This is a genomic window from Kitasatospora sp. NPDC023120 (assembly GCF_055560835.1).
Genome location: NZ_JBVHHY010000030.1, coordinates 1 through 57,671, shown reverse-complemented (window position 1 = coordinate 57,671; position 57,671 = coordinate 1). Strand labels below are relative to the sequence as shown.

Annotated in this window: 45 protein-coding genes (1 of these 45 running past the window's edge); 19 read left to right on the top strand and 26 right to left on the bottom strand. The window is 73.0% G+C overall.

The window, feature by feature from the left end:
- From asnB to ACZ3TI_RS33730, 4 genes are all read right to left on the bottom strand, one after another.
- A protein-coding gene (gene asnB / locus ACZ3TI_RS33745; RefSeq protein ID WP_465733064.1) for an asparagine synthase (glutamine-hydrolyzing) crosses the window boundary here: on the bottom strand, positions 1-324 show its 5' portion. 1,506 nt of this gene lie to the left of the window's left edge; only the first 324 of its 1,830 coding nucleotides appear in the window; the start codon lies at positions 322-324; its stop codon lies off the left edge, out of view.
- 2 nt (positions 325-326) lie between these two features.
- Positions 327-581 carry an acyl carrier protein gene (locus ACZ3TI_RS33740; RefSeq protein WP_465733062.1) on the bottom strand — a complete coding sequence of 85 codons (255 nt, stop codon included), beginning with the start codon at positions 579-581 and terminating at the stop codon, positions 327-329.
- A gap of 77 nt (positions 582-658) precedes the next feature.
- Positions 659-1,864, bottom strand: a complete 1,206-nt coding sequence (locus ACZ3TI_RS33735; RefSeq protein ID WP_465733060.1) for a ketosynthase chain-length factor — start codon at positions 1,862-1,864, stop codon at positions 659-661.
- Positions 1,861-3,141, bottom strand: a complete 1,281-nt coding sequence (locus ACZ3TI_RS33730; RefSeq protein WP_465733058.1) for a beta-ketoacyl-[acyl-carrier-protein] synthase family protein — start codon at positions 3,139-3,141, stop codon at positions 1,861-1,863. The genes ACZ3TI_RS33735 and ACZ3TI_RS33730 overlap by 4 nt, the downstream gene beginning before the upstream one ends.
- A 296-nt stretch (positions 3,142-3,437) precedes the next feature.
- On the opposite strand from ACZ3TI_RS33730, the gene ACZ3TI_RS33725 reads away from it, so the two are divergent.
- Complete coding sequence (locus ACZ3TI_RS33725) at positions 3,438-4,682, top strand: FAD-dependent oxidoreductase (protein WP_465733056.1); 1,245 nt, start codon at positions 3,438-3,440, stop codon at positions 4,680-4,682.
- Positions 4,679-6,004 carry a cation:proton antiporter gene (locus ACZ3TI_RS33720; RefSeq protein ID WP_465733054.1) on the top strand — a complete coding sequence of 442 codons (1,326 nt, stop codon included), beginning with the start codon at positions 4,679-4,681 and terminating at the stop codon, positions 6,002-6,004. The genes ACZ3TI_RS33725 and ACZ3TI_RS33720 overlap by 4 nt, the downstream gene beginning before the upstream one ends.
- A 49-nt stretch (positions 6,005-6,053) precedes the next feature.
- Here the strand turns inward: ACZ3TI_RS33720 and ACZ3TI_RS33715 are convergent, their stop codons facing one another.
- From ACZ3TI_RS33715 to ACZ3TI_RS33695, 5 genes are all read right to left on the bottom strand, one after another.
- Positions 6,054-6,308 (bottom strand): DUF6059 family protein, encoded by a 255-nt coding sequence (locus ACZ3TI_RS33715; protein WP_465733052.1) that lies wholly within the window; start codon positions 6,306-6,308, stop codon positions 6,054-6,056.
- Positions 6,309-6,419: 111 nt separating this feature from the next.
- The gene (locus ACZ3TI_RS33710) at positions 6,420-6,659 is read right to left on the bottom strand and encodes a chaplin (RefSeq protein ID WP_465733050.1); all 240 of its coding nucleotides are present in this window, start codon (positions 6,657-6,659) and stop codon (positions 6,420-6,422) included.
- 92 nt (positions 6,660-6,751) lie between these two features.
- Positions 6,752-7,069, bottom strand: coding sequence for a hypothetical protein (locus tag ACZ3TI_RS33705; protein WP_465733048.1), 318 nt, complete (start codon positions 7,067-7,069; stop codon positions 6,752-6,754).
- Complete coding sequence (locus tag ACZ3TI_RS33700; protein ID WP_465733046.1) at positions 7,066-9,636, bottom strand: Hsp70 family protein; 2,571 nt, start codon at positions 9,634-9,636, stop codon at positions 7,066-7,068. Before ACZ3TI_RS33700 ends, ACZ3TI_RS33705 begins: the two co-directional genes overlap by 4 nt.
- Before the next feature lie 31 nt (positions 9,637-9,667).
- Complete coding sequence (locus ACZ3TI_RS33695; protein ID WP_465733045.1) at positions 9,668-10,390, bottom strand: nucleotide exchange factor GrpE; 723 nt, start codon at positions 10,388-10,390, stop codon at positions 9,668-9,670.
- Between ACZ3TI_RS33695 and ACZ3TI_RS33690 the strand changes: the two genes are divergently transcribed.
- Positions 10,352-10,672 carry a zinc ribbon domain-containing protein gene (locus ACZ3TI_RS33690; protein ID WP_465733043.1) on the top strand — a complete coding sequence of 107 codons (321 nt, stop codon included), beginning with the start codon at positions 10,352-10,354 and terminating at the stop codon, positions 10,670-10,672. The genes ACZ3TI_RS33695 and ACZ3TI_RS33690 overlap by 39 nt on opposite strands.
- 32 nt (positions 10,673-10,704) lie before the next feature.
- Here ACZ3TI_RS33690 and ACZ3TI_RS33685 read toward each other — a convergent pair whose 3' ends face one another.
- Positions 10,705-11,130 (bottom strand): hypothetical protein, encoded by a 426-nt coding sequence (locus ACZ3TI_RS33685; RefSeq protein ID WP_465733041.1) that lies wholly within the window; start codon positions 11,128-11,130, stop codon positions 10,705-10,707.
- A gap of 125 nt (positions 11,131-11,255) precedes the next feature.
- The gene (locus ACZ3TI_RS33680) at positions 11,256-15,449 is read right to left on the bottom strand and encodes a hypothetical protein (RefSeq protein WP_465733039.1); all 4,194 of its coding nucleotides are present in this window, start codon (positions 15,447-15,449) and stop codon (positions 11,256-11,258) included.
- 264 nt (positions 15,450-15,713) lie between these two features.
- Here ACZ3TI_RS33680 and ACZ3TI_RS33675 point away from each other — a divergent pair, with 264 nt between their 5' ends.
- Both ACZ3TI_RS33675 and ACZ3TI_RS33670 read left to right on the top strand, forming a co-directional pair.
- Positions 15,714-17,504, top strand: coding sequence for a protein kinase domain-containing protein (locus tag ACZ3TI_RS33675; RefSeq protein ID WP_465733037.1), 1,791 nt, complete (start codon positions 15,714-15,716; stop codon positions 17,502-17,504).
- A 154-nt stretch (positions 17,505-17,658) separates the two neighbouring features.
- Positions 17,659-18,801, top strand: coding sequence for a serine hydrolase domain-containing protein (locus ACZ3TI_RS33670; protein ID WP_465733035.1), 1,143 nt, complete (start codon positions 17,659-17,661; stop codon positions 18,799-18,801).
- Positions 18,802-18,931: 130 nt separating this feature from the next.
- On the opposite strand, the gene ACZ3TI_RS33665 is transcribed toward ACZ3TI_RS33670, so the two are convergent.
- Positions 18,932-21,172 carry a heavy metal translocating P-type ATPase gene (locus ACZ3TI_RS33665; protein ID WP_465733033.1) on the bottom strand — a complete coding sequence of 747 codons (2,241 nt, stop codon included), beginning with the start codon at positions 21,170-21,172 and terminating at the stop codon, positions 18,932-18,934.
- 273 nt (positions 21,173-21,445) lie between these two features.
- Between ACZ3TI_RS33665 and ACZ3TI_RS33660 the strand changes: the two genes are divergently transcribed.
- Positions 21,446-21,745 carry a metal-sensitive transcriptional regulator gene (locus ACZ3TI_RS33660; protein ID WP_465733124.1) on the top strand — a complete coding sequence of 100 codons (300 nt, stop codon included), beginning with the start codon at positions 21,446-21,448 and terminating at the stop codon, positions 21,743-21,745.
- 62 nt (positions 21,746-21,807) lie between these two features.
- Positions 21,808-22,755 (top strand): hypothetical protein, encoded by a 948-nt coding sequence (locus ACZ3TI_RS33655; protein ID WP_465733031.1) that lies wholly within the window; start codon positions 21,808-21,810, stop codon positions 22,753-22,755.
- Positions 22,756-23,196: 441 nt separating this feature from the next.
- On the opposite strand, the gene ACZ3TI_RS33650 is transcribed toward ACZ3TI_RS33655, so the two are convergent.
- The 3 genes from ACZ3TI_RS33650 to ACZ3TI_RS33640 all read right to left on the bottom strand — a co-directional run bounded on the left by ACZ3TI_RS33650 (position 23,197) and on the right by ACZ3TI_RS33640 (position 25,233).
- Positions 23,197-23,544, bottom strand: a complete 348-nt coding sequence (locus ACZ3TI_RS33650; RefSeq protein ID WP_465733029.1) for a hypothetical protein — start codon at positions 23,542-23,544, stop codon at positions 23,197-23,199.
- A 125-nt stretch (positions 23,545-23,669) separates the two neighbouring features.
- The gene (locus ACZ3TI_RS33645) at positions 23,670-24,851 is read right to left on the bottom strand and encodes a permease (RefSeq protein ID WP_465733028.1); all 1,182 of its coding nucleotides are present in this window, start codon (positions 24,849-24,851) and stop codon (positions 23,670-23,672) included.
- Positions 24,852-25,038: 187 nt separating this feature from the next.
- Positions 25,039-25,233, bottom strand: coding sequence for a hypothetical protein (locus ACZ3TI_RS33640; protein WP_465733026.1), 195 nt, complete (start codon positions 25,231-25,233; stop codon positions 25,039-25,041).
- A gap of 221 nt (positions 25,234-25,454) precedes the next feature.
- On the opposite strand from ACZ3TI_RS33640, the gene ACZ3TI_RS33635 reads away from it, so the two are divergent.
- The 3 genes from ACZ3TI_RS33635 (at position 25,455) to ACZ3TI_RS33625 (ending at position 26,629) form a co-directional block, all read left to right on the top strand.
- Positions 25,455-25,772, top strand: a complete 318-nt coding sequence (locus tag ACZ3TI_RS33635) for a heavy-metal-associated domain-containing protein (RefSeq protein ID WP_465733024.1) — start codon at positions 25,455-25,457, stop codon at positions 25,770-25,772.
- A 75-nt stretch (positions 25,773-25,847) separates the two neighbouring features.
- Positions 25,848-26,168, top strand: coding sequence for a metal-sensitive transcriptional regulator (locus ACZ3TI_RS33630; protein ID WP_465733022.1), 321 nt, complete (start codon positions 25,848-25,850; stop codon positions 26,166-26,168).
- A gap of 170 nt (positions 26,169-26,338) precedes the next feature.
- Positions 26,339-26,629, top strand: a complete 291-nt coding sequence (locus ACZ3TI_RS33625; protein ID WP_465733020.1) for a hypothetical protein — start codon at positions 26,339-26,341, stop codon at positions 26,627-26,629.
- A gap of 15 nt (positions 26,630-26,644) precedes the next feature.
- Here ACZ3TI_RS33625 and ACZ3TI_RS33620 read toward each other — a convergent pair whose 3' ends face one another.
- Both ACZ3TI_RS33620 and ACZ3TI_RS33615 read right to left on the bottom strand, forming a co-directional pair.
- Positions 26,645-27,187, bottom strand: coding sequence for an MOSC domain-containing protein (locus ACZ3TI_RS33620; RefSeq protein ID WP_465733018.1), 543 nt, complete (start codon positions 27,185-27,187; stop codon positions 26,645-26,647).
- Between the two features lie 227 nt (positions 27,188-27,414).
- The gene (locus ACZ3TI_RS33615; protein ID WP_465733016.1) at positions 27,415-28,014 is read right to left on the bottom strand and encodes a TetR/AcrR family transcriptional regulator; all 600 of its coding nucleotides are present in this window, start codon (positions 28,012-28,014) and stop codon (positions 27,415-27,417) included.
- A 114-nt stretch (positions 28,015-28,128) separates the two neighbouring features.
- Here ACZ3TI_RS33615 and ACZ3TI_RS33610 point away from each other — a divergent pair, with 114 nt between their 5' ends.
- Positions 28,129-29,787, top strand: coding sequence for an FAD-dependent monooxygenase (locus tag ACZ3TI_RS33610; protein WP_465733014.1), 1,659 nt, complete (start codon positions 28,129-28,131; stop codon positions 29,785-29,787).
- On the opposite strand, the gene ACZ3TI_RS33605 is transcribed toward ACZ3TI_RS33610, so the two are convergent.
- Positions 29,769-30,182, bottom strand: coding sequence for a DUF4345 domain-containing protein (locus ACZ3TI_RS33605; protein WP_465733012.1), 414 nt, complete (start codon positions 30,180-30,182; stop codon positions 29,769-29,771). The genes ACZ3TI_RS33610 and ACZ3TI_RS33605 overlap by 19 nt on opposite strands.
- A 153-nt stretch (positions 30,183-30,335) precedes the next feature.
- Here ACZ3TI_RS33605 and ACZ3TI_RS33600 point away from each other — a divergent pair, with 153 nt between their 5' ends.
- Positions 30,336-30,953, top strand: coding sequence for a TetR/AcrR family transcriptional regulator (locus ACZ3TI_RS33600; RefSeq protein ID WP_465733010.1), 618 nt, complete (start codon positions 30,336-30,338; stop codon positions 30,951-30,953).
- Between the two features lie 102 nt (positions 30,954-31,055).
- A complete protein-coding gene (locus ACZ3TI_RS33595) occupies positions 31,056-32,291 on the top strand; it encodes a cytochrome P450 (protein WP_465733008.1) in 1,236 nt (411 codons plus the stop codon).
- Positions 32,292-32,400: 109 nt separating this feature from the next.
- Here ACZ3TI_RS33595 and ACZ3TI_RS33590 read toward each other — a convergent pair whose 3' ends face one another.
- A complete protein-coding gene (locus ACZ3TI_RS33590) occupies positions 32,401-33,561 on the bottom strand; it encodes a Dyp-type peroxidase (RefSeq protein ID WP_465733006.1) in 1,161 nt (386 codons plus the stop codon).
- A gap of 118 nt (positions 33,562-33,679) precedes the next feature.
- On the opposite strand from ACZ3TI_RS33590, the gene ACZ3TI_RS33585 reads away from it, so the two are divergent.
- The 3 genes from ACZ3TI_RS33585 (at position 33,680) to ACZ3TI_RS33575 (ending at position 37,712) form a co-directional block, all read left to right on the top strand.
- Positions 33,680-35,008 (top strand): right-handed parallel beta-helix repeat-containing protein, encoded by a 1,329-nt coding sequence (locus ACZ3TI_RS33585; protein WP_465733004.1) that lies wholly within the window; start codon positions 33,680-33,682, stop codon positions 35,006-35,008.
- A gap of 217 nt (positions 35,009-35,225) precedes the next feature.
- The gene (locus ACZ3TI_RS33580) at positions 35,226-36,542 is read left to right on the top strand and encodes an MFS transporter (RefSeq protein ID WP_465733002.1); all 1,317 of its coding nucleotides are present in this window, start codon (positions 35,226-35,228) and stop codon (positions 36,540-36,542) included.
- A gap of 261 nt (positions 36,543-36,803) precedes the next feature.
- Positions 36,804-37,712 (top strand): ribosome-inactivating family protein, encoded by a 909-nt coding sequence (locus tag ACZ3TI_RS33575; RefSeq protein ID WP_465733000.1) that lies wholly within the window; start codon positions 36,804-36,806, stop codon positions 37,710-37,712.
- Positions 37,713-37,871: 159 nt separating this feature from the next.
- Here ACZ3TI_RS33575 and ACZ3TI_RS33570 read toward each other — a convergent pair whose 3' ends face one another.
- The 3 genes from ACZ3TI_RS33570 to ACZ3TI_RS33560 all read right to left on the bottom strand — a co-directional run bounded on the left by ACZ3TI_RS33570 (position 37,872) and on the right by ACZ3TI_RS33560 (position 39,738).
- Positions 37,872-38,711 (bottom strand): hypothetical protein, encoded by an 840-nt coding sequence (locus tag ACZ3TI_RS33570; RefSeq protein WP_465732998.1) that lies wholly within the window; start codon positions 38,709-38,711, stop codon positions 37,872-37,874.
- A gap of 368 nt (positions 38,712-39,079) precedes the next feature.
- A complete protein-coding gene (locus ACZ3TI_RS33565) occupies positions 39,080-39,340 on the bottom strand; it encodes a hypothetical protein (protein ID WP_465732996.1) in 261 nt (86 codons plus the stop codon).
- Complete coding sequence (locus tag ACZ3TI_RS33560) at positions 39,337-39,738, bottom strand: ATP-binding protein (RefSeq protein WP_465732994.1); 402 nt, start codon at positions 39,736-39,738, stop codon at positions 39,337-39,339. The genes ACZ3TI_RS33565 and ACZ3TI_RS33560 overlap by 4 nt, the downstream gene beginning before the upstream one ends.
- A gap of 139 nt (positions 39,739-39,877) precedes the next feature.
- On the opposite strand from ACZ3TI_RS33560, the gene ACZ3TI_RS33555 reads away from it, so the two are divergent.
- Together ACZ3TI_RS33555 and ACZ3TI_RS33550 are read left to right on the top strand one after the other, a co-directional pair.
- Positions 39,878-40,831, top strand: coding sequence for a helix-turn-helix domain-containing protein (locus ACZ3TI_RS33555; RefSeq protein ID WP_465732992.1), 954 nt, complete (start codon positions 39,878-39,880; stop codon positions 40,829-40,831).
- A complete protein-coding gene (locus ACZ3TI_RS33550) occupies positions 40,828-41,028 on the top strand; it encodes a DUF397 domain-containing protein (RefSeq protein WP_465732990.1) in 201 nt (66 codons plus the stop codon). The genes ACZ3TI_RS33555 and ACZ3TI_RS33550 overlap by 4 nt, the downstream gene beginning before the upstream one ends.
- Positions 41,029-41,291: 263 nt before the next feature.
- On the opposite strand, the gene ACZ3TI_RS33545 is transcribed toward ACZ3TI_RS33550, so the two are convergent.
- The 4 genes from ACZ3TI_RS33545 to ACZ3TI_RS33530 form a co-directional block, all read right to left on the bottom strand.
- Complete coding sequence (locus ACZ3TI_RS33545; RefSeq protein WP_465732988.1) at positions 41,292-42,077, bottom strand: hypothetical protein; 786 nt, start codon at positions 42,075-42,077, stop codon at positions 41,292-41,294.
- Positions 42,078-42,079: 2 nt separating this feature from the next.
- Positions 42,080-48,619, bottom strand: a complete 6,540-nt coding sequence (locus tag ACZ3TI_RS33540) for an RHS repeat domain-containing protein (RefSeq protein WP_465732986.1) — start codon at positions 48,617-48,619, stop codon at positions 42,080-42,082.
- A gap of 86 nt (positions 48,620-48,705) precedes the next feature.
- Positions 48,706-53,067, bottom strand: a complete 4,362-nt coding sequence (locus ACZ3TI_RS33535) for a LamG-like jellyroll fold domain-containing protein (protein WP_465732984.1) — start codon at positions 53,065-53,067, stop codon at positions 48,706-48,708.
- Positions 53,068-53,471: 404 nt separating this feature from the next.
- Entirely contained in the window at positions 53,472-55,526 is a 2,055-nt protein-coding gene (locus ACZ3TI_RS33530) for a transglycosylase domain-containing protein (RefSeq protein ID WP_465732982.1), read from the bottom strand.
- Positions 55,527-55,832: 306 nt separating this feature from the next.
- Here ACZ3TI_RS33530 and ACZ3TI_RS33525 point away from each other — a divergent pair.
- On the top strand, positions 55,833-57,671 hold a 1,839-nt coding region (locus tag ACZ3TI_RS33525; protein WP_465732980.1), incomplete at its 3' end, for a type I polyketide synthase.

Genomic DNA, 57,671 nt, shown 5'->3' with positions numbered 1-57,671 from the left:
GCGCAGGACGACCTCGGTGTCGCAGGAGGTCCTGAACCGGTGTCCGTGCGAGGTGAGTTCGGCACGCAGCTCACGGAAGTTGTAGATCTCGCCGCTGAAGGTGACCGCCGCGGCGCGGCCCTCGTGCTCCGCGGTCATCGGCTGCCGGCCGTGCTCCGGGTCGATCACCGAGAGGCGGCGGTGGCCGAGGCCGACCGCGGGTGCGAACCAGAGCCCCTCGGCGTCCGGCCCCCGGCAGGCCATCGTGTCGGTCATCGCCTGCAGCAGCTCCCGGCGCTGTTCGGGCGGGGCGTCGTAGTCGACCACCCCCACGATTCCGCACATGCTCAGCCGGCCTTGGCGAGGCCGAGGTTGACCGCGTCCAGGAGCAGCCGCGGGGTGGTGGCCTCGACCACGGTCTCGTCGGGCAGGGCGATGCCTCGCTCGCGCTCGATCGTGTTGAGGGTGTTGAACAGGGCGAGCGAGTCGTAGCCGAGGTCGTCGAAGGGGACGTCCAGGATGTCGTCGAGGGCGATGGCCTCATCGGCTCCGGCCGCCTCCTTCAGCACGGCGATCAGGTCGTCAAGGGTGAACTCAGCCATGGGGTTTCCTCACGTCGGTGGGTTGTTTCGTCGTAGGGCGGATCAGCCGGGGGCGGCGGGGCGGCTCGACCGCCCGGTCAACGGGTCAGCACGAGCGCGCTGTTGAAGCCGCCGTGGCCGCGGGCGAGGACCAGCGCACTGCCCAGCCGGGCCGGCCTCGGCCGGTCCCGCACCAGGTCGAGGTCCGGGTGGGCCGGCCGGCCGATGTGCACGGACGGCGGGATCACCCCGTCCCGCATCGAGAGCAGCGCGGCCGCGACGTCCAGCGGGGCGCCGCCGGCCAGCAGCCGGCCCGTCATCGTCTTGGGCGCCGTCACCGGCACTTTGCGCGGCCCGAACACCGCGCTCAGCACCTCGGCCTCGGCGCGGTCCTGCTCGGCCACGCCGCTGGCGTCGGCGAAGACCACGTCGACGTCGGACGGGCCGAGCCCGGCGTCGGCGAGCGCCGTGTCGATCGCCCGGCGCAGCCCGGGCGGGCGTCCCGAGCCGGGGCGGGGGTCGAAGGTGGCCGCGTAGCCGGCGATCCGCCCGTAGTGGCGGTGCTGCCCGCGCTCGGCGGCCCGTTCCGGGCTCTCCAGCACGAGCAGTGCGCCGCCCTCGCCCGGCACCCCGCCGGAGGCGTCGACGTCGAAGGGCAGGAAGGCCCGGTGCGGATCCCGCTGGGGACTGATCGTGCCGCTGCGGGTGAGGCAGAGCCAGGACCAGGGGCAGAGCGAGCCGTCCACCGCGCCGGCCAGCATCAGCGCGGTGCCCTCGCGGACGTGCCGACGGGCCTTGGCCAGCGCGTCCAGCCCGCCGGCCTGCTCGGCCACCAGGGCCGAACCGGGGCCGCGCATGCCGTGCCGGATCGAGATCTGTCCGGTGTTCACCGGGTAGAACCAGGCGAAGGACTGGTAGGCGCTGACGTAGGCCGGCCCCTTGCTCCACAGCGCCTGGAGTTCCTTCTGGCCGAACTCGAAACCGCCGGCCGAGGCGGCGGTCACCACGCCGGCGGAGAAGTCCGGCATCGTCGTCGGGTCCGCCCCCGCGTCGGAGAGCGCCTCCTCCGCCGCCACCAGGGCCAGCCGGGTCATGTGGTCGGTCTGCGGCAGCAGCCGGCCCGGCAGGTGCTCCTCGGGCGTGAAGTTCACCTCCCCGGCCACGTGCGCCCGGTATCCGCTGGAGTCGAAGCGGCTCAGCGGTGCCAGGCCGGACCGGCCCGCCAGGGTGGCCTCCCAGTACTCCGCCACGCCCCAGCCGTTCGGCGCCACCACGCCGAGCCCGGTCACCACGACGTCGCTCATGCCCTGCTCCACTCCGGCTCGGCCAGCACGATCGCGCTCTGGAAGCCGCCGAAGCCGCTCGCCACGCTGAGCACCGTGCGCACCCGCTGCTCCCGTGCCACCAGCGGCACGTAGTCGAGGTCGCACTCGGGGTCGGGCACGTGCAGGTTGGCCGTGGGCGGCACCACCGAGTGCTCGATCGCCAGCGCACTGGCGGCGAACTCCAGGGCGCAGACGGCGCCCAGCGAGTGCCCGATCATCGACTTGATCGAGCTGACCGGCACCCGGTAGGCGTGGTCGCCCAGGCTCTGCTTGAACGCGGCGGTCTCGTGGCGGTCGTTCTGCTTGGTCGCCGAGCCGTGCGCGTTGACGTAGCCGATATCCTCGGGGTTCATCCGGCTGCGGTCGAGCGCGACCCGGATCGCCTCGGCCATCTCGTTCCCGTCCACCCGCAGCCCGGTCATGCTGTAGGAGTTGCAGCGTCCGGCGTAGCCGGTGACTTCGGCGTAGATGTGCGCGCCGCGCCGGATCGCGTGCTCCCGCTCCTCCAGCACGAACATCGCCGCGCCCTCGCCGAGGGCGAAGCCGTTGCGGGTCAGGTCGAAGGGGCGCGAGGCGCTCTCGGGCTCGTCGTTGCGCGGGGTGGTCGCCTTGATCGCGTCGAAGCAGGCCACCGTGATCGGGGAGATCGCCGCGTCCGAGGCGCCGGCCAGCATCACGTCGGCCGCGTCGTCGCGGATCAGGTCGCAGGCGTGCGCGATCACGTCGATCCCCGAGGTGCACCCGGTCGACACCACGCCCACCGGGCCCTCCGCCTCGACCAGCCACGCCAGTTCGGTGGCCATCGAGGACGGGACGAAGTAGTCGTAGAGGTACGGGACGCCGTGCGCGTCGTCGACCAGCCGTTTGCGGCCCTCGTCGCTCACCACGGCGAACTCGCGGTCCAGGCTGATCGTCATCCCGCAGGCCGTGCCGGCCATCACTCCGGTGCGGACGGGGTCGTTGACGCCCGACACCCCCGAGTCGGCCAGCGCCTCGCGCGCGGCGACCACCGCGAACTGCGCGGTGCGGTCCCACTGGCGGATCTGCCGCTGCGTCAGGCCGGCCGCCTTCGGGTCGAAGTCGCACTCGGCGGCGACCCTGGACCGGAACGGCGACGGGTCGAAGGTCGAGATCGTCCGGGTCGCGGTCCGGCCGGCCGTCAGCAGCTCCCAGAACGCCTTGGTACCCGCCTCGCCCGGTGCCACCACGCCGATCCCGGTGACCACCACCCGCCGGCGGCCGTCGTCAACTCCCACCACAGCTCCCCCTGTCGGTCTCCCGGTACGTGTCCGTCGGCATGCCCTGTCCTCCTGTCGCTCCGTCCGCCCCGCCCGCGGGGTCGGGCGGGCGGGGACTCGAGCTGGATCAGATCGTCCTGGCAAGCGTTCGCGGCGCCTTCGAGCCGCCGTCCACCAGCTCCCGGCGCCGCCGTCCGCGCCGCGGCGCGAAGCCGGTGCGCGCCGCGGTACGCGCCACGGAGGGAAGGCGATGAAAAGGCGATGGGTAGGCGACGCGAACCGGCGTCGAAGGGCGCGGCCTAGCGTCTGGCCGCATGGACATCGACACCGACATCTGCGTGGTCGGCGGCGGCCCGGCCGGGCTGACCCTCGCCCTGCTGCTGGTCCGCTCCGGCCTACGGGTCACCGTGCTGGAGCGCAGCCGCTCCCTGGACCGCGCCTACCGCGGGGAGATCCTCCAACCCGGCGGACAGGCCCTGCTGGACGAGCTGGGCGTGCTCGGCCCGGCCCGGGAGCACGGCGCCGTCGAGCACGACCGCTTCCTGCTGGAGGAGCACGGACGCGTCCTCATCAACGGCGACTACCGGCGCCTCCCCGGCCCGTACAACTGCCTGCTGAGCCTGCCCCAGCGCCACCTGCTGACCGAACTGCTGGCGGCCTGTGAACGCCACGACGGCTTCCGCCAGTTGGCGGGCGCCAAGGCGACCGCGCTGGTCGAGGAGGACGGCGTCGTCCGCGGCGTGGTCGCGGGCGGTACGGCCGGCTCCCCCGGTCAAGTGGTGCGGGCTCGCTGCGTGGTCGCCGCGGACGGCCGCTTCTCCAAGGTCCGCGACCTCGCCGGGATCGGCCACCGGCGCCAGGAGCTGTTCAGCCAGGACGTCCTGTGGTTCCGGCTGAGCGCACCGCCCCGTACGGACACCCGGCGCCCGTGCGACGTCCGGGTCTTCCGCGCCGGCGGCAACCCGGTGCTCAGCTACCGCTCGGTGCCCGACGTGCTCCAGCTCGGCTGGACCCTCCCGCACGGCGGCTTCCGCACCCTGGCCGACCGCGGCATCGACCACATCGTCGCCCAACTCGTCGATGCCGCCCCGGAGTACGCCGACCGGATCCGGCAGGAGATCACCGGATTCGGCGACCTCTCGCTGCTCGACGTCTTCTCCGGCAGCGCCGAGCGCTGGGTGCGTGACGGCCTGCTGCTGATCGGGGACAGCGCGCACACCCACAGCCCGATCGGCGCCCAGGGGATCAACCTGGCCATCCGCGACGCCGTGGCGGCCCACCCGGTGCTGGTCGAGGCCGTCCGCAGCGGCGACCCGAGCGCCGGCCGCCTCGGCCGGTACGAACGCGAACGCCGCCCCGAAGTGGAACGGATCACCCGGATCCAGCAGGTCCAGAGCCGCATGATGCTCTCCACCGGCCGGCTCTCCTCCACGGTGCGCCCCCGGGCGGCGGCGCTGATGTCGAGGACGCCGCTGTACGGCGCCATGCTGCGCCGGATCGCCTTCGGTACCGCGCCCGTCCGGCTGCGCACCGACCTGCTCGCGGGGGCCGGCCGATGAGCGGCCGCGCGGTGCTCGCCGCAGCCGGCGAGTCGACGACGGCCGGCGGGGTGCTCCTCGCCCTGGCCGTCATCCTCGCCGCAGCCTTCGTCTGCGGCCGGGTCGCCGCCCGGGTGCGCCAGCCCGTCGTGATGGGGGAGATCATCGGCGGGGTGGCCCTCGGGCCCAGCCTGCTCGGGCTGCTGCCAGGGCACCTGGACGCCGCGCTGTTCCCGGCCGAGGTCCAGTCCTATCTGCGGGTGCTGTCCCAACTGGGCCTGGTGCTCTTCATGTTCACCGTCGGCCTGCGCTTCGACGTCGGCCACCTGCGCGGGGCCGGGCGGCGGGTGACGGCGGTGTCGCTCAGCTCGGTGGCCCTGCCGTTCGCGCTCGGCGTCGGGCTCGCGGTGCTGCTCTGCCCCTGGTTCGACGAGAGCCAGTTGCGCACCGACGGGCGGCTCGGCCCGGCCCTGTTCCTGGGTGCGGCGATGTCCATCACGGCCTTCCCCGTGCTCGCCCGGATCATCGCCGAGCGACGGATGCAGCACGACCCGGTCGGCAGCCTGTCGCTGGCCTGCGCGGCCTTCCAGGACTTCCTCGCCTGGTGCGCGCTGGCCGTGGTGGTGGCGGTGGTGGAGGCCAAGGGGCTCTGGTCGCTCGGGCGGCTGGCGCTCGACACGGCAGTGGTGGCGCTGGTGCTGGTCGGCGTCGTCCGCCCCATGCTCTCCCGGGTGCTCGCCCCCGGCAGGCGCCGCCCCCTCCCGCAGCCGTGGATCCACGCCGTGCTCGTCGCCGGCACCCTGCTCACCGCCTGGGTCACCGCCAGGATCGGGCTGGATGCGGTGTTCGGGGCGTTCATGTTCGGCGCGGTGGTGCCCCGGGAGCGGATCGAGGCGATCGCGCCCGACGTCCCGGAGCAGATCGAGCGGGCGGGTCTCCTGCTGCTGCCGGCCTTCTTCGCCGTGACCGGCCTGGCCGTCGACCTCACCGGCCTCGGCCTGCGCGGCCTGGTCATCGTGGCGGCAGTGCTGGTGGCGGCCTGCGCCGGCAAGTTCGTCGGTGCGGTCGTCGCCGCCCGGGCCACCGGCGCGAGCCGGGGCGAGGCACGGGTGCTCGGCATCCTGCTCAACGCCCGGGGCCTGACCGAACTGGTCATCCTCAACGTGGGTCACCGGCTCGGGGTGATCGACACCCGGATGTTCACCGCCATGGTGGTGATGGCCCTGGTCACGACGCTGATGACCGGCCCGCTGCTGGAGCGCCACGCGGCGCGCTCCGCGGAGTCCGCCGCGCTCCCGGATCCGTCGCCTGAGCCCGCGCGGGCCTCGAGGACGCCCTCCTGACGGCGGACCGGGCAGGAGCGGCCGTCCGACTCCGCAGGCCTGGGCGCACTCAGGGCCGCTCCGTCCACCCGTCGACCCGGCGCAGCCGCCGGCTCAGCCGCCGTTCGACCGGGCTGAGCGGGACGTCGGGGCGAAGCCGCTCCGGGTGCCCCGGCGCCGGGCCGCCCCCGGGAGGGCCGGCCGGTTCCCCGGGTCGGTCGGGCGCCGGCGGCGGCACCGCGTAGCCGGCCATCTGCCCGAGCGAGGCCAGGCCGCACAGGAGCATGGTCAGCAGGTCGAGGCGCCGTTCGTTCGGTTCACGCATCCGCCGAGCATGGCGGCCGGCCCTGAAGCGCGGTTCGAGCGGTGCGGGAGGGCCGCGGAACATGGCACTGGGGCCGCCCGTCGGCTTCGACGGACGGCCCCGGCGGCCGGGTCACGCGTTGATGCAGGTGTTCCCGATGGCCGGGTTCAGGATCGAGAAGGTGCCGATCGTGTTCCCGCAGAAGTTGATCTCGGTGTTGATCGGGATCTGGATCAGGTTCCCGGACAGGACGCCCGGCGAGCCGGCGGCGACACCGTTGGCGGTGGCGCTGCCCGCGCTGGCGGTGCCGGCACCGGCCAGGACGGCCACGGCGGCGAGCGCGGTGGCGGCGAGGGTGGTGCGAATACGCATTGCGTCACTCCTTGCGAGGGTGGCGAACATCTGTGTGACGATCACACTCGCACCGATGGAACTCGACGGCAGGTCCGGAGCGTCCGAATTGGTCAGTCGGAGGGCGTGTCGCCCTCCCGCCCCACCGGAGCGGGCCCGACGGAACCGGCCACGCTCAGTGATTCCAGCAGCTCACGCGCCGGGTCCAGGTCCGGCTCCACCGCCAGCGCGCCGCGCAGCAGGGAGACCGCGACGGCCGCCTCCCCCGCCCGCAGGGCCTCCAGCGCCCGGTTGTAGTCGATCCGACCGGCGTAACGCAGCCGGAACAGCGCGGACAGATCCTCCCGGCAGGAGGGGCAGCACAGGCTCTGCGGGTCGGCCGCCACCCTGCACAGCGGACAGGACACCTCGCGGTAGGGCACAGTGCTCATCGCGGACCGGCCTCCTCCGGGCGCACCGGGCCGAGCGACTCCGGGGCCGGCTCGCTGCCGAGCTCCCGCTGCGCCTGCGCGTACAGGGCCAGCAGGTTCGACATGTGCTTGTTGACCTCCTCCATGTTGGGCGCCTCCACCGCGGCGTCCAGCCCGCGCAGCTCCGCCATGATCAGCTGGCCGAGGGCGGGCGAGACCATGTTCTGCGTCACGTAGACGTTGCACATGGTGAGCATCCGCATGGTGTGGCCGAGCGAGTCGCACAGCTCGTCCGCCCGCTGGGCCGCACGCATCGCGCCCTCCCAGTCGGCCGCCTCGCGGCGCAGCCTCAGCTCGGCGGCGCAGGAGCGGAGCCGGTCGAGGTCGCTCGGGTCGAGGTGCTTCTCGCAGTAGTGCAGGAACAGGCTCAGGTACGCCTCCGAACCGCGCACCCAGCGCTGGGCCTTGAGCTGGCGCTGCGCCCGCTCCAGCGCCTCGTCCACCGACCGGCCGCGGGTCTGGCCGGCCGCCAGGTCGTCCAGGGCGTCCATCAGCCGCTGCGCCTCGCGCATCTCGGCCTCGGTCAGCTCACCGCCCCAGCGGTCGGTGAAGGTCTCGATCTGCCGCTGCTGCTCCTCGACCTGCACCTTCAGCTCCGGGTCCAGGGTGACCCGCTCCAGCTTGACGGTCTTCTCCGCGCCGCCCTGGATCCGGACGGACAGCGTGATGGTGCGGTCACGGTCGAGGCCGAAGGCGACCTCCACCGGGGTGCGCCCGCCGAGACCCTCGGGCAGGCGCAGGGTGAGGTGGCCGATCAGCTCGTTCTGCTGGGCGATCTCGTGCTCGCCCTCGTAGACCGCGACCTCCAGCCGCTGCCGGCCGCTGCCGGACACCACGAACTCCCGGCTGACCGGCGAACTCGTCGGGTAGCTGGTGTTCTTGGGGATGATGACGGCGAGACGCCCGTCGTTGAGCTCGATGCCGAGGTTCTTCGGGGTGATGTCGAAGGGGTTGGTGACCTGCATCAACTCCCCGCAGCCGGTGCAGATCTCGCTGCCCGGCGGGTTGACCACACCGCAGGCGGCGCAGCGCAGGCCGACGTCCTCGGCGGCGGTGGAGACCACCTTGGTCATGCCGGGGGCGGCCGAGTTGAGCGGCTCGCCGCACAGTTCGCAGGCGGTGACACCGGGGGCGGCCGGGGTCCCGCAGCGCGTGCAGTTGTCGCTGCGCACCACGGTGGTGGCCTGCGCCTGCTTCGGGATACCGGCGCCTCCGGTGCCCGAACCGCCCATGTCCTGCCCGCACTTGGGGCAGTCGGCGGCCTCGGAGCCGACCGGGATGTGGCAGGTCGGGCAGGCCACCCGGGCGCCGCCGAGCAGCGAGGTCGCGCAGTTGGCGCAGTTGGAGGCCGAGAGGTCGCCGGGGGCCCGGCACTCGGGGCACTCCACCTCGCCGACCAGCGCGGACTGCACGGCCGCGCCGAGCGCCACGCACTGCATCGGGTTGACGCCGCGCCGGATCCGGCGGGGGCCGAACACCTCGCCGAGCCGCCGGGCGACCAGCGGGATCGCGGTCGAGCCACCGACCAGCACCACCTCGTCGATGTCCCCGACGGTCAGGTTGGCCTGCATGATGGCCTTGTGGGTCAGCTCGATGGTGCGCTCGATGTGGGCCTCGATCAGCTCCTCGAAGCGGGCCCGCTCGAACTCCGTCTCCAGCACCAGCTGTCCGGCGCCGAGGCCGGGCAGGATGACCTCGGAGGCCTCCTGGTTGGAGAGCTCGATCTTGATGGTCTCGGCGGTGGAGGCGATCTTCGGGCGGTCACGCAGGTCGGGCTGGTAGTCCGAGCCGTACTCCTCGCGGATGTCCTCCAGCAGCGCGGTGGTGATCGCGCGGTCGAAGTCGTCGCCGCCGAGCAGGTTGTCGCCCTCGATGCCGAGCACCGAGACCGAACCGGGCACCAGCAGCAGGATGGAGATGTCGAAGGTGCCGCCGCCGAGGTCGTAGACCAGGACGGTCTTGCCCTCGTCGCCCGCCTCGGAGGTGATCCCGTACGCGAGCGCGGCGGCGGTCGGCTCGTTGATGACGCGCAGCACGTGCAGGCCGGCCATCCGGCCCGCCTCCTGGGTGGCCGCGACCTGCCGCTCGCCGAAGTAGGCGGGGACGGTGATGACCGCCCGGGGGAAGGGCTCGCCGAAGCGCTGCTCGGCGTCCTCCTTGAGCCGGTGCAGGATGATCGCGGAGATCTCGATCGGGGTGTAGGAGCGGCCGTTGAACCAGACGTTGACGTCGCCGTCGGTGCCCGCGGTGACCTTGTAGTCCACCTCCTTCAGGGCGGCCTGGACCTGCGGGTCCTTGAACTTGCGGCCCATGAAGCGCTTGACCGAGCGGATCACGTTGGCGCCGTCGATGGCGATCCGGCCGCGCGCCGTGGAGCCCACCAGCAGCTCGCCCTTGCGGCCGCTGCCGACCACGGAGGGCGTGGCCTCCTGGTTCTGCCGGTTGAAGATGATCTCCGGCTCGCCCCGGCGCAGGTGGGCGACCACCGAGTTGGTGGTGCCCAGGTCGATGCCGAGTGTGCGGTACATGTCGTTCCCCTCTTGCCCCTCGTGGTCCTGGCTACTTCTTGCGCTTGGCCCGCTTGCCCGTGGCCGCGGCCTTGCGGCGGGCCCGGGGCGGGGTCGCCTTGGGTTGGGCGCGGACGGCGGGCTCGGTGGCGGCCTCGGGCTCGGCGGCCCCTTCGGGTTCCGGACCCTGCAGCGCCTCCTCGACCTGGGCCGAGGTCAGCGCGGGCCCTGCGTCCGCGTCCGACTCAGGCGCCGACTCAGGCTCCTCCCCCGGCGCCGACCCCGGCGCCGTCTCCGGTGCGGCGACCACCACGTGGGCCCGCCGCAGCACCTCGTCCTCCCAGAAGAACCCGGTGACCACCGTCCGCACCACCGTCTCCGGCGCCACCCCCGGGCGGGCCTCGGTGCCGACGATCTCGGCCAGGTCCGGGTCCGCCGTCATGCCCTCCAGCCGCATCGGACGGACCTTGGCCTTGGCGAGCCGCCCGAGCAGCCGGCGCCGGGTGGCCTCGATGCCCTCGCCCCGCCCGAGCGCCACCAGCTCACGGTCCAGGCCGAGGTCGGCGAGCGCGTCGTCCACCTCGACCAGGATGCCCAGCAGTTCGCGCTGCTCGGCCCGGGCCGCCTGCTGCTGCTCCGCCAACTTGTTCCCCAACAGGGACGCCCGGAACAGCAGTTGCCCGAACTTCCGCTCCAGGTCGACGTCCTCGACACCCGGCGGGATCTCCAGTCGCCGGTGGCCGTCGAGCGGGCTTGCGGTCGGTGCGTCGGTCATCGAACTCCTTCACAAACTGACGACATATCAGTGGTGCATGACGGTCACTCACGTGAAGCGGGCATACCGCCCCTCAACATCCGCGAGTGGGCGTGCGCTTGCGGCGCGCGTCACGACCGGGACGTGAACGCGGCACGCAACATCCTGGCCGCCGGACTGGCGGCGGCAGCCTGTGGAGACGGTGTAAGACCTCAACGGAGCACTCCGGGCGGGCAGTCGTCGGTGAAGCAGGAAGTAGTCCCACCGCCGCGCTCACGCGCAGCGGCTCGGCCGCGAGGCTGAGGGGAATCCCCTCCTTCGGGACGGGGAGAAGGTCAATCGGGAACCTCGATCTGCGGCAGGACGGACAGGTCGGCCGCGTAGCGGGCGGGGACGGGGGGTTCGGGGTCGGTGCCGGGTGGGGCGGGGTCGGTGAAGTCGGCGGCCAGCTCGGCGCGGTGGAGGGCCAGCAGGGCGGGGACGGGCGGCAGCGGCGGGCGCTCGATCACCAGCAGCGGTTCGGCGAGGGCGGGGGCGAGCAGCTCGGCGGCCTGGTCGACGGGCTCCGGCGGGAGCGGCTGCTGGAGGTCCGACTCCAGCCGTCGGTCCGGGTTCCGCAGCAGTGCGGCGGCCTCCTGGATCTGCTGGCGGGTGTAGCGGCCCGCCTTCGTCGCCGGTCCGACGGCGAGGTTGATCTCGCGCACACCGGCGGTGAGCGGGATGCCCAGGACTTCGTACGGCGACGGTTCGGGCAGTGGCATGGCGGGCGGTCCTCTCCTCACGACGGCTGGAACGGCGACGACGGCTGGACGACGGCTGGAACGGCGTTGGGAACGACGGCAGGGCCTTCGGCTGAAGGACGACGGCAACTGCCGTACGGTTGACGTCAGTAGAGCGAGTTGATCCGCCGTTGCATGGCGCGCAGCTCCGAGTCCTCCGGGTTGTGCTCGACGGCCTGGCGGGCCAGTTCGCGGGCCTCCCGCAGCTGGCGGGCGTTGGCGCGCTGGACCGCGTACGAGCCGTAGATGATGCCGAGCTCGCGGTGCAGCCTGGCGTCGTCCTCCGGGCTGGTGGAGAGGCCGAGCGCCTCCTCCAGCAGCCGGATCGCCTCGACGTAGCGGCGGCCCTCGTAGGCGCCGATGGCCTCGCCGCGCCAGACGCTGACCATCAGGCGGCGGATGTCGGTCGAGTCGTCGTAGGACTTGGCCTTCCGCAGCATGGCGGCCTGGGCGGTGAACGGCCGGTCCTGCATGGTGTCCACGACATGGTTGGCGAGCATCACCGCGACCCGGCGGGGGGCCTCGTGTTCGGCGATGCCGTGCCATTCCGGGTCGGCGTCCAGGGCCTCGGCCATCCGCCGTACCGCGCGAACGGGGTCGTCGGCGAAGGCGGCGGAGCGGGAGAGGTGGCGCAGGACGAAGGCGAGGCCGAGCTTGTGGTCCGGGTCGGGGTTGAGGGCGATCAGCGCCCGCCAGGCGTCGGCGGCCTCCTCCAGCTCCGCGTCGGAGGCCTCGGGGCGGCTGAGCTGGCCGGCCCGGTTGCCGAGGGCGGCCTCCAGGAAGTGGCGGGCGGTCGGGTCGCCGGGGACGAGGTCCAGGCTCTTCTGCAGCAGGTCGAGGGCGCGGGAGTAGTCCTTGTCCTCGTTGTTGATCTTGCGGGCCCACTGGGCGTAGGTGGCGCCGAGGTCCCCGCGTACCTCGGGGTCGTCCGGGGCGAGCGCGTACGCCTTCTCCAGCAGCTCGGCCGCCCCGGGCTGGTCGTCGACGGTGCTCTTGAGCAGTGCGCGGGCGGCCCGGACGCCGGACTCGGCGGCGATCCCGGCGGCGTCGGCGGGCAGCGCGGCGCCGGGGATGGCGTGGGCGCGGGTGAGGCAGTCCAGGGCCTCGCGCCAGTCCTGGTTGCGGTGGTGCTCGCGGGCCTGGCTGACCAGGGACTCGCCGAGCAGCGCCTGCCAGGCCTCGCCGCGTTCGTCCTCGGCCACCGCGTCCAGCGCGGCGACGGCGGCGGCCTGCCGCCCCTGTTGCTGGAGGTAGCGCTGCGGGCCGAGCTCGCCGAAGAGGGCGAGGGCGCGGACGAGCGGCGGGGCGTCGGGGCCCACGGTGCGCCGCCGCCACCCGCCGACGGCCTGTTCGAAGGCCTCGGCCCAAGCGGATCCGGGCTCGGCGCGCAGCAGCCGGTCGAGCGTGGGGCCGGCCGTCAGGCGGCGGGTCGGGCGGCCGGGCAGGTCTATTCGGACGTGCTCCTGGGCGAAGGCGTCGGCGGCGTGGGTCTCCAGGCCGAGGCGCAGCGTCCAGGAGGTGACCTCGTCACCGCTGCGGCCGGCGGCCCGGTCGAGGGCGCGCAGGTCGTCCCGGAGGCGGTCGATCAGGCCGGTGCGGGCGGCGGCCAGCCGCTGCGGTTCGGGGGTGCGGCCGGTGATCCGGGCGGACTCGTCCCACAGCTCGGGCTGGTGCAGGGCGGCGACGAGGCAGCCGAGCGTCCAGGCCCAGACCTCCTCGTCCGCGGTACCGGTGTCGGTGGCGGCGAGGCGGTAGCCGGCCAGGCCGAGGGCGTGCAGCAGCCGGGGGTGGGCCGGGTCCTTGAGCAGCAGCTCGCGGTAGGCCTCCCAGGCTTCGCGGTGGCGGCCCTCGGTGGCGTGCTGGTGCGCCTCGTGCTCGGCGAGGAGGACCAGGGTCTGTCCGGCGACCCGGGCCGACCCCATCGTGCCCTCCGCCTGTGGCTGGTCGGGGACGAGGGCGAGGGCCTGGCGCAGGTCGGCGGCGGCCCGTCCGGGCCGGCCGGCGGCGAGGGCGGCGCCGGCCCGGCGGACCAGGACGGCGGCGCGGACGGCGCCGGCGGACTCCGGCAGGTCGGCCAACGCCTCGTCGTGGCGGCCGAGTTCGGCGCGCAGCAGGGCGAGGTCCTGGCGGACCGGTGCGGCGGCGGCGCTGTCGCCGAGCGCGGCGGCCCAGTCGGCCAGGACGGGTTCGGCCTGTTCGGGCGTGCCGGCCCGGCGGGCGCAGTCCAGGACGGCGCGCAACGCGGGGCCGGCGCAGCGGACGCAGCGGGGCGCGGCGGCGCCGTCGGGGGTGTGCAGGTGGTCGGTGCAGGCCTCGCGTCCGCAGCCGCCGCAGGTGCCGGTGGCGGGCCGCTCGCAGACCGCGCAGTCGCCGACGGCGCGAGCGGGGTCGGCGGCGTGAGCGGGGTCGGCGGCGTGAGCGGGGTCGGCGGCGCGAGCGGGATCGATGGCGCGAGCGGCGGCGGAGCCTGCGGTCAGGAAGTGCCGGTACCAGTCCAGCGCGACGGCCCAGTTGCCGGCCCGTTCGGCGAGCAGGGCGCGCAGTCGGGCGATCGCCGGGTCGCCGGTCGGGTCGGGCGGGCCGAGCAGGGCGATCGTCTGGGCCGGGCGGCCGGCCAGCAGGGCGAGGGCGGCCAGGTGGTAGCGGTCGCGCAGGCCGCCGGAGGCGTCCAGCAGGGTGGTGACCGGCTCGGGGGTGCCCTCGGCGAGGGCGAGGGCAGCGCGCAGCCGGGCCTGGCGGTGGGTGAGGGCGCCGGGCAGGGTGTCGGCGAGGGCGAGCGCGGCGGTGGCGCGTTCCCTTGCCTCGGGGCGGTCGCGGCCGGTGACCAGCAGGTGGGCGGCCTCGCGGAGGGCTGCCTCGCGCAGGGCGGCGCGGTAGCCGGGGGCGGCGGGGTGCTCGGCGGCGGCGCGCTGCCAGAGCTCGCGGGCGGTGCCCGGGTCGGTGGCGAGGTGGGTGCGGGCGAGCCGGTCGCGGGCCAGGGACTGGCGTTCGCGCAGGTCCTCGTCCTGCAGCGGCTCCCAGCGGGCGAGGGCGCCGGCCGGGTCGTCGGTGCGGGCGAGGGCGAGGCCGTGGTGGAAGGCGGCGATCCGGGTCCAGCGGGTGCCCGGTTCGGTGTCGGACTGGGCGCGCAGGAGGGGTTCGGCCTCGGCGGCCTGGCCGGCGGCGAGCAGGGCGGCGCCGAGCCGGACCCGGGCGGGGCGCCAGTCGGGGGCGTGGCCGAGGCCGGCGCGGTAGTCGGCGGCGGCCTCGGCGGGGCGCTGGGCCCGTTCGTGGACCAGGGCGAGGCCGAACCGGGCCGGGGCGTGCGCGGGTTGGATGGTCAGCGCGGCGGTGAACTGCTCCCGGGCCTGGTCGTCGGCGCCGAGCAGCAGGGCGAGCCGGCCGAGGGCGTAGCGGGGGCGGGGGTCGATCGGGGTCTCCACGGCGGCGGCCGCGAGGTCGCTCCAGGCGGCTTCGGTGGCGCCGAGCCGCTGTCGGGCCAGGCCGCGGAAGAGCAGGCAGTCGGTGCGCAGGGCCGGGCCGCGGCTCCACGGGGAGGGTTCGCCCGGGCCGCGGCGCAGCGCCTCGTCGAAGGCGGCGACGGCGGGTTGGTCCCGGTGCAGCGTGTACAGCTGGGCGCCCCAGCGGAACCAGAGTTCGCCGCTGCCGCCGGGGGCGGTGGTGGCGAGCAGGGTTTCGGCCTCGGTGGCCCGGTCGGTGTCGCGCAGCAGGGCGGCGCGGGCGAGCACCGGCCAGTCGCGGCCGGGGAGGGCGGCGAGGGCGCGGGTGGTGGCCTCCTCGCGCTGACCGGGGGCGCCTTCGCGGCAGCGGCGCTGCAGCCAGTCGAGGGTGCGGGCGGCGACCTCGGCCTCCTCGCCGGGTTCGGTGCCGGCGGCGGTGGCCTGGAGGAAGGCGAGCAGCGGTCCGAGGTCGCCGTCCGGTGCCTGTATCCGTTCCTCGGCGAGGCGGCGCAGGCTCCAGCGGGGCAGTTGGCGGGCGGGGTCGGTGAGCAGCGGGAAGGCTTCGCGGTGCAGGGCGAGGGTGGCCTGCTGGTCGCCGGTGGGGATGGTGGCCTCGGCCTGGCCGAGCAGGGCGAGGCCGCGCTGCGGGCCCAGTTCGGCGGGCCCGGCGGCGAGTTGCTTCGCCAGGCGGGCGTAGCGGCGGCGGGCCTGGGCGGCCTTGCCGGCGGCGAGCCGTTCGGCGGCCGCGGCCAGGGCTTTCGCCACCGCCTGGGCGTCCAGGGCCGGTCGGCGGCGCGCCAGTACGACGGCGGCCGCACCGGCCAGTGCCACCACGATCAGCAGCACCGCTAGCAGCGCCATGCACCGTCCCCCTGTGTCAGGATGTCGTCCAACTCCATGATCAACGCGGTCCGGACGATCAGGAGTTGACGTCGTGTCGTGATGTTGCTCGGGCGCCATCAGAATAGGCCCTCGATCGGACAGACGAACAGGAAAGCGCACTATCCTGGGCAGCGCATCGGCAGTACGGGAAGCAGTACCGGAAGCAGTACCGGAAGCAGTACGCGAACAAGCGCGTCAGCAGCGGTCAGAAGCGTCGAGCGGTTCAGAAGCGTCGGGGGTCGTGTGTCCGAGTCGCGTTGGGTGCCCGGGCTCCGGTTCGGGCCGGAGTTCGACCCCGAGCAGTACGAACTCCTGGAGTTCCACCACCGGGGCGGCGAGGCCGAGGTGTGGCGGGCGGTCCGGACCGGCCACAACGGGCGCAAGGAGCTGGTCGCCGCGAAGATCATGCTGGAGCGCGACCCGTCCGAGGTGCGGCGCTGGCTCGGGCGCTGGGACGACGTCTCGCACAACGCGCACCGGCTGGGCGTCACCGACCTGGTGGTACCCAGCTTCCTGCTCGGCCCCTCCCCGCACCGGCCCGGGGCGGTGCCCTCAGGCGGGCTGCTGGGCTACCAGATCTCGCCCTGGGTCGAGGGCGTGCCGCTGCACACCTGGGCCCGGTCCCAGCGCGGCGGTCCGGCGGCGGTGGCCGAGGTGCTGTCCCGGCTCTGCCGGATCGTCGACGAGCTGCACCGCAAGCGCTGGGTGCACCGCGACATCTCCCCCGCCAACGTCCTGGTGGACGGCCAGGGCCAGGTCAAGCTGATCGACCTGACCTTCCTCGCCCCGCTCGACCACACCCTGACCGTCGCGGTGTTCACCCCCGGGCACGTCCCGCCGGAGGCCGAGCAGGTCGGCGGCTTCCCGACCACCGCCAAGGACCTGTTCGCGGTCGGCACCCTCGCCCGCACCCTGCTGCTGCCCGACCACGGCCGGCTCGACCACCGGCTCGCCGCGGAGCAGGCCCGCGCCGAGCTCCTCGCGGCGGGCTACGCCGAGGAGTTGGCGCGCTGGGCGTGCGAGCCGCTGGCCCGTGACCCGGAGCGCCGCCCCTCCCCGCTCGGCCCGTGGGTCGGCCGCGGCCGCGAACTGCTGCGCGCCCACCGGCCGGTGGCCCGCACCGCGGGCCTGGCCGTGCTGCCCGACCGGTCCGGGCGCCCGCTGGTGGTCACCGGCGGGGCGGACGGCACCGCGCTGGCCGGCCCCGGCCGCTTCGGCAACCGGCTGCCGAACGGCCAGGGCCCGGGAGCCGTAAGGGAGTTGACGGCCGGCTTGGCCGGGCGCCAGGGCGAGCTGGTGGTCTGCGCCGAGGACCGCGGCAACACCCTCTGGGTGGGTACCGCGGCCGGCTGGTGGGAGGCGGCGCGCGGGGTCAACGGGCTGGCCGGGGCGGTCGGTCCGGCCGGGGAGATGACCGTCTGGACGGCCGTCGGCGGCGCGCTGCGCTCCTACCGCTGGGCGCCCGGCCTCACCCTCACCGGCCAGGAGCTGTCCGGCTGCCCCGCCGACCGGGTGCTCGCGGCCGTCGAGGAGCGGCCCGGCTGCTGGCTGGTCCTGGTCGAGCACGGCGGCCGGGTGCTCAGCTGGCGGCCCGGTTCCGCCGAACCGCCCGCCCCGCTCGGGCCGCCCGGCGCCCCCCGCGCCGGGACGCTGGCCCGTACCTCCGCCGGGCCGCAGGCCGCCACGCTGCGGCCGGACGGCTCCGTCCAGCTGCACACCGTCGGCGCCGCGGGGCCCGGCACCGAGATCGGGGACGGCGAACCCTCCCTCGACATCGCCATGGCGGGCCACCGCGGCGGCCCGACCATCGCGCTGGCCGGCGCGGGCGGCGTACGGCTGCGGCTGCCCGCCGGCGGCGCCTCCCGCCGCCCGCGCTGGTGGCGGCCCACGCTGCGCCCGGCCACCAGGGTCGCGCTCGCGATGGGCGACGACTGGCGGCTCTGCCTGGCCGCGGTGGTGGAGGGGGAGCTGCAGGTCTGGCAGGAGGACGCGGCGTACCGCTGGCAGGCGGTGGAGCTGCCGGAGGCGCCCTGAGCCGGGGGCTGCGCGTCCCGTGGGGCGAGCGGGCCGTACGGGCCGAGCGGGCCCGGCGGGGCCAGCGGGATCGTTCCGATCATCAGCCGAGTTGGACTCCCCGAGCGGGCCCCGTATCCGCGGGGTCCGGGCAGCAGCAGGGGGAGCAGCCCGGATGGGAACCGGAACGGTGCCGGACAACCCGGCGCAGCGGCGGGTCGAGGCGGTCCTGGCCGAGGTCACCGGCTCCGGCGAGGAGCTCGGGGTGCAGGTGGCCGCGTGGCTGGACGGCGAGGTGGTGGTGGACGCCTGGGCGGGCCTGGCCGACCGGGCCGAGGGCCGCCCGATGGGACCGGACACGCTGGTCCCGGCCTGGTCGACCGGGAAGGGAGTGGCAGCCGCCCTGGTGGCGGTGCTGGTGGACCGGGGCGTGCTGGCGTACGAGGAGCCGGTGGCCGCGTACTGGCCGGAGTTCGGCGCGGCCGGCAAGGCGCGGATCACCCTGGGGCAGGTGCTCTCCCACACCGCCGGGCTGCCGCAGCTGCCGCCGGACGTGACCCCCGAGCAGCTGCTGGACCTCCCGGCCACGGCCGCCTGGCTGGCCGGGCGGGAGCCGCTCTGGGAGCCCGGCAGCGCGGTCGGCTACCACGCCTGGACGTACGGCGTGCTGCTCTCCGAGATCCTGCGTCGCGCCACCAGCCGGGGCTGCGGAGAACTGCTGCGGGAGGAGCTGACCGGCCCGCTCGGGATCGCCGACGACCTGCTCTTCCACGTCCCCGAGCGCCTGCTGCCGCGGGTGGCCACCTGCTACGACGGCGGCTGGGCGGCGCGGCTGGAGCGGATCCCGGCCGGGGCGCCGTTCTTCGTCTGCGCCCCGCCCGCCGTGCTGCCCCTGGCAGGGCTGGCCAACCGCGCCGACTTCCGGCGCACGGCGCTGCCGGCCAACGGCGTGATGACCGCGCGCGCGGCCGCCCGGCTGTACGCAGTGCTGGCCTGCGGCGGCGAGGCGGCGGGGGTGCGGCTGCTCTCCGCACCGACCCTGAAGGAGGCGACCACCGGCCGAACGAGCGGGGTGGACCGGATGATGGGCGTCCCGTGGACGATGGGCCTCGGCTTCCTGGTCGGGGACGAGTCCTCGACGCCGGTGCGTCCGCCGGGCGGCTTCGGCCACAGCGGGTCCGGCGGCAGCACCGCCTTCGCCGACCCTGCGCACCGGTTCTCCTTCGCTCTCGTCAAGAACCGGATGACCGCGGCGGGTGGCCTCGACGCCCGGCTGGTCGGCGAGATCCGCACCGCGCTGGGCCTCGCGGACAGCTGAGGGCTCGACCGGGGACACAGCCGAGGACGCGACGGCCGGTCGGGAACGCCGGGGCCCCGGAACCCTGGCGGGGTTCCGGGGCCTCGGCCCGGCGCGGGGAGGGCTTTCAGTCTTCAAGGCTGCGAAGGCTTCAGCGGAAGCGTCGCAGCCGGAGGCTGTTGCCGACCACGAAGACCGAGGAGAAGGCCATGGCCGCCCCCGCGATCATCGGGTTGAGGAGGCCGGCGGCGGCCAGCGGCAGGGCGGCGACGTTGTAGCCGAAGGCCCAGAACAGGTTGCTCTTGATGGTGCCGAGGGTCTTGCGGGAGAGCCGGATGGCGTCCGCCGCGGCCAGCAGGTCGCCGCGGACCAGGGTGAGGTCCCCGGCCTCGATCGCGGCGTCGGTGCCGGTGCCCATCGCCAGGCCCAGGTCGGCCTGGGCGAGGGCGGCCGCGTCGTTGACGCCGTCGCCGACCATCGCGACGACCTTTCCCTCGGCCTGCAGCCGCTTGACGGTGGCGACCTTGTCCTGCGGCATGACCTCGGCGATCACGTGCTCCGGCTTGATGCCGACCTCGGCCGCCACCGCCTCGGCGACCAGTCGGTTGTCACCGGTCAGCAGCACCGGGGTCAGGCCCAGTGCACGCAGCTTGCCGATCGCCTCGGCGCTGGTCGGCTTGACCGCGTCGGCGACCTCCAGGACCGCCCGCGCCTCGCCGTCCCAGCCGACCGCGATCGCGGTGCGGCCGGCCGCCTCGGCGGTGCGCTTGGCCGCGGCGAGGCCCTCCGGCAGGTGCTGCGACCACTCGTCGAGCAGCGCCTCCCGGCCGGCCACCACGGCGTGGCCGTCCACCACACCCTGGACGCCCAGGCCGGGGACGTTCTCGAAGCCCTCGACGGCGGGGAGTTCGCCGGCCTTGGCGGCGGCGTTGGCGATCGCCCTGGCGATCGGGTGCTCGGAGGCGTGTTCCAGGGCGCCCGCCAGCCGCAGCACCTCGGCCTCGGTGGTGGAGCCGGCGGTGTGGACGGCGAGCAGGGTCATCTGGCCGGTGGTGACGGTGCCGGTCTTGTCCAGGACGATGGTGTCGACCTTGCGGGTGGACTCCAGGACCTCCGGGCCCTTGATCAGGACGCCCAGCTGGGCGCCGCGACCCGTGCCGACCAGCAGCGCGGTCGGGGTGGCCAGGCCCAGGGCGCACGGGCAGGCGATGATCAGCACGGCCACCGCTGCCGTGAAGGCGGCGGTCCAGCCCTCGCCGGTGCCCAGCCAGTAGCCGAGGGTGGCCACCGCGAGGGTGATCACGATCGGCACGAACACCGCGGAGATCCGGTCCGCGAGGCGCTGCGCGGCGGCCTTGCCGTTCTGCGCGTCCTCGACCAGCTTGGCCATCCGGGACAGCTGGGTGTCCGCACCGACCCTGGTCGCCTCGACCACCAGGCGGCCGCCCGCGTTGACGGTGGCACCGGTGACGTCGTCGCCGACCCCGACCTCGACCGGGACGGACTCGCCGGTCAGCATCGAGGCGTCCACCGCCGAGGCGCCCTCGACCACCACGCCATCGGTGGCGATCTTCTCCCCCGGCCGGACCAGGAACCGGTCGCCCACCGCGAGTTCGGCGATCGGGATGCGCACCTCGGCTCCGCCGCGCAGCACCGTCACGTCCTTGGCACCCAGCTCCAGCAGCGCCTTGAGAGCGGCTCCGGCGGTGCGCTTGGAGCGGGCCTCGAAGTAGCGGCCGGCCAGGATGAAGGCGGTGACGCCGGCCGCCGCCTCCAGGTAGATGTTGGACGAGCCGTCGCTGCGGGCGATGGTGAACTCGAAGCCGTGCCGCATGCCGGGCATCCCGGCGTCGCCGAAGAACAGCGCCCACAGCGACCACAGGAACGCGGCACCGGTACCGAGCGAGACCAGGGTGTCCATCGTCGCGGCGCCGTGCCGGGCGTTGGTCCACGCCGCCCGGTGGAACGGCCAGGCGGCGTAGGTGACGACCGGGGCGGCCAGGGTCAGGGACAGCCACTGCCAGTTGTCGAACTGCAGGGCCGGCACCATCGCCATCGCGATCACGGGCACGGCGAGCGCCAGGGCGGTGAACAACCGGGCGCGCAGCGGGGCGAGTTCGTCCGCCGGCTCGGCCTGCTCGGCACCCTGGTCGGCGACCGGGGGCCTGGGCAGCGCGGCGGTGTAGCCGGTGGCCTCGACGGTGGCGATCAGGTCGGCGACCTCGACGCCGCCCTCGAAGGAGACCTTCGCCTTCTCGGTGGCGTAGTTGACGCTCGCGGTGACCCCGTCCATCCGGTTGAGCTTCTTCTCGATGCGGGCCGCGCACGAGGCGCACGTCATGCCGCCGATCGAGAGTTCCACCTCCGCGGAGGCGGGTGCCTGCGTAGTCATCGTCGCTCCTCGTGACAGTCGTCTTGCCGGTCGTGCCCGGTCGTGCAGGGGGGTCTCGCGGCCTTGCGGTCTCGCCGTACGATACCCAGGAGGGGTATCGGCGGGTGCCGGGTTCATTTATACCCCTGAGGGGTATCTACGGCAAGCCCCGATCGATACCCCAGGTGGGTATCTTCCGCAGCACTCATCCGCTTGACTTGATACCCCAACGGGGTATTCACTCATGGGCATCGAGCCGAGCCGCACAGTCCCGCCCACCAGTTCCCCGCCGGAATCCCGAGGAGGCCCCGCATGGTCGGCTACCGCACCGAGAAGGACCAGCTCCTGCGCAGACTGCGCCGCGTCGAGGGCCAGATCCGCGGCCTCCAGCGCATGGTCGACACCGACACCTACTGCATCGACACGCTGACCCAGGTCTCCGCCGCCACCAAGGCCCTCCAGTCGGTCGCACTGCACCTGCTCGACACCCACCTCGCCCACTGCGTCCGGGACGCCATCGCGGGTGGCGGCACCGGTGCCGAGGCCAAGGTCGCCGAGGCCACCCAGGCCATCGCCCGGCTCATGCGCGCCTGAGCCCCCGCCCCCGCCCGCTCCGCTTCCGTTCCGTCCGTACGACCGCCCGAGGAGAACCCGCCATGAACACCGCGCTGCGCATCACCGCCTTCACCGCCGGCCTCGCCGCCGCCTTCGGCCTCGCCCTCGGCGTCGGCAACGCCACCGGTGGCGACGGCTCCCCCGAGCCCGCCACCGCCGGGCACGCGGGACACGGCACGGCGAACCCGGGGCAGAGCGGCGGGCACGCCGGACACAGCGAGGAGCCGGCGGGCGGCTCTGCCGCCCAGCACCTGCCCGGCGGGCTGCAGGTATCCGAACGCGGCTACACGCTCAGCGTCGAGAACCCCTTCGTCACCGCCGGCTCCCCCACCGACCTGCGGTTCCGCATCCTCGGCGCGGACGGCAAGCCGGTCACCGCCTACCAGCGGCAGCACGAGAAGGAGCTCCATCTGATCGTCGCCCCACGCGACCTGTCCACCTTCCAGCACCTGCACCCGACCCTGGCCGCCGACGGCACCTGGAGCGCCCCGACCGCCGTACCCGCCGCCGGGGAGTACCGGGTCTTCGCCGACTTCACCCCGGCCGGAACCGCCGAGGGCCTCACCCTCGGCGCCGACCTGCACGCCGCGGGCGACCTGCGCCCCGCCCCGCTCCCGGCGACCGGACGGACCGTCACCGTCGACGGCTACACCGTCACCCTCGGCGGCGACCTCACCCCCGGCCGCAGCGGCCGGCTCACCCTGAGCGTCGGCAAGGACGGCAAGCCGGTCACCGACCTCCAGCCCTACCTCGGCGCTTACGGCCACCTGGTCGCCCTCCGCGCCGGCGACCTCGCCTACCTCCACGTCCACCCGGACACCACCACCCCGGGCCCGGAGATCGGCTTCACCACCACCGCCCCGAGCACCGGCAGCTACCGCCTCTTCCTGGACTTCAAGCACGGCGACACCGTCCGCACGGCGGCCTTCACCGTGACGACGGACGGCACCACCGCTTCCCCCGAGGGCGCGGACGACCACCAGCACTGACCGGCCCCCGAACCGCGAATGGCGCCGGGCGATCCTCCAGGGATAGCCCGGATAGCCCGGCACCTTCCGGTTCTCCTACGCCTTGAGCCGGGTCAGTCCGTGGCCTTCGGGTGGCCGGTGCCTGCATGGGTGATCCAGACCGTACGGTTGGCGCCGTCGATCAGATACCGGATGCGTCCACCACCCGTGACCTCGTACTGCCAGCGTTCGAGCGCCTGCCCCTTGAACGTCCCGGTGCCGAGGTCGCCCTTGAGTAGGTGCCGGCGGCCGGGGTTGTCCCCGGCGCGCGGGGTGGCACGGATCTTCTCGAACGCGCGTCGCAGGTTCCCCGCCGCCTGGCGGCCCAGGCGTTCCCAGCCCTCTGCCGCTTCGGAGTTGGCGAACCGGAGGTCGTACTCGTCACCGGTCGGGGCGGTGCGGTTCGACCCCCCCTCTTCGGGCTCACTCGGCCGCCGCAGGCAGGGGAACGGGCCCGAGATCGCCCTCGGGCGCGCGAGTGATGATGGCGTGGAGCTCGGAGTCCGCGTAGATCTCGGCACTGTGCTTCCACTGGGTGAGCAGGAGTGCGATCGGAGCAAGGTTGTCCAGGGCCACCGCGCCGCGTGCCGTGTCGACCAGCTCGGCGAGCAGGGCGTCGATGTCCTCCCCAGGCAGGAAGGTGACCCACGGCAGGGCCTCGGGTAGCGCCTGCCGCAGGGCTGCGGTGTTCTCCGTCCGGACCAGTCCCGCGAGGAGGCGGGCAGTGAAGTCCACGACTGTGGCATCGCGCTCCATCTGGTCGATGCGCATCAGAGCGAGGTCTCCGGCGTCGCGCCGCCGGAGTCGCACCGCGCGGACGGCGTCCAATCTACGAGCCGTCGCCGCCGGGTGGTGGAGCAGCTCGCTGAAGGGCACATCCTCCGTGCGGGACGTGTTCAGTGTCGGCCGTGGCCGTCGTGGTGTTCGTGCCCGTCGTGGGTCGGGGTGTCCGGGCTGCCGCCCATCGTCCGGAGCATCGGGACGCCGCCGGTGCGGAGGAAGCGGACCACCAGAGCCGCCGCCAGCAGCAGGAAGACGATGTTGAGCCAGGTCGTGTAGTTCCACTCGACGCCCGACATCGGGATCTCCGCCGCGCGTTCGTCCGGGATCAGGCCGAGGGCGCCGAAGACGAACTCGACGAAGTAGCCGGCGAGGACCATCGCCACGTAGAAGGTGCCGAGCAGGAACAGGGCCATCCGCCGGCCGTAGTACTTCCGGTAGATGTTCAGGATCGGCAGGATCAGCAGGTCCGCGAAGATGAACGCCACCACCCCGCCGAAGCTGATCCCGCCCTTCCACAGCACCACCGCGAGCGGCACATTGCCGATCGAGCAGACGAAGGACGCGATCGCCACCAGCGGGCCGACCAGCGGGCCCCAGAGCTTGGCGGCCAGCGGGTGGTCGACGAAGAAGAAGGCCTGCCAGAAGGAGTCGGGCACCCAGGCGGCGATGGCGCCGGCGATGAGCAGGCCGAGGACGAGGTCCCGGAGGATCGCCGCCCACTCCATCACGAAGACGTGCGAGACCGAGGTGAAACCCTTCCCGGAGAGCAGCCGGCGGGCGAAGGGGCCCTTCGCGGCCACCGACATGTCCATCGCCGCGTGTCCCTCCATCGAGCCCGCCCGACCGCGCCCCGCCTGTTCGCGGGCCTCGCGCAGCAGCCGCTCGTGCAGCAGCCGGCGGAAGAGCACGGCGAGCAGCAGGATCATCACCGGTCCGCCGACGAACTCGGCCGCGGTGAACTGCCACCCGAGCAACAGCGCCAGGATGATCCCGAGTTCGATGACCAGGTTGGTGGAGGCGATCTCGAAGGCCATCGCGGCGGTGAAGTCCGCGCCCTTGCGGAACAGCGAGCGGGCCAGCGCCACGGCGGCGTACGAGCAGGAGGAGGAGGCCGCGCCGAGGCCGGCGGCGACGGCGAGGGTGCGCGGACGGTCATCGCCGAGCAGCCGGACCACGGTGGCCTTGTGGACGACCGCCTGGACGACGGCGGAGAGCAGGAAGCCGAGGATCAGGGCCCAGGTGATCTCCCAGGTCATCGATCCGGCGATGGACAGCGCGTGCAGGATCGCGTGCATGGTGGTCCGCCTTCCCGTGGTGCGCGGGACTCCGTCGGGCGCCGGTCACCGTATACCCATACGGGGTATTCAGGAACCGCGGCGCGCCGACACCCGGCCCTGCGCCACCCGCCGGAGGGGCCACCGGAGGCTCGGGCGGGGCGGGCGCCCGGTCGGCGCCCGCCCCGCGCTGGGACAGCACACGGCCTCACGCGACCGTCCCGGACCGCGCCTCGGGCACCGCGGCCGCCGTCGCTCCCGGGCGCGGGGTGCGCAGGGTGGCCACCGCGAGCAGGGCGCCGACCACCGCGATCCCGGCGGAGCCGACGAAGGCCGCGGAGAAGCCGGAGGTGAGGCCCTCGACGGTGCTGCCGGGGGTCCGGGCGGCGGCCAGCGCGGTCATCGCGGCCAGACCGAGCGCCGAACCGACCTGGTAGCCGGTGTTGACGATCCCGGAGGCGAGCCCGCCCTCCTCCGGGCAGTGTACATACCCCTGGGAGGTACCGAAAAGTCAAGGCCCGAACGCCGAGCAATTACCCTAGGGGGGTATGGTATGTTCTCGAGCGAAGCAGCCGACCGGGGCCACTCCGGTCGGCGCCGGGCCATGACGACAGGAGCACACCCATGACCGAGACCACCGTCACCGTCGAGCCGGCCGCCGCCGAGGCCTCCTCCTGCTGCGGCTCGTGCGGCACCGGCGCAGCCGCCCCCGCCGCCGGGTCGGCGCTGACCTCGGCGTTCCAGGTCAAGGGCATGACCTGCGGACACTGCGTCAGCTCGGTCACCGCCGAGCTGAAGAAGCTCGACGGCGTCACCGACGTCGCCGTGGACCTCACCACCGGCAAGGTCACCGTCGGCAGCACCCGGCCGCTCGCCGACGCCGACGTGGCCGCGGCCATCGACGAGGCCGGCTACGACCTGGTCGGCCGCCTCGACGGCTGACCCCCCGTCGTCGGCCCGGACGGGCGGCACCCCCACCCGTCCGGGCCGACTCCCCTCCCATCACGCCCCGGTAGAGTGAGAAGCCTCCTCACCGCACAGGAACCGGAGACGGCCATGGCCAGCTACAGCTCCCACAAGGACGACTTCCTCAAGCGGCTCCGCCGCATCGAGGGGCAGATCCGCGGCCTGCAGCGCATGGTCGAACAGGACACCTACTGCATCGACGTCCTCACCCAGGTCTCCGCCGCCAGCCGCGCCCTCCAGTCCTTCGCCCTCCAACTCCTGGACGAGCACATCGAATGCTGCGTCCGCGACGCCATCGCCGAGGGCGGCCAGGAGGCGAGCACCAAGATCCGCGAGGCCAACCAGGCCATCGCCCGGCTCGTCCGGTCCTGACACCCGCTCGGCAGCGGAGGTATGACGGGGTAGGGGTATACCGGGGACCGAAGCCCAGGGGCACGCCGGAAAATCCGCGGCCCCCCTACTCCCCCGATCAGTAGACTCCGACCCCGCCCGCGTCATCGCCATTCGACATACGGGGAAGTCGAGTTGAGGGGGCGACCGCCATGCCGGCCATCGAGTTCGTCCGCCGACTGGACGGCCTGGTCTACCACTTCGACCAGGACGGCACCTTCAACGGCCGACCGTCGTTCAAGCGGACCGACCTGGACGTCTGGTGCCGCTGGCTGCCCGAGCGCGGCTGGTGCACCGTCGACGCCGCCGGGCTGCCCAACTCCGCACCGCTGCCGGGCGGAACGGCCGGGGAGCCGTTCCCGCCGCTCTGCCCCTGGCGCAGCTGGAAGGCCGGCAAGTCGTACCTCTACGACCTGCGGCTCGTCGACGGGGTAGCGCCGTAGTGCCGTCGCCGTGCCTCAGACGCGGTCGAGGGGCCGGTGCGGGCCGTCCGGCAGGGCGATCGCGATGGTGTCGCCGGGGCGGATCGCGCCGCCCGTGCGGACGATGCCCATGATCCCGGCGCGGCGGACGATCGTGCCGTCCTCGGCGCGGCCGACGACCTGCTTGAGCAGGCCCGTACGGTAGTTGTCGATCTGGGCGCACGGGTTGCGCAGGCCGGTGATCTCCACCTCCGCCTCGGCGCCGATCCGCAGCACCGCGCCGACCGGCAGACCGAGCAGGTCCACGCCCTCGGTGGTGATGTTCTCGCCGAGCGCGCCCGGCGCCACCTCGTAGCCCGACTCGCCGAGTTCGGTGAGGAGTTCGCGGTGGATCAGGTGGACCTGGCGCAGGTTGGGCTGGGTCGGGTCCTGGGCGACGCGCGAGCGGTGCTTGACCGTCACCCCGGCGTGCACGTCGCCCTCCACGCCCAGCCCGGCGAGCAGGGTGATGCTGTCCCGGTTCGGCTTGGTGAACGAGTACTCGGCGTTGCTGCTGACTGCCACCACGGTGCCGCTCATGCTTCGGACCCTCCTCGCGGACGTACGGTCGACGGACCCCGAGCATAGGCTTCCGACCCGCCGGACCCCGGCCCGACGGGGTCAGTACCCGAACACCGCGCTCGCCAGGACGACGTTCACCGCCGTGCCGCCGACGATGCTCAGCAGGACGTTGCGGCGCCACAGGTGCAACCCGCTCCGGAACCCCCTGAACTCCCGAGGTCGCCGGGGCCGCAGCCGACGAACCGTCAACTCTCGGACGTCGCCCGCAGCAGCGGCAGTACGACCTCGTCCAGGACCTCCGCCACCACACCGTCGGACGGTACCGTCCCGCCCACCAGGAACGCGTCCCGCAGCAGGTCGAGCGGGAGCGAGACGACGCGCGGGGTGATCCGGGCGGGGTTGATCTCGCCCCGGTCGGCGGCGCGGCGCATCATCATGCCGAGGCTGCCCACCGGGCCCTCCGCGGTCAGCCCGCCGGTGAAGCCGGCGCGCAGCTCGGGGTCGCGCAGCAGGTCGACCAGGAAGCCGTGGACGGCGCCGGTCGGCAGGTCGTCGAAGCGGTGCAGCAGACTGCCCAGGAAGAGCGCCAGGTCCGCCCGCAACTCGCCGGTGTCCGGGGGCTCCTGGTAGTCCGGGGCGTTGCGGCCGAGGGCGGCGATGACGAGCGCGGCGCGGTTCGGCCAGCGGCGGTAGAGCACCGGCTTGCTGGTCCGGGCGCGGGCGGCGACGCCCTCCATGGTGAGCCGGTCGTAGCCGTGCTCGGCGAGTTCGGCCCAGACCGCGTCCAGGATCGCGCGTTCCAGTTCGTCGCCGCGCCGCCGCGAAGGCTTGCCGTGGTCCGCCACGAGTCCCGCACCCGACCCTCATAGATACGTTGCGTTTCTTATCGGGGGCAGTCTACAGTCCAGGACAAGAAACGCACCGTATCTTATGGCCGGATGGCCAGGGGGAGATCCGTCATGCGCACCCTTCACACCACCCACACCCACGCCACCGACGTCCTGGTGGTCGGCGCCGGGCCGGTGGGCCTCGCGCTCGCCCTCGGGCTGGCCCGTGCCGGGGTCGGCTGCCGCGTCATCGAGCGGGAGCCGCGGTTCCGCGACCGCGGCGTCCGCGGCAAGGGCGTCAACCCGCGCACGCTGGAGGTCTTCGACGACCTCGGCGTGGTGGACGCGATCCTCGACCGCGGCACGCTCGACCTCAAGGTCCGTACGTACCGGGGGAGTCGGTTCCTCGGCGAGGTCGACCCGGCGCCCGGCAACCGCCCGACCCCCGACCGCCCGTACGCCGGCATGGTGATGCTCGGCCAGCACCACACCGAGGCGGTGCTGCGCGGACGGCTCGCCGACCACGGCGTCACCGTCGAGACGGACACCGAGCTGCTGGACTACACCCAGGACGCGGACGGCGTGCTCGCCACCGTCCGGCGCGGCGACCGCACCGAGCGGCTGGGCGCCCGCTTCCTGGTCGGCTGCGACGGCGGTCGCAGCACCGTCCGCAAGCTGGCCGGCATCCCCTTCCTCGGCGAGACCTGGGAGGAGGAACGCTTCCTCATGGCCTCGATGGAGGTCGACGGCCTGGACACCGACGCCATGCACATCTGGAACGACCCCCGGCTCGGCGTCGGCGCGCTGGCGATGATCCCGATGCGGGCCGACGCCAACTGGGCCGTGCACGCCTCCGTCGACCCGGACGAGCACGGCGAGGTCCCGACCCCGACCGTGGACACCTTCCGCACGCTGTTCGCCGAACGGGCCGGGCTGCCCGGGGTCACCCTGCACGAGCCGGTCTGGTCCACCGTCTGGCGGCCGACGGTCCGCATGGTCGAGCGCTACCGCGACGGCCGGGTGCTGCTCGCCGGGGACGCCGCGCACTGCCACTCCGCGGCCGGCGGCCAGGGCATGAACACCGGCATCCAGGACGCCCACAACCTGAGCTGGAAGCTGGCCGCCGTCCTGCGCGGCGCACCCGACGCGCTGCTCGACAGCTACCAGGCCGAGCGGCGGCCCGTCGCCCGCGCCGTGCTCGCCGCCACCTCCGCCCAGCACAAGGCGCTGTTCGGCGCCGACGGTGCCCGCGCGCTGACCGAGCAGTTCGTCAACCTGGCGGCAGCCGGGTCCGACTTCACCGGGCTCTCCGTCGGCTACCGGGGCGGACCGCTCGGCCGCGACCTCGACGACACCACCGGCATCCGGGCCGGCGACCGCGCCCCCGACGCACCCTGCACCACCGCCGACGGCACGCCGACCCGGCTGTTCGACCTCTTCCGCGGCCCGCACTTCACCCTGCTGACCATCGGCGGGTACCCGGCGCCCAGCGAGCTGCCCGCACCCGTCGAGGCGCCCGTGCCCACGGAGGCGTCCGCGCCCGAGGAGGCGTCCGCGCCCGGCTTCGCCGAGCTGCGCCGGGCCGCCGTCCTCGACCCCGACGGCCACGTCGCCCGGGCGTACGGGCTGCGCGGCGACGCCGTCGTGCTGGTCCGGCCAGACGGGTACGTCGCGCTCACCGGCGCCACCGCCGCCCCGGGCGCCCTCGACACCACCCTCGACGTCGCCCTCGGTCTCGCCCTCGGTCTCGGCCTCGCCGAGCAGTCGGGGGGCTACGCCCCGGTGGCCTGAGCCAGGACGGACGGGCGCGCCGCCCGCTCGTCCGCGTCGGCGAGCCGGAAGTAGACCGGCGGGAGACCGAGCTCGATCGCCATCAGGACCACCTGGAAGCCGTGCGGCCACCCGTCCACCGCGATGGACAGCACCCGTCCGAGGCCGCCCAGCAGGAGCACCGCCGCCAGCCACCGCACCATCCGGGCGGGCACCGGCGCCTGCCGGGCGGCCCGGATCCAGGCCGCGCCGTACCCGGCGAAGACCGCGCCCATGAAGCGGCCGAAGCTGTCGACCGTCGGCCCCGCGTCCGCGGTCCCGGGCATCGCGGCGTTCCCCAGCAGGATGTGGAGGAACCCGATCGCCACACAGGCGACCCCCATTGTCCACGTGAGCACCCGAAGCGTCCTCGCCATGACCCACCCACCCGTCGTCGGTCCGTCGATGCGCATGCCCGTTGCCACGCACCGCAGTTGACACGCACGCCGCCAAGGACGCACACCCTTGGTTGACACGCGTCTACCAAGCTAGCGCCCACAAGTAGACGCGTGTCAAGTAACCTGGCGCGCATGCCAGTCCACGAACGCCGCCGACGACTCGCCCCCGCCGAGCGACGCGCCCAGCTGCTCTCCGTCGGCGCCCGGCTCTTCGCCGCCCGCCCGTACGAGGACGTGCTGATGGAGGAGGTCGCCGACCAGGCCGGGGTCTCGCGGGCACTGCTGTACCGTCACTTCCCGAGCAAGCACGCCCTGTTCGCCGAGGTGTACCGGCAGGCCGCCGACGAGCTTCTCGCCAAGTCCCGGTTCGATCCGGCCGACACCCTCCTGGAGCAGCTGGTCGAAGGGATGGACGCCCACCTGGACTACTTCATCGCCAACCGGCACGCCGTGCTCGCCGCCAACCGCGTCCTGGCCGGGGACCAGGTGATCCAGACGATCATCACCGAGGAGCTCGACGCCCTCCGCGGCCGGCTGCTCGGCGTCCTCCCGCTCGCGGACGAGGCCGCACGGCGGGCCGTGTCGCAGATCCTGCGCAGCTGGCTGGTGTTCGTCCGGGTGCTGGTCATCGACTGGCTGACCGAGGAGTCCTGCACCCGCGACGAGCTGCGCGACGCCTGCATCGGAGCCGTCCTGGGCGCGCTCGGACCCTTCCTGCCCGCCGAGCCGGCGCCCGACGGGCTGCGGTGACGCTTACCATCGGTCCGCAACGGGAAAATCCGCAGCAATCACCCAACTGCCATAGAAAATATGACAGTTGGATGTGAAGTCCGCGCCCAGCCGAAGGGACCCATGGAATCCGCCGCCGACACCCGGACCGTCCTTCCCCCGCTCCACCGACTCCCCTTCTCCCCCGCCGGCCCGCCCCGCCCGACCACCCTCCCCGACGGCACCCCCGCCTGGCTGGTCACCCGCTACCACGACGTCCGGCAGGTCCTCGGCGACCCCCGGCTCACCCGGGCCGACCTGCACGAGGTCGGCACCGCGGGCGCCACCGCCGACGTCGCCGCCAACCCGGCGTCCCTGTTCAACCAGGACGGCCCCGCCCACCGCCGGCTGCGCGGCACCGTCCAGCGGGCCTTCACCCCGCGCGCCATCGCCGGCTGGCAGCCCTGGGTCGCGGCCGCCGTCCAGCAGTCCGTGGACGCGCTGCTCGCCGCGGGCCCGCCCGCCGACCTGGTCGGCGCGTTCACCCGGCCGGTGCCCTTTGCCGTCACCACCCGGCTGATGGGGCTCGACGGCGACGGCCCGGACGGCCTCGCGGAGGAGCGGCTGCACCGCTGGACCCTCGCGCTGCTCGCCCAGGGCGGCGACCCGGCCGAAGGGGACGGGGGCGGCGACACCGGAGCCCTCGCCGAAGAAGACCACGCCGAAGCCCTCGCCGAATACGGCGCGTTCACCACCGAGTTGATCGAGCGCCGCCGCCGCGAGCCCGGCGAGGACCTGGTCAGCCGGCTCGTCCAGGCCGCCGACCACGACGGCGGCATCCCCGAGGAGTCACTCGTCCACCTCGTCGCCGGGCTCACCGCCAGCGGCAACGAGAGCGTCGCCGGCGCCCTCGGCAACGCCCTCGTCTACCTCCTCGGCGAACGCGCCGACCACTGGCCCCGCCTCGCCGACCCGGACACCGCCGAACGCACCGCCGAACGCCTGCTCCACTTCATCCCGCTCGGCGACGACGAGGCCACCATCCGCCGCGCCACCGCACCGGTCGAGCTCGGCGGCGTCACCATCCCCGCCGACGCCGTCGTCGCCATCAGCCTCGGCAGCGCCAACCGCGACCCTGCCGTCCACCCCGAGGGCCTCGACGCCGACCTCGACCTGCCGCTCGCCGCCCCCACCCTCGCCTTCAGCGCCGGTCCCCACTACTGCATCGGCGCCTGGCGGGTCCGGCTCGAAATGCGCGAGTCCCTCCAGCGCCTCGCCGCCGCCCTCCCGGGCCTCCGCCTCACCACCCCGGTCGCGGACCTCGCCTGGCAACTCGGCAGCACCACGCGGAGCCCGGCGCGGATCCCCGTCGCCTGGTAGCACCCGGCGGCACGCGGCAGCACCCGGCGGCTCCCGGCGGCTCCCGGCGGCTCCCGGCGATTCCGGCGTCAGCCGGCAGCACCTGGCAGCAACGCCCCGGGAGGGGTGTTCACCCGAACAACGCCTCCCCCAGCACCCCGCCCTCCGCCGCCCCCGGCGGCACGTACGCCACCGCCGACGCCGTGTGCTCCAGGAAGGCGTTGAGCGCGTCCCGCGCCGCCAGCCGGTTCTGCACCCGGGTGAACTGCGCCGGGTCCCGCACGAAGGCGCAGAACAGCAGGCCCCGGTCCGCGGGACCGTCGTCGTAGCTGTAGCCGCGCCGCAGCATCCGGGCGCCGCCGTCCAGCCGGGGGCTGGAGAGCCGGACGTGGGCGGTCGCGGGGATGACGTACGAGCCGTCGGGGTTCTTCGCGTAGATGTCCGGCTCGTCGTGCTCCGCCGTGCCGGTGAGCGGGGCGCCGTCGCCGGCCCGGCGGCCCATCGCCTGGTCCTGCCGGTCGCCGGGGAGGGCGGCGAAGGCGGCGGTGTCCATCCGGATCCGCCGGTAGACCAGCACCGTGCCGTGCTCGTGCGGTCCGGGCGGGCCCCAGACCCACTGCCGGGCGGCCTCCTCGTCCGGGTTCGCCGTGCCGTCCTTGAAGCCGAACAGGTTCCGCGGCGTGGTGCCCGCGGCCGTCCGGGGCAGGAAACCGGACTGGGTCCACCGTACGGACGCGCCCGCCGCCGCGGCCGCCGCGCCCACCTGCTCGGCGACGACCGACAGCGGCCAGCGGTCCGCCGCGCACAGCTGGACCAGCAGGTCGCCGCCGCTCCGCGCCGGGTCGAGCCGGTCGCCCGGGAAGGCGGGCAGCTCGGCCAGCGCCGACGCCGGAACGTTCAACCCCAGCCGGGCGGCGAGCCCCGGGCCGACCCCCACCAGGCTGCTGAGCCGGGCCGGCTCCCCGCCCCGCAGGCGTGCGTCCGCCGACCTGCCGCCCGCCGCCTCGGCGAGGACCCGGGTCAACTCCCCGAGCAGCCCACGCAGGGCGGACCGGCCGACCGAGGTCGCGGCGGGCGCCAGGTCGAAGGCCAGCAGCTGGGTGGCCGGCTGCTGCGGGGCCGTCACCCCGGTCTGCCGCGCGCCGAAGAACGGGACGGTCGGCTCGGGCGGCGCCGCCGCGGTCCGCCCGCCGGCACCGCCACGGGCCAGCGCCGTCACCCCCGCACCGACCCCGGCGCCCACCCCGGCGGCCAGCACCGCGCCGCCCGCGAGCAGGGCCCTTCGGTCCACACCGTTTCCGACGGTTCGTGGCCGGTTCCGCGCCTTTTCGCTTTCGGCATGCATGGGCGACATTGGAGACGATAGAACACGCATCATGCAACTTTTGATTCCACGTCAATTCATGCTTGTGACAAGGCGGTACCCCGGAGCCGCTCCCCGGAACTTCGTCCCCGCTCTGCTCCTCGCCGCCGCACTCGTCATCTCCGGCTGTTCGTCCACCGGTTCGACCTCCTCCGACACAAAACACCCGGCCGGCACGGTCGTCCGGGTCCCGCAGCACTTCCCGACCGTCCAGCAGGCCGTGGACGTGGCCCGCGAGGGCGACACCGTCCTGGTCGACCCGGGCACCTACCGGGAGAGCGTCCGGATCACCAAGCCCCGGATCGTGCTGCGCGGCACCGACCGCAACACCGTGGTCCTCGACGGCGGCGCGCGCCTCGCCAACGGCGTCACCGTCACCGGCCCCGGCTCGGTCGTCGAGAACCTCACCGTCCACGGCTACCTGGCCAACGGCGTCCTGTTCACCGGCGTCACCGACGAGAAGCTCCAGCAGCGCGGCGCCGGCGGCTCCGCCTACGACCCGCTGGACACCGCCCGCTTCCCCCCCGTCCAGGGTTTCCGCGCGACCCGCGTCACCGCCTACGACAACGGCCTGTACGGCATCTACGCCTTCGACGCGCGCGGCGGCGTCATCGAGGACTCGTACGCCTCCGGGCAGGCCGACTCCGGCATCTACGTCGGCCAGTGCAGGCCCTGCGACACCCTGGTGCGCGGCAACACCGTCGAGCGCAACGCCGTCGGCATCGAACTCACCAACGCCTCCGACGGATTGACCATCGCCGCCAACCGGATCAGCGGCAACCGCGTCGGCGTCACCGTCAACTCCAACGACCTGGAGGCGCTCGCCCCGCAGCACGGCGCGGTGATCGCGGGCAACGTCGTCACCGACAACAACGCCGCCGACACCCCCGAACAGGCCGACGGCGGCTACGGCATCGGCATCGGCATCGGCGGCGGCACGGGCAACCAGGTGCAGCACAACCTCGTCCAGGGCAACCGCGCGGTCGGCATCGTCATCACCGACCCGCCCGGCCACCCGGCGAGCGGCAACCGCGTCGAGGGCAACCGCGTCACCGGCAACGGCACCGACCTCACCCTGGCCTCCGCCGACCCGGCCAACTGCTTCGCCGGCAACCAGCCCGCGGTCCAGAGCCCGGAGGGCCTGGAGACCGTCGCCGCCTGCGGAGCCCAAGGCCGCGGCCCGGTGGCCGCCGGACGCACCACACCGGTCCAGGCTCCGCCCGGCATCCCCTTCAGCCAGGTGCCGGCCCCGCCCGCCCAGCCCTCCCTCCCCGACCCCGCCGCGCCGGCCCGCCCCGCCACCGACCTCCCCGGCCCGGTCGACCCCGCCGCCTACCCCCTCCCCGAGACCCCCGACGCCCTCCCGAAGCACTGACGGGACCATCCCCGCGCCCACCCGCCGGGCACCCGGCCCGGCGGGGCGCCCAGGGGCGGCGGGCCCGGGAAATCCCCCCAAGGGCCCGCAAACCGGAAGGACAGTCCGGACAGCCCGGGACGACACCGACTTCCTTGCCGACACGGGCAGTTCAGGACAGCACGGGCAGTTCGGAATCCGCCCGAGCAGTCCTCCGCGGACATGACATACTGCGTCGGTGACCGCAGCAGACCTGGCCGAGAAGCCACCCAAAAGCCGTCCGACACTGGGGCGGAAGTTCACCCTGCTGTGGTCGGCCTCGGCGATCTCCTCGGTCGGCGACGGCATGCGGGACTCCGCCCTGCCGCTGCTCGCGGTGGCGGTCTCGGACTCGCCCAGCGCGGTCTCGGTGGTCTCCGTCGCCGCGTCGCTGCCCTTCCTGGTGATGTCCCTGTACGGCGGCGTGCTCGCCGACCGGGCCGACCGGCGGCGGCTGATGTGGACGATCGACGCCCTGCGCGCCGTCGTCGTCCTGGGCTTCGCCTGCTGGGTCTTCCTCGCCACCCCGCCGCTGCTCGCGCTCGCCGCGCTGGCCTTCCTGCTCGGCTGCGGCGAGACGGTCTTCTCCAACGCCGCCACCTCGGCCGTCCCGGAGCTCGTCCGCCCCGACCAACTCGACGCCGCCAACGGCCGGATGCAGGCCAACATGCTCGTCGGCGGCAACCTGATCGGCCCGCTGCTCGGCTCGGCGCTGTTCGCCGTCGCCGCCGGCTTCCCCTTCACGGTGGACGGCGCCTCCTTCGCGCTCGCCGCCGCCCTGGTCGCCGCGACCGGCCGCTCCACCGCCGCCCGCTCCACCGCCGACCGCCGGGTGCTCACCGAGATCCGTGAGGGCGTCAGCTGGCTGTTCCGCCACCGCGAGGTGCGGATGCTCGCCGTGCTCTCCACCCTCGGCGCGCTGACCTGCTTCATGGGCACCACCATGATGGTCCTGATGGTCACCAAGGTCGTGCAGGCCCCCGCCGCCGCCTACGGCATCGTCCTCGCCGCGGGCGCGATCGGCGGCACCGCCGCGAGCACCCTGGCCGGCCGGCTCAGCCGCCTGCTCAGCCGCGGCACCCGGATCGCCGCCGCCTTCCTGCTGATGGGCGTCTCGCTGATCCTGATGGGGTTCAGCACCTCGGTGTTCGAGGTCGCGGCGCTGTACGGCGTGATCGGCTTCGGCATCGTCACCTGGAACATCCAGGCGATCTCGCTGCGCCAGCAGGCCGTCCCCAAGGAGCTGATGGGTCGGGTCAACAGCTGCTACATGCTGCTGAGCCGACTGGGCATCATGACCGGTGCCGCCCTCAGCGGCTGGATCGCATCCGTCACCAGCATCCGCACCCCGCTCCTCCTCGGTGGCAGCCTGCTGCTCGTCCTCCTGGTCGCCGTCCTGCTGTTGCTGCCCCGGATGACGGCGATGGAGACCCCCCGAACCGGGGCCCCGGAGCCGGAAGGCACCGACGCCGCCTCTGCCGCCCCCGCCGCCCCCGCTCCGGAGAAGGGCGAGTAGTGCCCCATCGGGCGGCGGTCGGCGCACTCGCCACCGATCGGCCGGACGTCGAACCCCTCTGACGATCCCCGGGGAGCGGTGCCCCGCCGGGCGGGGCACCGCTCCCTCCGTCAACGGGATCGCGTTCGCGCAGAGGTCAACGGGCGTGCGCCCCAGGACAAACGTGGCAGCCGGAACACGCGGATGCTGGATCGGAACACCGGGACCGCGCCCGTCGCGGTGTCAGGTCCCCTCCCAACCACCGTTCTCCGAGAAGGCACCGTGCTCAAGAAGACCTCCTCCGTGCTGCTTTCGATCTCCGCAGCCACCGCACTCCTCCTTCCCCTGGCGGGCACGGCGTCCGCCGCGACCGGACCCGCCGCGAACCCGGCCGCGGTGAGCCAGGCGGCGCCCGCCGCGGCCAACCGCGCGGCGGTGAACTGGCCCGTCATCGACTGGGACATCACCGACATCACCGCCGGCGGCGGAGAGCACGCGCGCCGCTACTGGAACATGGTCGACGCGATCCACCGCTCCAGCTACGGCGAGCCGCCCCACGTCGACAGCGGGGTCGTCCGGCAGACGACCCGGGACACCAACCAGCTGATCCAGGTGCGGGTGAGGAACCGGGGGTCGGACCTCGTCTCCGTCTACCTGTGGGCCGACAACCTCTACGTCGCGGGCTTCTACTCTCCCGCGGCCAACCAGCACTGGGCCTTCCAGGACGGCCGCCAGCAGCAGTTCCAGAACGACCTGGGCGTGCCGGTGCGCTTCATGCCGCGCAACGGCAGTTACCTCAGCCTCGCCGGCGGAACCACGCGCGAGAACCTGTCCCTCGGCGCCGAGAACATCTTCAACGCCCTTCGCGACCTGTACAACGTCCGGGACTGGGACCCGACGCGCGTCGACCGGGGCATGCTGATGGCCATCACCATCTTCTCGGAAGCCGCCCGATTCGGGCCGATCTTCAACCGGGTCCACGGAAACATCAATGCGTGGAGCAGCAACCAGCTGAGCGTGGACTACCGCGACATGGAGAACCAGTGGGGCGCGCTCTCCCGCGCCGCCCACAGCTGGCACCAGGGCCAGCCGGCCTCGGTGCGGCTGATCGGCACCAACGTCACGAACTTCGACCAGCTGCGGCGCGTGGTCGGCTTCGTGGAGCTGCACGGCTCGGAAGCGCTGCTGTAGCGCGGCGGCGGGATCGGCGACGGACCGCGCGGAGGTGCCCCGCCCAGGCGACGGGCGGGGCACCGCTGCGCAGTCCACGCGGTCGCCGCTGCGCGGTCCACCCCCCGGCCGGACTGACGGGACGGCGGAGTCGGACCGGACTCCCGGGCCCGGCACGGCCTACCGCCCGGCCGGGCCCCCGCCCGTCGCCGACCCGCGCAGGGACACCCCGAAGCGCGTACGGAGCCGGTGCACCTCCCACCACGCCACCGCGCTGACCGTCGCCGGCCCGCCGATGACCGAACACAGCTGCACCACTGGCGGGCCGGGCGGCAGCCCGCCGATCGCCAGCCCGATCGCGGCCAGCTCCCACACCAACACCCCCGTCAGCACGGGCGGGAACACCGCGTGCACCCGGTCCATCGTGAAGGCCGTCCGGACCACCGTCGGCGAGGCGAACGCCACGAACATCAGCGCCCAGATCGGCACCGCCAGCACCAGCACGTCGAACACCTGGCCGACCAGCAGCACCTGGACCGACCCCCGCACCCGCTGGGCGAGCCACAGCAGCACCGGAACCGCCGTCCACGCGCCCACGTACTGCAGCGCCATCAGCGCCGCCGGCCGCACCTGCGCCCGCATCGCGGGCCGCGCGGCCGGCCCGGCCAGCCGGAACAGCACCCCGACCACCACCGGCACCGTCACCAGCACCAGCCACGGCGTGATCACCAGCCGCAGCTCCCACTGGTCGTTGGCCTCACTCCAGTCGTCCGGCGACCCGTACACCGCCAGTACCGTGAACCCCGCGGCGAGCGCCAGCCACCCCCGGATCCGCTGCACCCGCAGCACCACCCGATCGCCGATCCCCCGCGGCCCGGGCACCACGAACACCCGCCGCGCCAGCCGCCGCGCCGACCGCGCCATCGGGTAGAGCCCCAGGAACAGCAGGAACGGCCACAGACAGAACAGCAGCGGCACCCACACCCACCCGCCGACCGCCCGCCGCGCGGGCGCCAGCACCTCCCGCAGGGTGGGCCACTCCCCACCGCCCCGGAACCGCTGCCACAGCGGAGCGCCGCGCTGCGGCTGCTGCCACTGCGGATACCTCTGCGGATATCCCTGCTGATGTCCCTGCTGATATCCCGACCACGAGAAAGAGTCCTGATCCCCGTACGTCACGTCCAACCCCTCACGCGGCCGCCGCCCCCACCGGGCACCCGGTCAACTCCGCAGCCCCGCACACTACTGCCGCCCGCCCGCACCCCGCCCGCACCTTTTCCCGTCCTGCAGGACGAGAAGGCCGTCGACTCCCCCGGCGGGGCGTGGGGTCGACGACATTCGAGCTGTACCCACAGGGGCACGGCGCTCGATCCGCTCCTCCAGGCGGATCAGGAGCCGGTCGGCGCCTCGGCCCTCTCGGCGTCGCGCAGCAGGGTGAGCAGGTTGAGGACGGTACTCGTCGGAGCGTTGCCGAAGCGCACGAGGACGCGGCCGTCCACGACGCTGTCCGTGCCGGCGGACGGCCAGAGCAGGCCGAACTTCGTTCCACGCTGCCGGACTTCGGCGAGCATGGCGGCGACCTGCGGCTCGGTGTAGCCGCGGATCGACGGGTCGTCCGGCTCGATGGGCCGACGGTCGGCGGCGCTCACGCGGCGGCGTCCAGCTCGAACCAGACGGACTTGCCGGCCTCGCGGGCGTCCGAACCGAAGCGATCGGTGAGCGACCGCACGAGCTGCAGACCCCGACCGGAGAGGGCGTGGAGGTCGGAGCCCTGCTGCGGGACCGGCAGCACCGGGCTCGCATCACTGACGGAGACCCGCAGCACCCCGTCCAGCACCACGATCACCACGAGCGGCGCCGGACTCCCGCCGTGACGCCAGGCGTTGACGAACAGCTCGAGCAACGCGAGCTCGGCGTCGACCACCACGTCGGGCTTCCACCCGGCGCGCGCCATGGCCCCGCGCAACTCCTGACGCGCGGCCGACCAGTCAGGGGGGATGTCGAGGGAGAACACGAAGCGACGTCCGTGAGGGGTGAAGGGGATCATCCATCGCCGCAGGCCGAGGGAAAGGGCCCAGAAGACGGCGAGATCACCGATCGCCGCCTACTCAGCGCATGCGACCGGCTACGCTCAGCATGGAGCCCATGCAGGGCTTGACGCAAGTCGTGACCCATAACTCGCATATATGCACATCGAACCTGAATTCGGCTACCTGAGGGGCCAGTTGTTGGTGGCGCTGGCGCCCATCGCACAGGCACACTGGTCAATCGACAGCTCAGGAGGGGACAAGATGGCGGTCTCAACCGTTCGCCGCCGGAGGCTCGGCGGCGAACTGCGGAAGCTACGAGAAGAGCGGAAGCTCACCGCCGAGGTGGTCGCAGAGGCCACGGGAATGAGCCAGCCCAAGCTCACCCGCATCGAGACCGCCCACACTGCGGCCAAGATCGAGGACGTCAACAAGCTCCTCGACTACTACGGATGCACCGACGAGGACTATCGGGCCGGACTGATCGCCATCACCAAGGACGGGAGCAAACGCGGCTGGTGGCTGAGCTACCGCGACGTCATCAATGCCACCGCAAATGACCTGATCCTCCTGGAAGCCGACGCCACCACCTACCGGACGTACGAACCGGCCTTCATTCCCGGCCTCTTCCAGACCCCCGAATACGCACGCATCATCATCGATCGCCTGCGCACCCGATCGGGCGGGACCGTGGAAGACCTCGTCCAGGTTCGAATGGCGCGCCAGTCCATCCTCACTCGCCCGAATCCCGTACAGGTGTGGGCCGTCGTTCACGAAGCAGCCCTCTGCGCGAACGCCAACCGCCCCGAGATCATGGTCCCGCAGCTGGACAGGCTGCTGACGCTCAGCACCCTGTCCAACATCAACATCCAGGTCATGCCGATCGGTGCGGCGGTCCACCCGGGAATGTACGGGGCGTTCACGCTCATGGGATTCCCGCAGCGGAAAGACCTCGATGTCGTCCTGGTCGAGGGGATGCTGAGCAGCCTGTGGGTCGAAGATCCAGCCGACGTGGAGCTCTGCCGGGCGAAGTTCCAAGAGGTCACCGCAGAAGCCATGTCCGTCGACTCCTCGCTCGCCTTCATCACCGCACAGAGAGACAAGATCAAGTGACCCAGCCGACCTTCAAGAAATCCAGCTACAGCGGCGGAGACGACAACTGCGTCGAGGTCGCCCTCCCCGCCGGTCCGATCTCCCACATCCGCGACTCGAAGGACCCCGACGGCCCGACCCTGGCCTTCCGACGGGAAGCCCACACCGCCTTCATCACCGCGGTCGCCACCGGCGAGTTCGACTTCGGCCTCCTCTGAGGAGCCCCACAGCGGTGCCTCACCCACCCCGGGCGGGGCACCGCATGCTCAACCACCCCCACGAGCCGCCCGGCAGGCCCTCGCGATCACACCCGGGGCCGTCCCACTCCCGACCGCTTCGGCCTCACCGTCACCCCGGACGCCCACACGCTGTGGCTCGACGGCCCGGAGAACCCGGTCCCAGCCGGGCATTGACGGCAGACGCACGACGGGGCCTGGACCGCAGCTGCGGTCCAGGCCCCGTCGGCTACCTACCGGTCCCGTCACTCAGGCGGTGACAGCTCCACCTCGTAGCGGTAGAGGCGGTCGTTCACCCAGCAGGCCAGGTCGGCTCCGCTGGTGGTCCCGGCGAGTTCGGTGAGCAGGCGCTCGGTGAACTCGCCCAGTTGCCGGGCGTCGACAGTCGCAGCCGCAGTGGCGCGCGCCCCCCGGGCGAAGGGGAGTTCCTCCGCCCGGTGGGCCACGGTGTAGGTCACCGAATCTCCCGCGCCCTCCGACGGGATGACGTGCCGGCCGGGCTCGTCCTCGGTGAAGACCAGCCCGGTACCCGAGGCGGCGCGGTTGGCCGCCTCGACCAGCGAGAAGCCCGGCTCCGCAGGCGGAGCCTCGCTCCCCAGGCGCAGGTCGACGACGGCCTCCGGCAGACCCGGGAGGTCGATCCGGTAGCTGTAGTTCCCGTCGACGTCGACGTAGGAGGCCGTCTCCAGGCCCCCGAGGGCGGCGTGCAGCCGGGCGGTCGCGAAGCGGCAGTAGGAGCGGAGCGCGGCAACCACGTCCTCGCCCGCCAACTCGGTGACGCCGACGTACAGGCGGCCGTCGTACAGGCGCTCCGCGTACCAGTCGTCGCGGATCGCTCCGACGGCCGGTCCCGACAGGTCACCGGGTTCGGTGCTCAGCCAGAGGCTGAGCCGCGACCCGTCCGGGCCCGTCGCCCCGTGCCGGGTCCGTGCCGCCGGACCGTTCCGGAAGCCGAGGACCGACCCGATCTCCTCCGCGCTCAGGGGAGGCCCGTCGAGGCGTCGGACGGCGAGCACCGCATCGACCGACAAGGTCAGCACCCCCCGCCACTGCACTTGGGTTCGCTGCCGATCTTACCGCTGATCACCCAGCCGCCCCTCAGATCCCCTCGGGACCAGATCTGGTACTCCTGGAAGTAGGCCGTGTTGTTGTGCAGGAAGCTGTTGAGGCTGCTCATGGCCGTCTTCGCGTCGTAGCCGTCCTTGAGGGTCACATAGGCCCGGACGGCGCCCTTGCCTTCCTTCACGGCCCTGAGTGAGTCCTTGACGGCGTCCTTGCTGCTGCCGGTGGATGCCTTGAATTCCGACGGCACGCCGTCCACGTAGGCGTCCGCCACCTCGGGGTCGTCACCGCCCTTCACCCTGATCTCCGGAATCGCCACCACCGAGTGGCCCCCCCGGGCCAGGTCGAACGCGATCCGGTACTCGCCGACGCTGAACCCGCCCTGGGTCTGCTTGCCCTTCGACAGCCGCTTGAAGTCCAGCGGGTTGAACGGGTTGGCGCTTTCGTCGATCAGGGCGGCGGCGTCCTCGACCATCTTCCGGTCGAGGATGTCCTGAGCCATGTTGGCGAACTGGCAGCCGTCCTTGGCCGAGGGGCGGCAGTACTTCTTGTTGATCTCCCGGATCTTCGCCAGGTACTCGCCGATGATCGGGTTGTCCTTCTGCATCAGCCAGGCCACCCGGGCCTCGTACCACAGCTTGCGGTTCTCCGGGGAGCCGGAGGTGGTGCTGCTCGGGTGTCCGCCACCACCACCGCCACCGCCGCCACCGCCGTCGCCGTCATCCCCGCCGCCGCCGCCGTCGCCGTCGTCGTCGTCGCAGTTGGTGACGCACTCGGGACCCCTGACCGGGTCGTGGAAGGTGCCGTCCGGGCCGACCCAGCCGTGCAACGCCATGTCGCTGCTCGAGCAGTCGTCGGCGCACATCTTGCGGCCGTCGGGGTCGCTGGTGCTGGTCGGGTTGCCGCCGGAGTAGGCGTAGCCGTTCAGCTCCTTGGGGCTGGCCGGGTTGAACTCCGGGTCGATGCTGAGGAAGCGGCCGAGGCCCGGGTCGTAGTCGCGCGCCCCGAGGTGGACCACGCCGGTCGGCTCGCTGACGCCGCCGAGGAAGCCCCGGCTGCCCGCCCACGAGGTCGGGGCCGCACCGCGCTGCTCGCCGTACGGGGTGGTCCGGCGCTGCGCGACCGTGCCGGTGGAGGCGTCGACGTTGAGCTCGGACGTGCCGTGGTGGTCGGTGACCTGGAAGCCGAGCTTGTTGTCGTCGGTGCGGACGGCGACCGCCGAGCCCAGCGAGTAGTAGCGCGTGGCGGCGGGCTTGGCCGCACCCTTGGTGAGGGTCAGCTCGGTGGCGCCGAGGTAGACCGTCCAGCTCTCCGCGCTCGGGTTGGCGCTGTCCAGGACGTGCGAGGTCAGCCGGCTGCCGGCCGGGTCGTAGAGGTACTCGGTGGTCTTGGTGCTGGTGACGGGTCCGTTCTTGACGGTGTCGACGACCTTGCCGAGCTTGCCCTCGGCGTCCCAGGTGAGGACCTGGTCGCTGGTGGCGCCGGCGGCGAGCTGGCGGTGGCGGGCGGTGGTGTTGCCCGCCGGGTCGTAGCCGGCGGTCTCGGCGAGGACGCCGGTGCCGCTGGTGCTCTTCAGGGTGTGCGGCTGGGCGGCCGCCGCGCCGGGGTAGTTGTACTTGGTGGTGACGTCCTTCGTCGCGTCACCCGTGGTGTCGTGCCGGGTCTGGGTGTCCCGGGTGCTGTCGGGGTTGAACTGCCAGCTGGTCCAGTACGGGGCCGGGCCGCCGAGCGCCTTGGCGTCGGGCGTGGCCGGGCAGCTGGTGCCGCTCGGGGTGAACGCCTCGGTGAGCCGGGCCAGGTAGTCGTACCGGAAGCACTGCCGGTCGGTGCCGGAGGCCGACGAGTCGGTGATCGAGGTGACGTTGCCGACCTGGTCGTAGCTGTAGGCGGCCGCGCGCAGCGGAGTCGCGACGCCGTACTGGTCGGTCCGGGAGGAGGCGAGCCGCTGGGTGCCCCACTCGTAGGCGTTGGTGACGTAGAGCTGCTTGTTCGCCGTGCCGTCGGACAGCGTGGCCTGCAGCGGCTTGCTGGTCAGGCTGTAGGTCTGGTTCGTGAGGTAGCTGCTCAGACCCTGGGCCGTGGTCATCCGGGTGAGGCCGTCGTAGCCGTAGGCCACCGACTCGGCGGCGAGGTTGCCGGCCGCCGGGTAGCTGGTGCTCTGCGGCTTGCCGTCGAGCCGGTAGATCGTGCCGCTGACGTAGTTACCGGCCAGCGGCTCCTGGCCGGGGACGGACGGGACGCTGAGCGTGGTGCGGGTCGCGCGGCCCAGCGCGTCGTACAGCGACCAGGTGGTCTTGTACGGGTACGAGGTGCCGCCGACGGTGAGGTACCGGGTCGCCGAGGAGATCAGGCCCTTGTTGCCGGCCGGGTCCCAGGTCTGCGAGGTGAGCAGCGGGCCCGACGCGGAGCCGGAGTGCAGCTCGGTCTGCCGGTCGAGGTTGTCGTAGACGTACGCGAGGGTCTGGTTGTTGCCGTCCCGGCTGGTGGCCAGCCGGCCGCGGTCGTCGTAGATCTTGACCGACGTGCCGGAGTCGGGGTCGACGGTCTTGACCAGGCGGCCCTGCTGGTCGTACGTCCAGCTCCACTGCGTCCCGGACTGGTCCGTCAGCCGGGTGGTGTGCCCGGCCGGATCCTGGGCGTAGGTGATCCGGTCGTAGTCACCGGTGGCCGAGCCCCCGCGGTACTGGCGGACCTCGGTGGTCCGGCCGCGGGCGTCGGTGATGGTCGTCGACGGGGTGCCGCCCTTGGGCGGGGTGACGGTGACCCGGTCGCCGCCGTACTCGGTGAGCGTGGTGGCGATCGGGGTGCCGACGCCGTTGCCGGCCAGGGTGGTGGAGTTGGTGACGCGGCCGAGGCCGTCGTAGGTGGTGGCGGTCTGGGTCTCGACGCCGGTGGCGTCCTCGACCTTGAACAGGGTGGTGGAGGGTGCGCCCGTCGCGTAGTAGGCGGCGTAGGCGAGCGCGGACTGGCCGTGCTCGTCGTAGAAGGTGTCGGTCAGGACGCGGCCGCCGTTGTCTCCCGGGTCCTGGGTCTGCCGGATCCGGCCGAAGCCGTCGTACAGGGTGTACGCGGTGGCCTGGGAGCCGTCGGCGAGGAGCGCCTTCGTGGAGACGACGCGGATCTGGGCGTCGTTGTCGATGTAGCCGAACTCGTGGTTCGGGGTCTGGCCGGTCGACTTGGAGCGGTTCGGCAGCCAGACCTTGAGGGTGCGGCCCAGCGCGTCGTACTGGCTGTCGGTGCGGCGGTTGTTGGCGTCGACGGTGTCGACGGTCTGGCCGCGGAGCAGGTCCAGGTCGGCGACGGTGACCATGGCGGTGGCGGAGTTGCCCGCGACCGCCGGCGGGCCGGTCGTGGTGACCTTGGTCGGCCGGCCGGTGGCCGGGGCGAAGCCGGTGGTGGTGGTCTGCGCCAGCGGGCTCGCCGTGGTCACGGGTGCCGTGGCGCCCGTGGTGTCGAACACCGTGGTGGACGCCAGCTTCGTGGTGCTGTCGGCCCGGCCGTAGCCGTCGTAGTGGGTCGTCCCGTCCAGGTAGGTGGCCTGGTTGCCGGTGCGGGACTTCAGGACGTGGACGGTGGTGGGATCGCCCTTGACGGGGGCGGCGCCGTAGGCCTGGCCGTCGTAGCGGGTGCGGACGTCCGACAGGACGACGGAGGTGCCGTCCGCCTGGGTGTCGCGGTTGACGGCCGCGCCGCAGCCGGCGGCGACCGTCTCGACCTGGACGGTACCGGTCAGGATCCAGGCCGCGGTGTTGTCGGCGTACGTCGTGCGGGTGCACGTGTCGTCGGTGCCGACCGCGACGTCGCCCAGGTCCTCGATCTGCGTCGTACGGCCGTAGCCGTCGAGGGTCGTGTTGGTGCGGGTCTCGCGCCAGGTGGCTCCCGCGCCCTTGTCGAGCGAGGTGAAGGACCGGGTGGCCTGGGTGCCGGTGAGGTTGGCGGTGGTGGTGCCCCAGTCGTTGGAGCGCTTGGCAGTCTCCTTCTTCCACGGGGTGTTGACGGACTTGGCGAGGATGACGCCGCCCGGCTTGTCGTACTGCTCGCTGCGGTACTCGAAGCCGGCCCAGGCCTGGTCGTCGGTCAGGACGGTGCCCTGGCCGTCGTCGACGGTGACGCTGCGCTTGCTGTTCTTGTCGGCAGGATCGTTGCGGTCCTGATCCATGCCGCGCAGGTAGTAGTGGTCGGCCTGGGTGGACATGCCGGTGACGCCGCCGGTCTCGACCCGGGCGTGGGCGTAGCCGCGCCACTGGGACCAGGTCTTGAGCTTGGCCGGGGTCAGGCCGTCCTCGTCGTCGAAGTGCCAGGCGGCGTCTCCGAGGTACGAGTAGTGGGTGACCATGTCGGGTGCGCCGCCGGTGCGGTCGGTGGCGATGACCGACTCGACGACGTACTTGTTGAACCACTCGGTGGTCACCGGCACGTCGTTGGACGGCTGGTACATCTGCGGGAAGCAGCGGGTGGTGTTGCTCTGCGGCGTGGGCAGGGCGTTCCAGTCGCAGGCCGCGGCCGAGTAGTTGACGTCGAGCTGGCCGCCCTGCTCGTCGGTGATGGTGCCGATCCGCTGCTTGACGAAGGGCATGCGGCCGTCGCCGACCTTGTCCAGCCGGTTCGCGAGCTGCTTGTAGGCGAAGCCGGTCTTGGGCAGGGTGAGCGCCGGGGTGGCGGAGGACCCGGTGTGCTGGATGGAGTCCAGCAGCAGCTGGTAGTCGAAGTCGGCGGTGCCCCACCTGTGGTTCAGGGTCCACGTGTCGACGGCGGCGTAGCTTCCGTCGGCCTGGAGCGTCTTGGCGGTGACGGAGGTGAGACGGGTCCGCGTGAAGTAGGTCGGCGAGTACTTGCCGGTGCAGTCGGTGCCGTCCTTGCAGTTCTGGTCCCACGGGGTGTCGTACCAGTACTGCCGGTTGGCGTCGATCTTCGCCGGGTCGCAGAGCGCGGCGTCGGTCTCCAGGCAGCGCTCGGCGGTGCCGAACTCGACCCGGCCCATCGGCTTGACCGTGGCGGAGTAGAGGTCGCCCTGCTGCTGGCCGTACTCGATGTGGTCCAGACGGCCGCCCCGGACGTACGGGGTGCGGTCGGCGGCCTTCAGGTTGCGGCCGTAGTTGTTGGTCTCCTGGGTGTACCAGTAGGTGATGTCGTTGCCGTGGGCGTCGACCACCAGGTCGAGGTTCCACCGCCAGCCCTGCTGGCACCACGAGGACGCGAAGTCGGCGCCGTTGCACGGCTCGCCCGCGTTGTTGCCGTAGACCGGCACCGTGTAGACCGACTTGGTCTCCGGCTTGCCGGCGCCCCAGTTGGGCAGGCGGTTGTAGCCGAAGTAGTAGCTCGAGCCGTCGGCGGTGACGGCGCGGAAGTACTCGCCGTCGTTGTCGCCGTTGCCGCGGTTGGTGTCGCGCAGGCGGGTGACCTTGGTGTTGTCGTCGCCCTTGATCCGCCACTCGTCGCCGGAGACCGGGATCAGCTCACCGGAGTGCCCCGTGAAGCTGATGGTGACGTTGTCGGTGCCCCAGCACAGGTCGCCGGGGCTGGCGGTGCCGGTCTTGGGTGCGCCGTCGTCGGCGCAGGCCTTGTAGCTGCGCTCGACGAAGCCGGGTGAGAGCTCGAAGCCGTCACCGGCCCAGGAGGCCTGGTTGTTGCTGTTCGCCGTCCGCCCGTCGATGCTGCCCGAGCTGTAGGACAGGCCGATCTTCGGCGTGAGGCCGCCCGGCATCACCGTCAGCGGCATGTCGTACGACCAGCTGAACGACCCGCTGTTCAGCGAGGTCGACCAGCTCGACGCCGAGGTGAGCGGCGTCGCCTTGTAGTCGCCGCCGGGCCCGGCCGTCCCGGCCGTGGCCGCCACCACCATCGCGCCCGGCGCGGACTGCAGACGCATCGACCCGGCCGGGGCCGTGGTCAGCGTGTCCGCCGCGACGGTCTGGTGCTCCGGGTCGTTGCCGCCCGGCAGCGGGGTCTGCACCCGGCACTCGGGCAGGTCGGGCGTGGTCAGCGCGCACGCGGGCAGGCGCACCAGCTTCAGCCGCGAGCCGAAGCCGGAGCCCGCCGCCTGTGCGAAGGACGAGTAGTCGACCGCCAGTCCGCTGTTCTCGTCGGCGCCCGACACGGTCAGCAGCACGCCGTTGATCCCAGCCTTGACGGCGGCGTCCTGGCCGAGCAGGTCGACCTTCGCCTTGCCCGCCGAACCGGCGGAGGCGACGGCGACCGGCAGCGTGCCGGCCTTGACCGCCTTGCCCTTCTCGCCGGGGACGTCGACGACGGCACTGCCCGCTCCGGGCAGGGCGCCGCGCTTGCCGTCGACCTTGCTGACGGTGGTGTCGGCCTTGCGGCCCTTGGACTTGGCGTCCGAGCCCTTGACCGGCTTCTCCGGTGAGACCGCGGACGGCTTGGTGTACGGTTCGGCCGCCGCCGCGACGGCGGCCAACGGCAGTGCCGGCAGCAGTGACCCGACCAGCGTGGCCGCGATGACCGCGGACACTCTGGGCCGGGCCGGCCGCAGCACCGACCTCTTCCTGCTCATGGTGGAACGACTCCCTCGGGAGAAGGTGGATAGGACAGACCACGGGCCGGGCGGCAGGTAGCCGCCCGGCCCATGGAGGTTGGGGATCAGACGCCGGTGGCGGTGGCCAACTCGACGCCGTAGTCGGCGAGTTTGACGATCTGCGGCTGGCTCAGCACGCCCTGGTACAGCCAGACGTCGTCCAGCTCACCGGAGAAGTACTCGCCCCAGGCGCCGGCCGCCTTGTTCCGGCCGAACTGCACGCCGCCGGTCGCCTCATAGGGCTGCGGGGCGCCGGTCCAGGAGATGTGCGGGGTGCAGCCGGTCGAGCCGTCCGGGCAACCCTGGTTCTCCGGCTGACCGTTGACGTACAGCACCAGCCGGTCCGCGAAGGCGTCGTAACTGACCGCCAGGTGCGTCCAGTTCTCCAGGACGGAGGTGGCCGGGGTGTGTGCGGTGAGGGTGCGCACGGCGCCGTTGGCGTCGGAGTCGCGGACCTCGGCCTGCCACTGGCCGGTGGGCTGTCCGTTGGCGTCGTTGCCCAGGGCGTGCCAGCGCATGGTCACCGCGCTGTTGTTGGCACCGGCGACCGACAGGACCGTCATGTCCCGGGTCGGGACGCCCGCGGTGTTCGCCCAGCCGGCCAGGGTGAAGCTCTGACCGGTGTGCAGCGGGACGGAGCCGGTGGCGGCGTAGCCGGTGGAACCGTTCAGCAGCAGGGTGCCCGGGGTGGGCAGCACGCCGCCGTCGGCCTTGATCGAGGCGCCGCCGCCGAGCTGGGCACCGGCCTTGGCCGGGCCCTCGTCCGGGGTGACCGCCGGGGTTCCGGTGGCCGAGGAGAGCTTCCAGCGGCCGGCCAGCTGCGGACGCTGCTGCACCATCGCGGTGGCCTCCACGCCGGTGACGACCCGGTCGTAGAGCCGGACGTCGTCGATGTCGCCGCCGAAGAACTCGCCGTTGACGCCCTCGCGGTTGACCGCGCCGATCTGCAGCGGGCCGGGGTTGGCCCACGGAGCGTTCTGGGTGTAGTCGGACTCGCCGACCAGGAAACCGTTGATGTAGAAGCGCAGCTTCTTGGCGGCGGTGTCGGAGACGCCCAGCAGGTGGGTCCACTCGCCGGTGGTGCCGGCGAAGCACGGCACGCCGTTCACCTGGGTGCCCGGGGTGCAGTCGGGCTGCCAGGTGCGGACCAGGGTGTCGGCGGAGGTGTCCTCCTTGTAGCGGCCGAAGGCCCAGCGCTTCCAGTACGTCGAGTAGTACAGCGAGAACTCGCTGTTGTGCTGGCCGATCTGGGTGACCGCGATCTTCGCGGTGGTGTCGCCGGCGGCGGGCGCCGGCAGCTTCACCCAGGTGGAGACGGAGAAGTCCCGGCTGCCGTCGACCTGCGGGCGGGTGCCGCGCAGGTAGTCGTCCACGCCGTCCAGGTGGATCGCCTGGCCGGCGATGCCCGGGCGGCCGAGCGCCACGCCGCTGTAGGCGGTCAGGTTGTCGGTCTCGGTGGTGCCGACCGGCTTGGCGTCGGCGCCGTCCAGGTGCCAGACCGCCTTGGCGGGGCGGCCGGTGGCGAGCTTCTTGTCGGCCGCGACGTCGGTGGCCTCGGCCGCGGTCAGGTTGCGGTCCCAGAGCCGGACCTCGTCGATCGAGCCCTTCCACGGGTCGGTCATGTTGCCGTGCCACTTGGAGCGGCCGAGCTCCAGCGGGCCGCGCACGTCCCAGGCGGCGGTGACGGGCACCGGGGTGCCGGGCACGCCGTTGACGTACAGGGTGCCGGTCCTGGCCACCGGGTCGTACACGCCGACCAGGTGGGTCCACTGGTTGAGCGCGACCGGGGCGTCCGAGCTCGCCGTCTCCAGGGTGTACACGGCGTCGGTGTCCTGGGTGGAGGTCCACATCGCCCACTTGCCGCCCATCGTGCCGAGGGCGAAGCGGGCGGCCCAGCTGCCGTTCTCACTGACCGCGACCCGGTTGCGGCTGTTGTCGGCGAGGTTGACCCAGGCGGAGACGGTGAAGCCGCGGGTGGCGTCCAGGACGTTGCCCTGGGTCTCGCCGTAGCCGTTGGCGGTGCCGTCCAGGGCGAGGGCCTGGCCGAGGTGGCCCGGCGCGCCGGGGGTGGCGCCGGAGCCGAGGGTGGCCTCGAAGCTGCCGCCGGTGCCGGTGACACTGGTGCCGCTCGGGTCGTCCATCGCCCAACCGGTGCGCTGGGTCTGTCCGGAGAGCACGTTGAAGTAGTACGTCTCGGGCTGCGAGGCGTTGCCGGCGCCGTCGACCGCCCGGGCGGAGAGGAAGTGCACGCCGGCGGTCTGCGGCTGGACGCGCACGGTCTGCCCGGCGCCGCCGCTGGTCGCCACCTCGTTCGCCGCGGACGGCGACGTGTCGAGGCCCCACTGGTACTTGACCACGTCGGTGGCGGTCGACTTGAGGGTGAACAGGCCGTTCTTGCCGACGCCGTCGGTCCACGGCAGCGCCGCGGTGGCGTCCTTGGAGCCCGGGTAGACGTCCGAGGTGATCGCCGGGCCGTCCGGCGCGGAGGTGTCGACGATGAAGTAGCAGCCGGTCGGGTCACCGTCGGAGGACCACGGCCCCCACTGCGCGCCGTCCCAGGCGCGGGCCTCCCAGTCGAGCTGGATGTTCTGCGGCAGGCTGGTCGGCAACGGCCAGGAGAACATCGAGCCGGAGCCCTTGAAGGTGTTGCCCGCCGGGGCGGCGTCCTCCGAGCCGGTGGACCACCAGCGGCGGCGCAGGCCGGTGCCGTCGTCCCAGCCGACCGCGAACTGCACGCCGATCGCCTCGCCGTCCGGGTCACTGGCCCGGGTGGTGACCTGCGGCATCTTGTTGAGCTTGATGCCCGGGTACTGGCAGACCGAGCCAGGGGACATCGTCATGTCCGACATCGGGATCTGGTTGGGCCGCAGGTTGTAGTACACCGACAGGTAGGCGTCGTCGGTGAAGCGCTTCCAGGCGAGGGTGTCGCCCTCGTTCTGCGCCTTCAGGCCGAAGGTGATGGTCGGCCAGCCCCAGTTGGCGGCGTCCTGGACGAGGTTGCGCACCGCGCCGTCCTCGCCGTACTCCAGCCAGCCGCCGGGGCAGCTGCCGCTCCAGCCCTTGGCGGTGTTGATGGTCTGCAGGTAGCGGCCCCAGAAGCCGGAGGCGTTCTGGCCGTTCCAGTTCAGGCCCGGGGAGATGTAGCCCGTGTTCCAGAGTTCGACGGGCCGGGCGTCACAGGAGTACGACCAGCTCTCGTAGGTGCCGAAGGTGGCGGCGAGGACCTGCTTGCCGACGAACGGGTTCGGCATCTGGAAGAACGCCCGCTTCACGTCGGTCGGCGCGCACCGCGAGGTGTCGCCGCAGTAGCCGACGCCCCAGTCGTGGACGTACGTGCTGTTGTACGTGAAGTGCCAGTAGGCCTGGTTCGGGTAGGTGCGCGAGACACCCGCCCAGTCACCCGCGTGCGGGGTGTTCCACGCCGGGTCGATCATCACCGGGTAGACGGTGTCCGGGGCGTCCAGCATGCCCTGGTCTGGCGACAGCAGCAGACCGTCCTTGGGCAGCTCGACCTTGAGGCGGGTCATCTTGGCGCCCTCGCCGGGCAGATCACCGTAGCCGGCGGCCGGATCGATCCCGCCGGCGGCGGGGGCGCTCGGCGCGGGGCCGGCGGCGGGGGCCTCGGCCTGCGGGGCGGCCTTGAGGGCCTTGGGGGCCGCGGGGGCACTCTGCGCCGGGGCGGCGGGAGCCGGCTTGGAGGAGTCCCACATCACCGGGACGGGCGCCTCGAAGACGGTGCCGCCGCCGGACGGGTCCTTGGCCTTGAGGGTGCCGTCCGCCTCCTGGCTGAACGTCAGGCCGCTGCCCTGGAGGCCGAGCCGGAGCTTGTCCAGCTCGGGGTTCTTCGCGGCCTCTGCCGTGTGCACCACGATGACCTGGGTGAACCCGGTCTTGGTGGCGGACAGCCGCAGGTCCACGTCCGGCAGGATCGACGGGTACTCGGCGGTCGCGCCCTTGACGGTCGGCTTGGGCAGCGGCTTCGGCCAGCTGAGCTTCAGCTCCTTGCCGGCCCGGGCCATCGTGACCAGCGGCGCGCTGCCGCCACCGGAGAACCGCACGTCGGCGGTGGAGCCCTTGGGAGCGACGGCGCCGCCGGGCAACGTCTGCAGCGTCGGGTCGAGGTCCACCCAGGCGCCGTTCTTGCGCACCCGCTGGGGCTGGACGTGGGTGGTGGTCTTCAGCTTGCCGTCGGGCTGGGCGACGGTGTCGCTGGTCTCGCTGCGCTTGGCGAGCACCTCGACCGGCTTGCCCGTGCGGGCGGCCTCGCGGACCGCCTGGGTCTCGGCATCCTCCCGCACCCCCGCCGCGCCGGGCGGGGGCGTCCCGCCCGGGGCGGCGGCGGCCGGCACCACCGCGGTCGCGGCCAGCGCGACCGTGGCGAGTGCCGCGGCGAGCAGGCTGCCCGACCGTCTTGCTGCTGTTCTCACTGTGCGTTAGCTCCGACTTCCGGTACGTGGGCGAAGGTTGGAGCGGATCTTCACGGAAGTCTTAAAGCCGTGTCAAAGGTTCATCAGAACTCCATGAGAAAGCGAGTCCCGCCCTGACGCCATCCGGAAGGGATCAGTCCAGTTAAAGACGGACGAACCACCCCCTCCCGTATGAGGAAGGTCACACCGCGAAGGAGTTTGCGGATCCGCCCCCGTCGCGACTGTCAGTGGTGATCACGGGCGGCCGACGTCATCGACTTGATATCCGAACGGGCTTGCGGGCGCGGCCTTTCGGCGCTACCAGTGCTGGTCAGCTGGGATGCTGCGACGGATAGAGCGGAGGCCGTCGACTCACCCGCCCCGTGGGACGAGGGGTCGACGGCCTCCGCCGTGCTGACGCTCCGTTACGGCAGCGGGACCGACGGGAAGGTGCCGGGCCGGACGCCGTCGAGGGCGCCGTCCATGGCGTCGCGCCAGATCGGGCCGGCCAGGGTGCCGCCGAAGGCCTGGCCGACGACCTTGCCACCGATCTTCTGGCCGTCCAGGGACTTGGGGTTGTCGGTGTCGCTGACGACGGTCGCGCCCGCCATCTCCGGGGTGTAGCCGACGAACCAGACCTGGAGGCTCGAGTTGGTGGTACCGGTCTTGCCCGCGCTGTCGCGGCCGTCGAGGCCCGCCTGCTTGCCGGTGCCGTCCTCCACGACGCCCTTGAGCATCGCGGTGACGGTGTCGGCGGTGTCGGCGGACATCACGGCGGAGCAGTTCGCCTGCGGCACGGCGAGCTGCTTGCCGTCGGGGCCGGTGATCGAGGTGATGGCGGTCGGCGCGCAGTAGGTGCCGTGGGCGGCGAAGGCCGCGTAGACGCCCGCCATCGCCAGCGGGGTCAGGTCGTTGCTGCCGAGCGTCATCGCCGGCACCACCTGGAGCTTCTCGCCGCCCGCCTGCTCGGTGATGCCGAGCTTGTTGGCCATCCGGGCGACGTTGCACAGCCCGGTGTCGGCCTCCAGCTTGGCGAAGTAGGTGTTGACCGACTGCGCCATGGCCGTTTTCATGGTGAACGCGCCGGTGAGGGTCTGGCTGTCGTTGTGCACCTGCCCGGAGGACGGGAACTTGGCGCCCGAGCAGTCCTTCATCGCCGGCCACGGGATGCTGTAGTCGGTGGTGTAGCTCTGGCTCGGCGTGAGACCGCTCTCCAGCGCCGCCGCCGCGACGATCGGCTTGAACGTCGAGCCGGTCGGGAAGCCGAGCCCGCCGCCCATGGCCTTGGTGACGTTGTAGTTGATCTGGGTCTGGTCGGGCTTGTCCTCGACGCCGTACGGGCGGCTCTGGCCCATCGCGAGGATCCTGCCGGTGCCGGGCTGGACGATGCTCATCGCCGTCGCCGCCTTGTCGCCGGCGTCCACGTGGCTTGTCACCGAGTCGTTGAGGGCGGCCTGGGCCTTGGGGTCCAGGGTGGTGTGGATCTGCAGCCCGCCGCGCTTCCAGACCGCCAGCCGCTCGGCCGCCGACTTCCCGAAGGCCGGGTCGGTGAGCACCACCTTGCGCACGTAGTCGCAGAAGAAGCCCTCGCCCTGCTTCGCCAGGATGCAACCCTGCTGCGGGGCCTGGATGTTCAGGCCGAGCGGGGTCTCGATGGCCTGCTGGGCCTGCTCCTTGGTGATGTGCCCGTACTCGGCCATCTTGCGCAGCACGGTGTCGCGCCGCTCCTTGGTCGCGGCCGGCTTGACCGCCGGGTCGTAGCCGCTGGGCGACTGCACCAGGCCGGCCAGCATGGCGGCCTGCGGCAGGGTGAGGTCCTTGGCGTGCACGCCGAAGTAGCGCCGCGCGGCCGCCTCGATGCCGTACGCCTTCTCCCCGAAGAAGGTGATGTTCAGGTAGTTGGTGAGGATCTGGTCCTTGCTCAGCGTCTCCTCGAGCTTGATCGCGTACTTCAGCTCCTGGATCTTGCGGCCGACGGTCTGCCGCTGCGCCTCCTGGACCTTCTGCGGGTCGTCCCCCGCCTCGTCGACGAACACGTTCTTCACGTACTGCTGGGTCAGCGTGGACGCGCCCTGTGCGGTGGTGCCCGAGGAGGCGTTCTTGTCCAGGGCCCGCAGCACGCCCTTGAGGTCGATCGCGCCGTGCTCGTAGTAGCGGTTGTCCTCGATGTCGACCAGCGCGGTCTTCACCAGCGGGGATATCTGGTCCCCCGGGACGACGGTGCGGTCGCGGTCGTACACGGTGGCGATGGTGCCGCCCTGCGCGTCGAGGATGGTCGAGGCCTGCGACAGCGCCGGCGTCTTGAAGTCGTCGGGCAGGTTCTGGAAGTCGTCCGCCGCCGACCGGGCCCCCAGCCCGGCCGCCGCCACCGCCGGCAGCGCGATCCCCGCCGCCACCACACCGGCCACCACACTGATCCCGATCAGCCGCAACCCGTGCCCGAACTTCCGCATGCCCGTCCCCGCCCGCTTCTCTGCCATGAGCAAGGACCCTACGTGCACGTCATGAGGAACTCGTAAGGGATCCGGCATCGATCTGTCACAACTCTGCGACAGCCCACCGCTGCAGGGTTTCGCGAAAGCCCGCCGCTCCCGTCCCCCGGGGGCTGCCAGCGTTTTAGGGCGCGCCAAGGGGCCACTTAGCCCCGCTGCCGAGCATCGTCCGGGGCTTTCGTCAGGACCGGCGAGCCGGCCGGCACCGCGCACACCCGACCGTCTGCGACCAGTCCGAACGGCACGCCCCCGGGACCGTTCCTGCTGTGACCGCACTCGATCATGGGACTGCCAATGGCTACGCCTTCCGAAGAGAAGATCGTCACTGCCCTGCGGGCATCGCTCCTGGAGAACGAGCGGCTGCGGCAGCAGAACGACAAGCTCACCGACGCCGTCTCGGCGCCGGTCGCCATCGTGGGCATGGGCTGCCGCTTCCCCGGCGGCATCGCCTCGGCCGAGGACCTGTGGCAGCTGGTCGCCGACGGCGTCGACGCGATCGGCTCGTTGCCCGACAACCGCGGCTGGGACCTCGACGGGCTGTACGACCCGGACCCGGAGGCCGTCGGGAAGAGCTACACCCGGCACGGCGGGTTCCTGTACGAGGCGGACCGGTTCGACGCCGAGTTCTTCGGCATCAGCCCGCGCGAGGCGCTCGCCCTGGACCCGCAGCAGCGCCTGCTGCTGGAGGTGTCCTGGGAGGCGATGGAGCGGGCCGGCCTCGACCCGCGCGCCCTGCACGGCAGCCGGACCGGCGTCTTCACCGGCCTGATGTACGGGGACTACGGCTCACGGTTGTTCGAACACACCCCGGACGGCTTCGAGGGCTACATCGGCACCGGCAGCGCGGGCAGCATCGCCTCCGGCCGGATCTCCTACACCTTCGGTTTCGAGGGCCCCGCGATCACCGTCGACACCGCGTGCTCCTCCTCGCTGGTGGCGATGCACCTGGCCGTCCAGGCGCTGCGCGGCGGTGAGTGCTCGCTCGCGCTCGCCGGCGGCGTCACCGTGATGGCCACCCCGACCACCTTCGTGGAGTTCAGCCGCCAGCGCGGCCTCGCCGCGGACGGGCGGTGCAAGTCCTTCGCGGGCGCCGCCGACGGCGTCGCCTGGGGCGAGGGCGCGGGCATGCTGCTGCTGGAGCGGCTCTCCGACGCGGAGGCCAACGGGCACCGGGTGCTCGCCGTGATCCGCGGCTCGGCCGTCAACCAGGACGGCCGGAGCAGTCAGCTCACCGCCCCCAACGGGCCGTCGCAGCAGCGGGTGATCCGCGCCGCGCTCGCCGAGTCACGACTGACGGCCGACCAGGTCGACGTGGTCGAGGCGCACGGCACGGGCACCACGCTCGGCGACCCGATCGAGGCCCAGGCCCTGCTGGCCACCTACGGGCAGGACCGGCCGGCGGGCCGGCCCCTCTGGCTCGGTTCCGTCAAATCCAACATCGGGCACACCCAGGCCGCGGCCGGCGTCGCCGGCGTGATCAAGATGGTCGAGGCGATGCGCCACGGCATCCTGCCCCGCACCCTGCACGTCGACGAACCCACCCCCCACGTCGACTGGACCGAAGGCGCCGTCTCCCTGCTCACCGAAACCCGGGACTGGCCCGAGACCGACCACCCACGCCGCTCCGCCGTCTCCTCCTTCGGCATCAGCGGCACCAACGCCCACATCATCCTCGAAGCCGCACCGGAAAACCCCCAGCCCGCGCCTGCCGGAACCGAGCCGGCCGAGGACGTCCCGGCCGCCCTCCCGTTCGTCCTCTCCGCCCGCACCGAACCCGCCCTGCGCGACCAGGCGAACCGGCTGCGCGCCCACCTCCTGGACCGTCCCGACCTCGACCCGGCCGCCGTCGCCGACGCCCTCGCCACCACCCGAGGCCGCTACGAACACCGCGGGATCATCATCGGCCGCGACCGCGACGACCTGCTGAACGGTCTCACCGCGCTCGCCGACGACCAGCCCTCACCGGCCGTCGTGACCGGCCGTACCGACCACCCCGGCCGCACCGTCTTCGTCTTCCCCGGCCAAGGCTCCCAATGGCACGGCATGGCCCGCGACCTCCTGACCCAATCCCCCGTCTTCCGCACCCACATCGAAGCCTGCGCCCAAGCCCTCGCCCCCCACACCGACTGGAAC

Coding starts and splice junctions, on each gene's coding strand:
- ACZ3TI_RS33680 (WP_465733039.1), bottom strand. CDS start 15,449: ATGGCGCTGCTAGCGGTGCTGCTGATCGTGGTGGCACTGGCCGGTGCG.
- ACZ3TI_RS33655 (WP_465733031.1), top strand. CDS start 21,808: ATGAACACCGCGCTGCGCATCACCGCCTTCACCGCCGGCCTCGCCGCC.
- ACZ3TI_RS33720 (WP_465733054.1), top strand. CDS start 4,679: ATGAGCGGCCGCGCGGTGCTCGCCGCAGCCGGCGAGTCGACGACGGCC.
- ACZ3TI_RS33695 (WP_465733045.1), bottom strand. CDS start 10,390: ATGACCGACGCACCGACCGCAAGCCCGCTCGACGGCCACCGGCGACTG.
- ACZ3TI_RS33725 (WP_465733056.1), top strand. CDS start 3,438: ATGGACATCGACACCGACATCTGCGTGGTCGGCGGCGGCCCGGCCGGG.
- ACZ3TI_RS33700 (WP_465733046.1), bottom strand. CDS start 9,636: ATGTACCGCACACTCGGCATCGACCTGGGCACCACCAACTCGGTGGTC.
- ACZ3TI_RS33555 (WP_465732992.1), top strand. CDS start 39,878: ATGCACATCGAACCTGAATTCGGCTACCTGAGGGGCCAGTTGTTGGTG.
- ACZ3TI_RS33705 (WP_465733048.1), bottom strand. CDS start 7,069: ATGAGCACTGTGCCCTACCGCGAGGTGTCCTGTCCGCTGTGCAGGGTG.
- ACZ3TI_RS33540 (WP_465732986.1), bottom strand. CDS start 48,619: ATGAGCAGGAAGAGGTCGGTGCTGCGGCCGGCCCGGCCCAGAGTGTCC.
- ACZ3TI_RS33610 (WP_465733014.1), top strand. CDS start 28,129: ATGCGCACCCTTCACACCACCCACACCCACGCCACCGACGTCCTGGTG.
- ACZ3TI_RS33560 (WP_465732994.1), bottom strand. CDS start 39,738: ATGATCCCCTTCACCCCTCACGGACGTCGCTTCGTGTTCTCCCTCGAC.
- ACZ3TI_RS33685 (WP_465733041.1), bottom strand. CDS start 11,130: ATGCCACTGCCCGAACCGTCGCCGTACGAAGTCCTGGGCATCCCGCTC.
- ACZ3TI_RS33710 (WP_465733050.1), bottom strand. CDS start 6,659: ATGCGTATTCGCACCACCCTCGCCGCCACCGCGCTCGCCGCCGTGGCC.
- ACZ3TI_RS33600 (WP_465733010.1), top strand. CDS start 30,336: ATGCCAGTCCACGAACGCCGCCGACGACTCGCCCCCGCCGAGCGACGC.
- ACZ3TI_RS33645 (WP_465733028.1), bottom strand. CDS start 24,851: ATGCACGCGATCCTGCACGCGCTGTCCATCGCCGGATCGATGACCTGG.
- ACZ3TI_RS33740 (WP_465733062.1), bottom strand. CDS start 581: ATGGCTGAGTTCACCCTTGACGACCTGATCGCCGTGCTGAAGGAGGCG.
- ACZ3TI_RS33605 (WP_465733012.1), bottom strand. CDS start 30,182: ATGGCGAGGACGCTTCGGGTGCTCACGTGGACAATGGGGGTCGCCTGT.
- ACZ3TI_RS33735 (WP_465733060.1), bottom strand. CDS start 1,864: ATGAGCGACGTCGTGGTGACCGGGCTCGGCGTGGTGGCGCCGAACGGC.
- ACZ3TI_RS33620 (WP_465733018.1), bottom strand. CDS start 27,187: ATGAGCGGCACCGTGGTGGCAGTCAGCAGCAACGCCGAGTACTCGTTC.
- ACZ3TI_RS33595 (WP_465733008.1), top strand. CDS start 31,056: ATGGAATCCGCCGCCGACACCCGGACCGTCCTTCCCCCGCTCCACCGA.
- ACZ3TI_RS33530 (WP_465732982.1), bottom strand. CDS start 55,526: ATGGCAGAGAAGCGGGCGGGGACGGGCATGCGGAAGTTCGGGCACGGG.
- ACZ3TI_RS33640 (WP_465733026.1), bottom strand. CDS start 25,233: ATGACCGCGCTGGCCGCCGCCCGGACCCCCGGCAGCACCGTCGAGGGC.
- ACZ3TI_RS33665 (WP_465733033.1), bottom strand. CDS start 21,172: ATGACTACGCAGGCACCCGCCTCCGCGGAGGTGGAACTCTCGATCGGC.
- ACZ3TI_RS33650 (WP_465733029.1), bottom strand. CDS start 23,544: ATGCGCATCGACCAGATGGAGCGCGATGCCACAGTCGTGGACTTCACT.
- ACZ3TI_RS33715 (WP_465733052.1), bottom strand. CDS start 6,308: ATGCGTGAACCGAACGAACGGCGCCTCGACCTGCTGACCATGCTCCTG.
- ACZ3TI_RS33670 (WP_465733035.1), top strand. CDS start 17,659: ATGGGAACCGGAACGGTGCCGGACAACCCGGCGCAGCGGCGGGTCGAG.
- ACZ3TI_RS33625 (WP_465733020.1), top strand. CDS start 26,339: ATGCCGGCCATCGAGTTCGTCCGCCGACTGGACGGCCTGGTCTACCAC.
- ACZ3TI_RS33635 (WP_465733024.1), top strand. CDS start 25,455: ATGACCGAGACCACCGTCACCGTCGAGCCGGCCGCCGCCGAGGCCTCC.